The organism is Burkholderia sp. AU30198 (genome assembly GCF_020419825.1).
Taxonomy (GTDB): domain Bacteria; phylum Pseudomonadota; class Gammaproteobacteria; order Burkholderiales; family Burkholderiaceae; genus Burkholderia.
This window is the reverse complement of record NZ_JAIZSA010000018.1, coordinates 113780-170307: the sequence shown is the minus strand read 5'-3', so window position 1 is coordinate 170307 and position 56528 is coordinate 113780. Positions and strand designations below refer to the sequence as shown.

The window sequence follows — 56528 nt, the reverse complement described above, 5'->3', positions numbered from 1 at the left end:
GTACGCGAGCTTCACGCCGTTGCGCTGCGCGAGCGCAAAAATCAGTTCGGGCTCGAGCGAGCCTTCGATATGGATGTGCAGCTCCGCTTTCGGCGCGCGGGCAATCTTGTCCTTGAATGTCGGGGTCATGGCGTCGTTCTTGGTCGGTCAGTAGGTAGGGGAAGCCTGCGCGGACGCATTCGCGTTTGCCTCGACGGCCTGCAGCAATTGCGCAGCCACCGAGATCGCGATCACTTCGGGTGCCTTGTCGATGATGCCTTCGACACCGATCGGGCAGCGCATCCGCGCGACCTGGGCCGGGTCGATGCCGATCGCGGCGAGGCGGTGATCGAACTGCACGCGTTTCGCGTGCGAACCGGTCATCCCGAAGTACGCATAGTCGCCGCGCCGCAGGATGCGCTCGGCCAGCACGAAATCGAGTGCGTGGTCGTGCGTCATCACGACGAAGTAGGACTGCGGCGGTGCTGCGTCGACTGCATCGGCCGGGGCAGCGGCCGCTTCGATCGCGAGGTTGCCGATGCCGGCGAGCGCATCGGCCGGAGGGAACGCCGCATCGGGCCCGTCGATCCAGCGCACGTGGCACGGCAGCGTCGCCAGCACCTTCACGAGCGCGGTGCCGATGTGCCCGGCGCCGAACAGCACGACGGGGAACGCATACGGTGCGATCGTTTCGGTCATCAGCGACACGCCGCCGGTTTCCCACAGCAGGCAGTCGGCACGCGCGGCTTCCGATTCGGGCTCGCTCAACAGCGGCGCGCCCGGCGAGGGGCCGAATGATACGCTACGGACGGTCGCGGCGCCGGCCGCGACTCGCTTCGCGAGCGACATGATCCAGCCGAGATCGCCCACATCGAGCCGCTCGAACGCGAGCACCACGGCGCCGCCGCAGCACTGGCCGAGGCTCGGGCCGAGCGCCAGCCGCTCGAGCCGGCGGGCATGCGGCACGTGCGCGCCATCCTTCAGCAGATGCCGCGCGATCTCGATCGCCTTCCATTCCAGATGACCGCCGCCGATCGTGTGGCGCGCCGTGTCGCGCGTGACGAGCATCTTGGTGCCCGCTTCGCGCGGCGCGGAGCCGTCGGTGTGCGCGACCGTCACGAGCACGGCCGCTTCGCCGTGCGCGAGCAGTTGCTGCAGATCGCCGAGCCAGGCTTCCATCAGCACGCTCCGTTCTGGACGACGCGGCACGACACGCGGCGCGGGCTGGCGAGCGTGGCGGCAACGATGACGGACGGGAGCGGGGCGGGCCGGCCGCATGGCCGATGCGGTGCGGCGGCAGCGCGCGGACGGCGCGTGCGGACGGCACCGCCGGATGCGCGGACGCCATGAGGGTGATGGATGCGGATGGTGTGCGTTGTCATGATGAATCCAGTCGACATTGCGGATCGGGCGCGCGTTACGCAGGGGTGGTGAGACCGCCTGGCCTCGCGCACGTAGATCGCCATCCAGTCCCGAAGATAGCACCGCAACGCGACGGGAACATCGCGGGGCGGTGATCCGGGCTATCAGGCGGCGATCATGTCGATCATAGGCCCGCCGCGCGGGATCGGGGCGCCGATGCGTGCACGTCGGGCCGAAACGCAGGCGTGGCGGGGCTTGGGCGCGGAAGTCGCGCGATGTGCGCTCACCCGGATCGCAGGGCGGCGGCGGAGTAGGTGTTTACGCGGGACCGGCCAGGCGGGGCCACCTAGGTGGAGCCGCCCCGGTGCGGCTGCTCAGGTGCGGCCCGCCGGGTTGGGCCGGCGAGCGCTCCGGGGCCGGCGGTCACCGGTCACCGGTCGGCGGTGTGCGGCCCGGGCGAGCGGGCCGCGCGCAGGCCGGTTGAAACCGGCCGGTCAGGCCACGAGCTTGCGGCGATGGCGCCAGAGGCTCGCGACGACCGCGATCAGGATCACTGCGAAGCCGATCAGTGCCCAGCCCGGCAGCAGGATGCCGAAGATCGGCGGATAGACGGTCTCGCACAGCCCGGCGACCTTGAACATGCCGGGGAACCACTGCGCGGGCGGCAGGCTGTCGACGATCGGCTGCAGCGTGTCGAAGCCGCAGCTGAAGCCCGGATTCATCTGGATCGACAGATGTCGGGCGGCCGTGCCGACACCGCCGGCCGCGGCGATCGCGATCAGCAGTTCGAGCACCCAGACGCCGCGCCAGTTGCGGATCCCGGCGGCCAGGAACGCGAAGATCCCGATCGCGCAGAAGAAGTAGCGCTGGATGATGCACAGCGGGCACGGATCTTCGTTCTTCACGTACTGCAGATAGAGCGCACCGGCCAGCAGGGCGATGCACACCCATCCGAGCAGCATCAGCAGGCGGCGTTCGCGGCGGATGGCGAGCGTGTAGTCGTTCATGTCGGCGGGGTTCCTCTTGGGTCGGTCCGGAAAACAATCGCGCGATTTTAGCGCGAACGGTCTGGCACGAAACTGACAGCGCGCGTGCGGCAACCTGCCGCACCACGCGCCGAGTCCGCCGGCGGTCGGTTGGCCGCGGTCAGCGGATCGTGTTCAGCACGGCCTCGACCGCCTGGCCGATCGCGAGCAGCGCGTCGTCGCGATGCGGTGCGGCCGCGAGCATCAGCCCGACCGGTGCCGCGTCGCGCGGATGGCAGGGCAGCGACAGCGCGCACGCGTCGAGGAAGTTGAACGCGCTCGGGTTGCGCAGGATCAGCGCGTTGGTGCGCGTGAACGCGGCGTCGTCCGCTTCGAGTTCGGCGATGCGCGGCGGCACGACCGGGACCGTCGGCGAGACGAGCGCATCGAAGCGCGACCAGACCGTGTGCGCGGCTTCGTCGAGCATCGCCGTGCGCGCGGCGAGCAGGTCGAGATAGTCGGCCGCGCTCGCGGGTTCGCCCTTCAGGATCCGCGTGAGCACGCGCGGGTCGTACTGGTCGCGGTGCTTGTCGAGCAGCGGGCGATGCCACGCGTAGGCCTCGATCGGCGAGAAGCCGAAGCGGTTGATGTCCGGCAGCCGGTCGAGCGCCGGGAAGCGCACTTCCGTGACGATCGCGCCGGCGGCTTCGAGATGCTTGAGCGCAGTGTCGAGCGCGGCTGCGACGTCGGCATCGACGCCATCGGTCACGTAGTTCGTCAGCACGCCGAGCCGCACGCCTTCGAGCGGCCGGGCGGCCGGCACGTGCGGTTCGAGGCCCGCGAGCATCCGGTCGACGAGCGCGCAGCAGGCGACCGTCAGGCCGATCGGGCCGAACGAGTCGAGCGTCGTCGACAGCGGCACGCCGCCTTGCGTCGGGATCCGGCTCGCGGTCGGCTTGAAGCCCGTCAGCCCGCACAGCGCGGCGGGAATGCGGATCGAGCCGCCCGTATCGGTGCCGAGCGCGACGGCGGCCATCCCGTCGGCGACGGACGCGGCCGCGCCGGACGACGAGCCACCGGAAATCCGCGCGTCGCCCGGCACGTCGCGGTGGTACGGCGAGCGCGGATGGCCGAAGTGCGGATTCAGCCCGAGGCCCGAGAACGCGAACTCGCTCATGTTGGTGCGGCCGACCAGCACCGCGCCCGCCCGCTTGAGCCGCGCGACGGCGACCGCGTCGGTGTGTGCGGCCGGCGCGCCGTCGAGCACGCGCGAACCCGCGCGCGTCACCTGGCCCGCGACGTCGAACAGGTCCTTGACCGACACGGGAACGCCCGCGAGCGGTGACAGCACGGTGCCGGCGGCGCGCAGCCGGTCATGCGCGTCGGCGGCCGCGCGGGCGTTGTCGGCATCGACTTCGGTGAAGACGACCGCGCCCTGGCCCGACGGATCGGCGATCCGGTCGAGCGCGGTGTCGACGAGCGCGCGGCTCGTGGTCCGGCCGGCGGCGAGGTCGGCGGCGAGCTGGGCGAGCGGGGGGAAGGGCGTGAAAGTGGTCATGGCGGCTCAGGGACGAAGATGTTGAAGAAGCGTGGAGCGGAACGAATCGATATGGCTTTCGACGGCCGCACGCGCGCCGGCGGCGTCGCGCGCGGACAGCCGATCGAACAGTGCGCGATGCTCGTGCTGGACGTCGGCGAGATGGTGAGGTTCGGACAGCGTAACGAACCAGAAGCGCAGCGAGCGCTCGTGCAGCGCGCGCAGGATCTCGGCGAGGACCGCATTGCGCGCAGCGGCGGCGATCGCCTGGTGGAACGCGCGGTCGAGTTCCATCATGCCCTCGACGTCGTGCGTGTCGACGCAGGCCTGTCCTTCGTCGAGCAGCGCGGCCAGGCGTGCGAGATCGTCGGGCGTCGCATGGCGCGCGGCGAGTTCCGCGCAGTACGCTTCGTTGATGCGCCGCACGTCGATCACCGCGACGATGTCGTCGAGCGACAGCGGTTGCACCATCAATCCCTTGCGCGGCATCACGGACAGCAGCCCTTCGAGCACGAGCCGATGCACGGCCTGGTGCACCGGCGTGCGGCCGATACCGGTGCGCGCGACGAGATCGGCTTCGTTGAGCGCGGCGCCGGGCTTCAGGCGCATCGTGGTGATGTCGCGCTGGATCAGCGCGTACGCGCGGTCGGCGAGGCTGGCCGCCGGCGCGGCGGGGCGGTTGGGGGTGACGTCGGTCAGGGCATTCATGCGGAGGGCGGTGCGGCGGCCGGGCGGGGCGCGATCATGGCGCGGGCGATCGGGAAGCGTGGACGATGCCTGGATATTATTGTGATATATCACTGGTGTCCAGTACCGGTCGCGAAGCATTGGCGTTGCCGGCGCGCGGGCGGGAACGCTCCCCGACGCAGTTTGCCGCCGACTTGCAACAATATCGACAGGATGTTGCAGGTTTGCCGCTCGATCGTGCGCTGAAGCATAATGAATCCTCGTTTATCCATACGCGTGAGCGACGTACCAGACCATCGTCATGAACGAACACACGCCTTCCCCGGCCGGTCTGCCCGGCACCTCCTCCGTTTCTTCCGATTCTCCCCGTACCGATCCGGCGAACGCGCCCGATGCGCCGGCAGCCCAGGCCGCCGCGCAGAACGTCGCCGCGGGCGGCGCGTCGCCGGTTGCGGCGGCGTCCGAGCCGGGCGCGCCCGGTGCCAAGGGCGCCGCCGTCGATGGCGCTGCCGCTGCCGCGCCGCCGAAGCATGGCGCGCCGCCGCCGGGGTTCGGCGCACAGCCCGACTTCGACACGCCGCGCCCGCCGCCCGCGAGCGCGCAGAATGCGCCGCCGGCCTACCTGAAGCAGAGCGACACGCCGTGGTCGGTGTTCGGCCGGATCGTGGTCGCGCGTGCGCGCCGGCTGTTCGACCGTGCCGGCCAGCGCATCACGCAGCGCACGCTGCGCATCGGCGTGTCGGCGCGGATCTTCCATCCGGAACCGGGCGCGAAGGGGCTGCGCGGCAAGACGCTGCAGTATCTCGAGGAGTCGATCGCCCACTGGGTGATGTCGCGCGATGTGCTCGTGTTCATGATCCCGACCGTCGGCCATCAGGGCATGATTCACCCGAGCAACATCCGCCTGCGCGATTACGCGAAGCATCTCGACGGCCTGCTGCTGCAGGGTGGTGCAGACGTATCCCCGCAAACCTATGCCGCCTCCGACGCCCGCCCTGAATGGCCGGGCGATCGCGTGCGCGACATGTACGAACTCGAGCTGCTGCACGAGTTCGTCGAATCCGGCAAACCCGTCCTCGGCGTGTGCCGCGGCTGCCAGCTGATCAACGTCGCGTTCGGCGGCTCGCTGTACCAGGACATCGCCACCGATGTGCCGACTGCGAATGCGCACGTGAGCGAGCATTACGACCAGCATCGTCACGCGATCCGCTTTCCGGATTCGTCGACGCTTGCGAGCATGTTCCCCGGGCGCAGTGAAGCGATCGTCAACTCGATTCACCATCAGGCGATTCGCGATCTCGGCCGCGATCTGAACATCGAGGCCGTGTCGGCCGGCGACGGGATCATCGAAGGCATTCGCCATCGGCGTTCGCCGTTCGTCGTCGGCGTGCAGTGGCACCCCGAGTTCCATCGTGCCGGCGGCTCGGAGTTGCTCGACTGCACGCCGCTGCTCGATGCGTTCCTGCGCGCGGCGCGCGAAACACGCCTGTAACAGCCGCACGCTTCGCGTCGTACGAAGGCCGGCCGCATCCCGATGAATTCGAGATGCGGCCGTTTCGTTTTGAACGATAATCGCGAGTCCCGATTCGTTCGCCGGAGTCTGACGTTGGCTTTCCGAAATTTTTCCCCTGCACGATGCGCAACGTGGATCGTTGCGCTGGCTGCCTGTGCGCAAGCGGGCACGGCCTGGTCTGCCGATGCGACCGCGCCTGCCGCCGGCACGCGTCCGGCGGTCACGAGCCTGCGTGGCGACCCCGCGGCAACCAGCGTGGCTGTGACGGATGCGTCCGCGCAAGGCAACGTTGCCGAGCTGACGCAGATGCTGCACGACGGCCGGATCGTCGAGATGCGCACGACCTACAACGGCAGCTACGGCGCGAGCCTGATGTTCGACCCGCACGAGATGACGTACTACGTCGCGCTGTTCCAGGACAAGCACCTGTGGCGCGTGATCCGGTCGCAGGAGAAGAGCCGTGCGGAGATGGTGTACGCGAACTTCGTTCAGCAGACCGTACAACTTGCCGATATCGAGATCCGCCGTACCGAGCTGGAGGCGCAGAAGGCGTTTCTCGAGCGTGTGATCGCGCTGCAGGCGAATCGTGCGCAGCAGTTGCAGGCCGACCTGAGCGTTGCGCGCAGCCAGCAGGCCGAAGTCGCGCAGCGGCAGCGGTCGGCGCAGGAGCAGGCACAGGCGCTGCAGGTCGAGAAGCGGGCCGCGCAGCTGCAGCTGCGCGATCTGCAGGAGCAGGTGCGACAGCTCGAGAAGCAGACCGAGACGGGGCTGCCCGCGCACAAGTAACGATTCGTCAGACGGACGCGGAGAGACGAGCAAAACCCGGCGAAGCGAGGCTTCGCCGGGTTTTTTTATGGCGCGGCTGTCAGCGTGCAAATGCGTCCGGCGTATCGGTCACGCGGCGGTGGGACAGTTGCGTCGTCCAGTCGAAATTGACCGGAGGGGCGTGCGTTGCGCGGGCTGGCTGCGTAGCGCGCAGCGCGCTTGCCATCGCGATCAGCGTGAGCGGATCGTCGAGTGTGTCGCGTGAATGGGCGATTGCGCGCGGCGCGGTCGCGAGCCGATCGCGTGCCCGGGTGTCGACCGTGTTGCGCCGGACCGGCGGGCGCGCAGCCAGCCGCTGCATGGTCGGGCGCCGGGCCGGTGCCGCTGTCCCGTGCTTGCCGTTCGAACGGGGCGACGAAGCAGTGGCCTGGCGCGGCATGTCGGACGTTGCCTGCGGACGAAGCGATGCCGGATGACGTGTGACGTGGTGCGTGGCCTGCGGTGATCCGGCCGTTGTCGCGACAGGCGCGGCCATCTTGCGCTGCGGCGCAGCGTTCGACGACGTATGCGGCTGAACCGTCGCGACCCGCACGGTGCCGGACGACGACGTCGCGTGATCGGGTGCGCCGTCGGCCGTTTGAATTGCGTAGGCGAGCCCGAGTCCTGCAATGGGTTCATGCGTGGCGATCAGCCAGCCGATGATGCCGAGCGCGCCGATGCTCCAGCAGAGCGCGTACCTCGCACGCCGGTCGCGAGCGCCGCCGGCGATACGGCGGGAGCGCCGGCCGGCGGCGGCAGGCAGCGCAACCGGCGACCCGGCGGAAATCGGGGCGGGCACTGCGATGGGCAGCGGCTCCCAGTGGCACGCGCGGTGCGGCCGGTCCACGTCGATGCAGGACGTCGCCAGTGTCGCGACGCAGTGCTTGCCGGGCTGCGTACCGGGTGCGTCGCGAAAGATCCAGTCGCGGCCGAACGACGGCACGTGATCGAGCGGAGCGACGCGTGGGCGGGCGAGCACGCCTGCAACGGGGACGAGGTGCGATGGGGTCATAGGGCGGTGCGCCACGCGACACGGGCAACCGTACCGGTGCGGCGCGGAACTGTCGTTGCAAATCGAGACATTGTGGTCAGCCGGCGAAGGCCGGTCGATCAGATCAATCTGATTTTTGCTTCCGTTTCGGGACGACTTGTACGAGGAGAACGCTGCGAGAGCAACGGCAGGGGCGACACAAGGCAAATGTCGGGTTGGCGTGGCATGATGCGCGAACCATGCCGGTGCGCGCGTCGCTGCGCGGCGCGCCGCCGGCAGGCAGCGATGCCCGTGCGCGCCGGCCCGGCGCCGCGTGTGTCGTCGGATCCATGCGGCGCGGATTCGCGCCATCCGAGCTGAGCGAGAAAAACATGTCTACCGCGTCACACGCCATCGCGCAGGAATCGAAATTCCGCACCGTGTTCCGGGTCGTCAGCGGCAACTTCCTGGAAATGTACGACTTCATGGTCTACGGCTATTACGCGTCGGCCATCGCGAAAACCTACTTTCCGAGCGGCAACGCATTCGCGTCGCTGATGCTGTCGCTGTCGGTGTTCGGCGCGGGCTTCCTGATGCGGCCGGTCGGCGCGATCGTGCTCGGTGCGTACATCGACCACCATGGCCGCCGCAAGGGGCTGATCCTGACGCTCGGGCTGATGGCGCTCGGCACGCTCACGGTGGCTGCGATACCCGGCTATGCGTCGATCGGCGTGCTCGCGCCGGCGCTCGTGCTGCTCGGCCGGCTGCTGCAGGGCTTTTCGGCGGGCGTCGAACTCGGCGGCGTGTCGGTGTATCTGTCGGAGATCGCGACGAAGGGCCACAAGGGGTTCTATACGTCGTGGCAATCGGGCAGCCAGCAGGTGGCCGTCGTGTTCGCCGCGTTCGTCGGCGTGCTGCTCAACCGTGCGCTGCCGGCCGAGGAGATGACCGCGTGGGGCTGGCGCATTCCGTTCCTGATCGGCTGCCTGATCGTGCCGTTCCTGTTCCTGATCCGTCGTTCGCTGAAGGAGACCGACGAATTCCTCGCGAAGCGCCATCGTCCGACGATGGGCGAGATCATGCGTTCGATGCTCGACAACTGGGGCATCGTGGTGGCAGGCATGGGGATGGTGATCATGACGACGGTGTCGTTCTACATGATCACCGCCTATACGCCGACGTTCGGCAAGGAAGTGCTGCACCTGTCGTCGCTCGACGCGCTCGTTGTGACCGTCTGCGTGGGGATTTCCAATCTCGTGTGGTTGCCGTTGTCCGGTGCGTTGTCCGATCGCATCGGGCGCCGCCCGGTGCTGATCGCGTTCACCGTGCTGACGCTGCTGTCGGCTTATCCGGCCGTGCTGTGGCTCGTCGGCGATCCGTCGTTCCTGCGGCTGCTCGCGGTCGAGCTGTGGCTGTCGTTCCTGTACGCGTCGTATAACGGGGCGATGGTCGTCGCGCTGACCGAAGTGATGCCGGCCGACGTGCGCACGGCCGGTTTCTCGCTGGCGTACAGCCTGGCGACGACGATCGGCGGCTTCACGCCGGCGATCTCGACGCTGCTGATTCATCAGACCGGGAACAAGGCGGCGCCGGGGCTGTGGCTGAGCGTTGCCGCGATTTGCGGGCTGGTCGCGACACTCGTGCTGTACCGCACGCCCGAGGCGCGCAACCAGTACAAGGCGGCCTGACGGGCCCCCACATGTCGCGCGGCGCGGGCCGCACGCATCGCATTGAAAAAGGGAGCGCGGCGCGCTCCCTTTTTTCGTCTGCGTTCAGGCTTCGCGCAGCATGCCGGCGACCGCGGCCGCCGCGTCATTCCATTGCCCGGGCGCGGGTTGGCGGGCGAGCCGGGCCTGCGGATACCACGGGCAGTCGTCGCCGGTGAACCAGCGCCAGTCGGGCGCGAACGGCAGCATGACCCACAGCGGCTTGCCGAGCGCGCCAGCGAGGTGCGCGACTGCCGTATCGATCGTGACGACACCGTCGAGCCGCTCGATCAGTGCAGCCGTGTCGGCGAAGTCGTTCAGCCGGCCGTCGAGCCGATGCACGCGCGGATGCGCGTCGACGCGCGCGCGTTCGTCGTCGTCGAGCGCGGGCTGCAGCACGATCCAGTCGATGTCCGGCAGCGCGAGCAGCGGTGCAAGCGCGTCGAACGGCATCGAGCGGTTTTCCTGCGCCTGCCGGCGCCCCGACCACGCGAGACCGAACTTGCGCTTCGACTGCCCGCCGAGAGAACCACGAAAGCGCCGGCCGGCGCCGTCGGGGGCATCGAGGTAGCGCGAGCCTGCGACGATGTCCGCCGTCTGAAGCCCGAGCAGGAACGGCAGGCTCATCAGCGTGCATGCGACATCCGCGGCAGGCGGTTTCGCGCTGCCCTGTGCGACGAGCGTCACGCGCCAGCGCGACGCGGCCGGCGCCAGCAGCGTAACGAGTTCCGGCTGGACTTCGAGCACGACGCGCGCGCAGCGTGCGCGCGCGAGCGGCACGAAGCGGACGAACTGCAGCGTGTCGCCGAAGCCCTGTTCGGCACGGATCAGTAGCGTGCGCGACGCAATCGGCTCGCCTTGCCAGCGCGGCAGCGTGCCGAGCGGCGTCGCGCCCGGCGTGTCGTGGCGCGCTTCATAGGCGGGCAGGCCGCGTGTGAAGTCGCCGAGCGTGAGCAGTGTGACCGCGCGGTGCAGCCGTGCCAGCGTGAGATCGGGCGCGACGCGCAACGCCTGGTCGAACGCGCGCAGCGCCATTTCGTGCGCACCGAGCGCGTGATGTGCGTTGCCGAGGTTCAGCCAGGCCAGGCTGAACGACGGATCGAGACCGACCGCACGCTCGTAGTAGGGCAGCGCGTCGCGGTGGCGGGCCTGCGCGCTCAGTGCGTTCGCGAGCCCGAACAGCGCGAGCGGAAACGGCGGATGCAGCGCGAGCGCGGTTTCGAACGCGGCGGCCGCCTCGGCATGCCGGCCGACCGCATCGAACGTGTTGCCGAGATTGAAATGCGCGGCGACGAAGCGCGGCTGCGCGGCGATCGCGGCCTGGAAGTGCGCGATCGCGTCGTCGGCGCGGCCCGTCGCGTTCAGCGCCATCGCGAGGTTGTTGTGCGCTCCCGCATGCCCGGGCCGCAGCTCGAGCGCGCGATGAAACGCGGCGAGCGCGTCGTCGTGGCGGCCGAGCGCGTTGAGCGCGTTGCCGAGATTGTTGTGGATCGACGCATCGTCGGGCGTGAGCCGGAGTGCGCGGCCGAATGCATCGATCGCGTCGTCGTGACGCTGCAGCGCCGCATACGCGTTGCCGAGGTTGTAGTGCGCGAGCGGAAATTCGGGCGCGAGCGTCAGCGCGTTGCGAAAGCGGTCGACCGCTTCGTCGAGCCGGCCGAGCGCCTTGAGCGCGTTGCCGAGATTGAGCTGCAGCGCCGCATCGTCCGGCCGCAGCGCGACGGCGCGGCCGACGAGATCGGCCGCCTCGGCGTGCTGGCCCTGCTGGTGCCGCAGCACGCCGAACAGATGCAGCGCGTCGGCGTCGGCGGGGTTGGAGGCGAGCGCGTTGCGATAGCCGTGCTCGGCCTCGGCGAGGCGGCCCGCGCGGTGTGCGGCATACGCCCGGTCGAATGCGGAATCCATAACGCGAAAACTGACGGAAAGCGCGTATTTTCCCACACTGCGCGGCGGTGCCGCGAGTCGGTCGGTTGGCATATGGCCCCGTCACGCGGAGCGGCGTAGACTTGCAAGGTCGCGTGTCATCGAGGTTCTCATGGCTGACACACTGCCCGATATCCGGCCCGTGCTGATCGTCGGCGCGGGGCCGACCGGCCTTGCCGCGGCGATGAGCCTCGCGCGGGCCCGCGTGCCGGTGCGCATCATCGATCGGCTCGCCGCGCCTGCGCCGCATTCGCGCGCGATCGGCATCCAGGCGCGCACGCTCGAACTGCTGGAGCAGCATCGCGCGGTCGAGCCGTTTCTCGCGCTCGGCCATCGTGCGCATGCGGCGGCGCTGCATGCCGACGGCCGCGTGATCGCGCGGCTCGATTTCGATCCACTGCAAACGCGCTATCCGTACCTGCTGTTTCTCGACCAGACCGTCACCGAGCGCCTGCTTGCCGAGCACCTGGCCCGGCTCGGCGTGACGGTCGAGCGCGGCGCGACGCTGACCGCGTGCGACGCGGGCGGCGCGTCGCTCGACGTGTCGATCCGCTGCGCCGATGGCCGCGACGAATCGTTCGCCCCGTCGTACCTGATCGCGGCCGACGGTGCGCACAGCACGGTCAGGCATCTGCTCGGCCTGGGCTTCACCGGGCATGCGTTCGAACAGACTTTCCTGCTGGCCGATTTCGCGGCGATACCCGACTGGCCGGACGAGGAAATCCACCTGTTCACGACACCCGAAGGCATCGCGGGCTTGTTTCCGATGGGCGGCGGCCGTTACCGGCTCGTGGCCGACCGGCCGCCCGGCAGCGACGCGTCGCCCGATGCGCCGACCCCGTCGCTCGCGGAATGCGACGCGATCGTGCGTGCCCGCGCCGGTGCGTCGATTTCGCCGAGCGATCTCGCATGGTCGTCCTATTTTCACCTGCACAGCCGGATGATCGACCGGCTGCGTCACGGCCGCGTGTTCTTCGCGGGCGACGCCGCGCACGTCCACAGCCCGGCCGGCGCGCAGGGCATGAACACCGGCATCCAGGAAGCGTTCAATCTCGGCTGGAAGCTCGCGCGCGTGCTCGGCGCGGGCACGCCCGAGCGGTTGCTCGATACGTATCACGCGGAACGTCATCCGATCGAGCGCGACGTGTTGCGGCAGACCGGTTTCGTCACGCAGATCGTCGAGGCCGAGCGTGGCGCGATGAAGCTGCTGCGCGATCACGTCGTGCCAGTGCTGGCGTCGTTCGGGCCGATGCGCGACGCGGTGCGGCGCACGGTCAGCGAGCTCGGCGTGCAGTACCGGAAGAGTCCGCTCACGCTCGAGCGCGTGCTCGACGGCGGGCCGCGCGCAGGCGAACGGGCACCCGACGCGCACGTGCGGGTGCTCGACGGGCCGCTCGGTCAGGCGCCGGGAACGGCGCGGCTATACGACCTGCACGATCCGGCGAGCTTCACGCTGCTGCTGCTGGAAGAGCCGGCGAACGCGGATTCGGGTGCGGTGCCGCCGGTGTCGGCCGATGCGCAGGCGCTCGTGCAGGGGCTCGAACGGATCATGCCCGATGCCGTGCGTGTCTGGCGCGTCACCGATGCCGAAGGCGGTGATGCCGCGCTTGCGCAGGAATACGGCCGCTCGCGGCCGTCGTTTTACCTGCTGCGGCCGGATGGATACGTTGCCGCGCGCGGGCGCACGGCAACCGACGCGAACGCGCTGCTGCGTCACTGCGAAAGCTGGTTCGCGGGCATGTCGCGGCCCGCTTGACGGGGCGGTCAGGCGGTCGCCGCGGCGGGCACGAGCGACGCGCGGTGCGCGGCGATCGCGTCGCGCACGATCGGCGCTGCACGTTGCGCGGCCTCGCTCGACGGGTCGTCGAGCGCCGCGAGCAACGCGCGGCGCATCCGCGGCTCCCAGAAGCGCCGGATATGGTCGGCGATGCCGGCCAGCGCTTCGTCGCGATCGGGCATCGATTCGAAGAATGCGCCGATCTGGTTGGTCATGTCGATCAGGTGTCCGTTGTCCATCGCTTCCTCACTTGCCTGACGTCACGCCGGCGGTCGCGGCTGCGCGGCGCTCGAGCAGGTCGAGCTGCTCCGCGTTGAAGCGCGCATACGCCTGCTGCCAGTCGGACGGCTGCGCGACGGGCAACACCTGCACGGCCGTCACCTTGTACTCGGGGCAGTTCGTCGCCCAGTCCGAGCTGTCCGTCGTGATCACGTTCGCACCCGATTCGGGGAAGTGGAACGTCGTGTACACGACACCCGGCTGCATGCGTTCGGTCACGAGCGCGCGCAGCACCGTCTGCCCCGCACGCGATTCGATGCCGACCCAGTCGCCGCTGCGGATACCGCGATCCTGCGCGTCGTGCGGATGGATCTCGAGGCGATCCTCTTCGTGCCAGCGGACGTTCTCGGTGCGGCGTGTCTGCGCGCCGACGTTGTACTGCGACAGGATGCGACCCGTCGTCAGGATCAGCGGATAGCGTTGCGTGACCTTCTCGGGCGACGCAATGAACTGCGTGATCACGAACTTGCCCTTGCCGCGTACGAATGCGTCGATGTGCATCGTCGGCGTGCCTTCCGGTGCCTGCTCGTTGCACGGCCACTGGATGCTGCCGAGCGCGTCGAGCTTCGCGTACGACACGCCCGAGAAGGTCGGCGTGAGCCGCGCGATCTCGTCCATGATGTCCGACGGATGCGCATAGTCCATCTCGTAGCCGAGCGCGCGCGACAGCATCAACGTGACTTCCCAGTCCGCATAGCCCGCGAGCGGCGGCATCACCTTGCGCACGCGCGAGATACGGCGTTCCGCGTTCGTGAACGTGCCGTCCTTTTCGAGGAACGACGAGCCGGGCAGCAGCACGTGCGCATATTTCGCGGTCTCGTTCAGGAAGATGTCCTGCACGACGATGCACTCCATCGCCGACAGCGCGGCCGCGACGTGCTGCGTATTCGGGTCCGACTGGACGATGTCCTCGCCCTGGCAGTAAAGCCCCTTGAAGCTGCCGTCGAGCGCCGCGTCGAACATGTTCGGGATGCGCAGCCCCGGCTCCGGTTGGAGTTTCGCCGACCACGCTGCTTCGAACTGCGTGCGCACGATCTCGTCGCCGATGTGCCGGTAGCCGGGCAGTTCGTGCGGGAACGAGCCCATGTCGCACGAGCCCTGCACGTTGTTCTGGCCGCGCAGCGGATTGACGCCGACGCCTTCGCGGCCGATGTTGCCGGTCGCCATCGCGAGGTTCGCGATGCCCATCACCGTGGTCGAGCCTTGCGCGTGTTCGGTCACGCCCAGCCCGTAATAGATCGCGGCGTTGCCGCCCGTCGCATAGAGGCGCGCGGCTTCGCGTACCAGTTCGGCCGGCACGCCGGTCACGTCGGCGGTTGCTTCGGGCGAGTTGTCGGCACGCGAGACGAATTCGCACCATTGCTCGAACGCACGCGTCTCGCAGCGCTCGGCGACGAACGCGTCGGCGACGAGCCCTTCGGTGACGATCACGTGCGCGAGCGCGTTGACGATCGCGACGTTGGTGCCGGGGCGCAGCTGCAGGTGGTGGGTGGCCTTCACGTGCGGGCCGTCGACGACGTCGATGCGGCGCGGGTCGATCACGATCAGCTTCGCACCCTCGCGCACGCGCCGCTTCAGCCGCGAGCCGAACACCGGGTGGCCGTCGGTCGGGTTTGCGCCCATCACGACGATCACGTCGGCCTGGCCGACCGACGCGAACGTCTGCGTGCCGGCCGATTCACCGAGCGTCGTCTTGAGGCCGTAGCCCGTCGGCGAGTGGCACACGCGTGCGCAGGTGTCGACGTTGTTGTTGCCGAACGCGGCGCGCACCAGTTTCTGCACGAGGTAGGTTTCCTCGTTCGTGCAACGCGACGACGTGATGCCGCCGATGGAATCGCGGCCGTACTTCTGCTGCAGCTTGCGGAATTGCGTTGCCGCGTAGGTGAGCGCTTCGTCCCAGCTGACTTCGCGCCACGGGTCGGTGATCTTTTCGCGGATCATCGGCTTCGTGATGCGGTCCTTGTGCGTGGCATAGCCCCACGCAAAGCGTCCCTTCACGCACGCGTGGCCCTCGTTTGCGAGGCCGTTCTTGTGCGGTGTCATGCGCACGACCTGCGTACCCTTCATCTCGGCCTTGAACGAGCAGCCGACGCCGCAGTACGCGCAGGTCGTGACGACCGAGTGTTCGGCCTGACCGAGTTGCACGACGGATTTTTCCTGCAGCGTGGCGGTCGGGCACGCGGCGACGCACGCGCCGCACGATACGCATTCCGACGCCATGAACGATTCGCTTTCGCCGGCGGCCACACGCGATTCGAAACCGCGTGCGGCGATCGTCAGCGCGAACGTGCCCTGTGTTTCCTCGCAGGCGCGCACGCAGCGGTTGCAGACGATGCACTTCGACGGGTCGTATGTGAAGTACGGATTCGACTCGTCCTTCTTGTCGCGCAGATGATTCGCGCCGTCAAAGCCGTAACGCACCTCGCGCAGCCCGACGACGCCTGCCATGTCCTGCAGCTCGCAGTCGCCGTTGGCGGGGCAGGTGAGGCAGTCGAGCGGATGGTCGGAGATGTACAGCTCCATCACGTTGCGACGCAGCGACTGCAGTCGGTCCGATTGCGTGCGCACCTTCATGCCCGCTTCGGCAGGCGTCGTGCACGATGCCGGATACCCGCGCCGGCCTTCGATCTCGACGAGGCACAGCCGGCACGAGCCGAACGGTTCGAGCGAATCGGTCGCACAGAGCTTCGGGACGTTGACGCCGGCTTCGATTGCCGCGCGCATCACCGACGTGCCGGCCGGCACCGTGACCGGCTGGCCGTCGATTTCGAGCGTGACGTCGGTATCGGCATGGCGTTGCGGCGTGCCGTAGTCGGTATCGTCGAACGGATCGCGGGCACGCGCCTGAGCGGCGCTCTTGCACGCGCATTGGCCCGAGCCGCAGCCGCCTTGGCGGACGTTGTTCGTGTCGAGGGACATGCAGGGCTCCTTCTGGGTCAGGCCGCAGCCTTGACCGGGCCCGACGCGGCATCCTTGCCGGCAGCGAGCCCGAAATCTTCGGGGAAATGGTCGAGCGCGGACAGCACCGGGTAAGGCGTCATGCCACCCATCGCGCACAGCGAGCCGGCGAGCATCGTGTCGCACAGGTCGCGCAGTAGCGTGACCTGGCGTTCCGACGTGTCGCCGTGGCGGATGCGCGCGATCGTCTCGACGCCGCGCGTCGAGCCGATCCGGCACGGCGTGCACTTGCCGCACGATTCGATCGCGCAGAACTTCATCGCGTATTCGGCCAGCTCGGCGAGGTTCGACGTGTCGTCGTGCAGCACGATGCCGCCGTGGCCTACGACTGCACCGATCGCCGTATACGCTTCGTAGTCGAGCGGCACGTCCCACTGGTGATCGGGCAGGTAGGTGCCGAGCGGGCCGCCGACCTGGGCAGCGCGTGCGGGCCGGCCGCTTGCCGTGCCGCCGCCGAAGTCGAACAGCAGTTCGCGCAGCGTCACGCCGAACGCGAGCTCGACGAGGCCGCCGTGGCGGATGTTGCCCGCGAGCTGGAACGGCAGCGTGCCGCGCGAGCGGCCCATCCCGTAGTCACGATAGAACGCGGCGCCGCGCGCGAAGATCACGGGCGCCGTCGCGAGCGTGATCACGTTGTTGATGACGGTCGGTTGGCCGTACAGGCCGGCGAGCGCGGGCAGCGGCGGTTTCGCACGCACGACACCGCGCTTGCCTTCGAGCGATTCGAGCAGCGCCGTTTCCTCGCCGCATACGTACGAGCCGGCGCCTTTCGCGACGTGCAGCTCGAACGCATGCGCGGAGCCGAGCACGTGCTCGCCGAGCCAGCCGGCTTCGCGTGCGCGGACGATCGCAGCTTCGAGCGTGGCGATCGCATGCGGGTATTCGCTGCGCACATAGATGTAGCCGACCGTTGCGCCGGTCGCGATCCCCGCGATGATCATCCCTTCGATCAGGCAGTACGGATCGCACTCCATGATCAGACGGTCGGAGAACGTGCCCGAGTCGCCTTCGTCCGCGTTGCAGACGATGTATTTCTGCCGGGCGCTCGCCTGCCGGACCGTGCGCCATTTGATGCCGGCGGGGAAGGCCGCGCCGCCGCGGCCGCGCAGCCCCGATTCGATCAGTGTTTCGCACGCGGCATCGCCGTCGAGCGCGAGTGCGTTCTTCAGGCCGGCGAGGCCTTCGTATTGCAGGTAGTCGTCGATCGACAACGGATCGGTCAGGCCGATGCGTGCGAACGTGAGGCGTTGCTGGCGCGCGAGATAGGGCAGTGCGTCGACGAGGCCGACGCCGCTCGGATGCGCGCCGCCGTCGAGCCAGCCGGCATCGAACAGTGCCGGCACGTCGGCGGCCGACAGGTTCGCGTAGCCGACGCGGCCGGCGGTCGTCCCGACCTCGACGAGCGGTTCGAGCCACAGCAGCCCGCGCGAGCCGTTGCGGATCAGTTCGATCGCAACGCCGCGCCGCTCGGCTTCCGCGACGATCGCGGCGGCGAGCGAGTCGGCGCCAAGTGCCAGCGCGGACGAATCGCGCGGGACGTAGATACGGGTCGTCGTCATGCGGCCTCCGGAGCGTGGGCGACCGCGTCGGCCAGCAGCGCGTCGAATTTCTCCGGCGTGACCTTCGCATGCAGCACGCCGTTGACCGTCAGCGACGGCGATTGCGCGCACAGCCCGAGGCAGTACACCGATTCGAGGGCGACGTCACCGGGCGCATGCGCATCCGCAGCGGCGGCGTGCGCCGCGTCGAACCGGCAGCCCGTGCGCGCTTCCGCATGCGCGGCGAGCGATTCGCAGCCCATGCTGCGGCACGCTTCGGCGCGGCACATCTGGATCGTCACGCGCGCGGGCGGCGCGGTGCGGAAGTGGTGGTAGTAAGTCAGGACGCCGTGCACTTCCGCGCGCGACAGGTTCAGCGCCTTCGCGAGCGGTGCGACGCAGCCCGGCGGCACGTAGCCGGCGTCGTCCTGGATCGCGTGCAGGATCGCGACCAGCGACTGGCCGGCGCGCGCGTGGCGCTCGACGAGCGCGTCGGGCGCGTGGGAATTCGGGGACATCTTGTGCTCCTCCAAAGTCTCATATGCGCTCGAAATTCATATAGTGCGCATCGCGACTTCGATCTGATTGATTTTGACCAACGATAAGCGGAAGATTTGGCCGTCGCAATAGGAAATCGGAGTGCATAATTGATTCGAATCGAATGCGACGCGTATCTGACCGTACGCGACACGGAAGGCCGCACGGCCAGCTTGTCGGATGTCGCGCCCTTGCTGGAACTCGTGGCCGACACGGGCAGCATTGCGCAGGCCGCGCACGCGAAAGGGCTGTCCTACCGGCACGCCTGGGGCATGCTGCGCGCGCTGGAGGCGTGCATCGGCGGGGAACTGATCGAAACCGCGCGCGGCAAGGGCTCGACGCTGTCGGCGCTCGGGCAGGCGGTCGTCGATGCGCAACGCCTCGCGCGCAGCCGGCTCGACGGGAACCTGCGCACGCTGGCGGCCGAAGTGGCGAGCGACCTGAATCGTCGGCTCGCGCAGCGTGATGGCGCCGTGCGCATCCACGCGTCGCACGGCTACGCGGTTGCGACGCTCGTCTCCGCGCTCGTCGATGCGCAGGCGGCTGTCGACATCAAGTACCGCGAGAGCGTCGAGGCCGTGCAGGCGCTTGCCCGCGGCGAGTGCGACCTGGCCGGCTTTCATCTGCCGCGCGGCGCGTTTCGCGCGCAGTGCGCACAGATCTACCGGCCGTGGCTCGACGATACGCGCCATGTGCTGATCCACCTGACACGGCGCCAGCAGGGGCTGTTCGTTCCGCGCGGCAACCCGAAGCAGGTTCGTGGGCTCGCGGATCTCGCGCGCAATGACATCCGCTTCGTCAACCGCCAGCCGGGGTCGGGTACGCGCATGCTGCTGGATCTCGCGCTGCGCGCGATCGGCATCGATCCCGAGCGCATCGACGGCTACGCGTCGGCCGAGCTCACGCATTCGGCGATCGCGGCATTCGTCGCGAGCGGGATGGCCGATCTCGGCTTCGGCGTCGAGCCTGCCGCCCATCATTTCGGGCTCGATTTCATCCCGGTCGTCGACGAGGACTATTACTTCGCGTGCGAACGCGCGCAGCTCGACGCGCGGCCGCTTGCCGGCGTACTGGCGCTGCTGCGCGACGCGCGTTTCGTCGAGCGCGTCGCGCATCTCGACGGCTACGATCCGGCCGCGTGCGGATCGGTGACGAGCATCGTGACGGGGCTGGCCGGAGGCGAGGGCGCGAGCGTGCCGGACGGCAATTCCCGGTAACGCGGGCGCGATCGAACCGCGATGCAGCGGCGGGGGATTTGCGCTACGCTTGCCGCTTGATCAACGTTCCAACAAGCACGCCGTTCAAGCGTCATCCCGCCATGAAATTTTCCGTTCCCCTCGCCGCGGCAGCGTTGACCGCGGGGCTGCTGGCCGCTGTTTCGCCGTTTGCGCTCGCGCAGAATTCCCCCGGTGTGCCCGGCGGTATCCTGAGCGAACAGTTTCGCCTGAACGAGCATCCGCAGATGCCGTTTGCGGCGTCCTCGCCGTCGCAGAAATACCAGAGCGGCAAGAAGTCGGCCTTGCGCCGCAAGGGCGACTTGGGCGATCCGAATGGCTGCAACCTGAAGTGTCCGATGGATAGCCGGTAACGCGGCGAACGGGCGCGCCCGCACGACGGTCATGCTGCACCGGTTCGATGGTGCGCGTTGCATCCGCGCGCATCGGCCTGACCGGCTGACCGGCAACTGCAGGATCCCTTGCGCTTTCGATTCTGTCCGAGCCCCGCGAAGCGTTGCCGCTTCGCGGGGCTCTTTGCTTTCCAGCGAATCTTCATGCGATTCGATGCGAGGCGATGCCCGCGTGTGCGCATCACCGCCCTGATGGGGGAATCTAGGGTTAACCCGTAATCCAGGAAGGATGTCTTCCTGAAACCTGCCTTATTCTTAAGCATCCGCCTACATAAACTTCAGGTTGTCAGCGATGAACAAGGTGTTCACCGCGAACACAGACAAATCTGGAGGTAGGTCATCATGAAGTCGCTCGTTCAAGCTGTTGTCGTTGCTGCTGCTCTCGTTGCCCCGGTCGTGTCGTTCGCCCAGTCGGGTTCGACGATCACCCGCGCACAGGTTCGCGCCGAACTGGTCCAGCTGCAGCAGGCAGGTTACAACTCCGCTCGCGGCGAAGATCCGCATTATCCGGAAGCGATCCAGGCTGCAACGGCGCGTGTTGCAGAGCAGCAGCGCGCTGCGCTGGCGCAAGCGCAAGGCGCCGACGCCAGCGGCTACGGTGCACAGGCGCAGGGCGCGTCGGCATCGGGTTCGCGTGCCATGGGCGTGCGCCCGGCCACCGCTGAAGAAATGAAGTCGCTGTATCGCGGCAGCTAAGCCGCGCATCGCCCGGTGTGCGTGAATGCCGGGTGCGACGACTCGTCGCGCCCGGCGCCGCTGCACCCGGGCTGGCCGTTGCCTGGCGCGATCGATGATTGCGCAGGCGCGGCAGGACATCCGTCACCTCCTGTCGCCGGAAGTCCGGCGGCATTCCGCCCGGCCCACCCGTGGCTGGGCGCTTTTTCGGAAGGAGAGGGACGCATGCGTTTCGCCGGCAACAAAAAACCCCGCAGACTTGCGTCATGCGGGGTTCGTGCGGCGAGCGCGGAATTTGGTGGAGGCGGCGGGAATCGAACCCGCGTCCAGAAGCGCTCTACGACTAGTTCTACATGTTTAGTTCAGTCATTTGATTTAACCGCAGCGACGCGGACGAACACGCTGCACTACGGCGATTCGCTAGATTTTCGACCCTGGCGTCGCGACGCCGACAGGGCTTAACTGACGTAAATGACCTCTGGCGGTATTGCTACCGGTCTTGCGACACTAGCCCGTCAGTGAACTAGGCAGAGGACGGCGGCCGTTAGGCTGCCAGTGCGAACGTATCGTCGTTTGCAGTTACGATTTTCCCATTGATTAACGAGGTGACGGGTCCTCGACATGCCCTAGCCGCTTCACAACCCCTGTCGAAACCAGGTCGCCCCCGCGGATAAGATCAAACATTATAGCCCAACATCGCGCAGCAGTTCGCGTAGTTGCTGCGTCGTGTCGACGAGATGCTGTGCTTGCCAGTCAGCCGGCGCGGTGCCGTCGCCGCAATAGCCGTACGCGGCCGCGACCGTCGCCATGCCGGCGGCGCTGCCGGCCTGAATGTCGCGCAGGTCGTCGCCGACGTAGACGATGCGCGCGGGCGCGAGCGTCAACTGGTCGGCCGCATGCAGCAGCGGGGCCGGGTGCGGCTTCGGGTGCGGCGTTGTGTCGCCCCCGACGACGCAGGCGGCGCGCGGCGCGAGACCGAGCAGGTCGACGAGCGGCGCCGTGAGCCGCATCGCCTTGTTCGTGACGATGCCCCAGCGCACGCCGCGCGCGTCGAGCTCGTCGAGCACGTCGCCGATGCCCGGGAACAGCGTCGTATGCACGCACAGATCCGTCGCGTAGTTGGCCAGGAACTCGTCGCGCATCGCTTCGTAGCCGGGCGTGTGCGGATCGATGCCGAACGCGCCGCCGAGCAGGCCGCGTGCGCCGGCCGAGGCCAGCGGCCGCAGCACGTCGAGCGGTGTTTCGGGCAGGTCGCGCACGCGTTGCATCTTGTTGACGGCAGCCGCGAGATCGGGCGCCGTGTCGGCGAGCGTGCCGTCCAGGTCGAACAGCACGGCATCGCAGTGCAGCAGGCGCGGTTCGTCGAGTGCGGCCCGCGCGGTCGAGAGAGGAGTCGTCATGCCGGTTGGAAGGTCACGCGCCGCGGCGGCACGCGACGAGGTAGTTGATGTCGGCGTCGTTCGACAGCGCGAAGCGCTTGCCGATCGGGTGATACGTGATGCCCTTGATCTCCACGATGTGCAGATCCGTCGCGCGTATGAAGCCGGCCAGTTCCGACGGGCGGATGAAGCGCGCGTAATCGTGCGTGCCCTTCGGCAGCATTTGCGCGATGTACTCCGCGCCGATCACGGCGAACAGGTAGGCCTTCAGGTTGCGGTTCAGCGTCGAGAAGAACACCCAGCCACCCGGTTTCACGAGCGTCGCGCACGCGGCGACGATATCGCCGGGCGACGGCACGTGCTCGAGCATCTCCATGCACGTGACGACATCGTAGGAACCCGGTTCGCGCGCGGCGATCGCTTCGGCGGCGATCGCCTCGTAGTCGACCGAGATGCCGCTTTCGAGGCTGTGCAGGTCGGCGACGCCAAGCGCTTCGGTCGACAGGTCGATACCTTTCACCTGTGCACCGAGTCCGGCCATCGATTCGGACAGGATGCCGCCGCCACAACCGATGTCGAGTGCGCGCTTGCCGGCGAGGTGCGCATGCGCATCGATCCAGCCGAGCCGGACCGGGTTCAGGTCGTGCAGCGGCTTGAATTCGGCGTTCGGATCCCACCACCGATGGGCGAGGTCGCTGAATTTCTGGAGTTCGTGCGGATCGGCGTTGGTCATGTCGGCAAACGGGCTACGGGAGGAGGGCGGTGCTGCGGTTCGTCAGCCCCGAGTATATAAGAAGCGGACGAGCGGCGAAGCGGCGAGCGCCTGGGCAGGCGTCAAAGAAAAAGCCCCGCCGGGGCGGGGCTTTGAAGCAGTCGAAAACCGCGGCTTAGTTTGCCGGAACGGTCGTCTTCTGGACTTCTTGCGTACCAACCACTTCGACTTCCACGCGGCGGTCCGGTGCGAGGCAGGCGATGAGTTGCTTGCGGTTCTTCTGGTTGCAGCCAGTCGTAACCGGGTTGCGCTTGCCCTTGCCTTCCGTGTAGATCTTGTTGGCCGGCACACCCTTGCTGACCAGGTACGACTTCACGGCTTGCGCACGGCGCAGCGACAGACGGTCGTTGTACTTGTCCGAACCGATGCGGTCCGTGTAGCCCGTTGCGACGACCACTTCCGTGTTCATGCCTTCGATCTTCGAAGCCAGTTCGTCCAGCTTTTGCTTGCCCAGCGGCTTGAGCGTTGCCTTGTCGAAGTCGAACAGTGCGTCAGCTTGATACGTGATCTTCTGGCTCGTGATGGCCGGACCGGCGGCCGGAGCGACCGGCGGCTGCGGTGCCTGGGCGACCAGTGCGCCATCGCACTTCGCGTTGGCGGTGGCCGGCGTCCAGAACGCATCGCGCCAGCAGAGCTCGTTCGTGCCGTTCATCCACACCCATTCGCCCGTGCCGTTGACCCAGTTGTCATTGACGGCTTGGCGCGACGCCGGCACCGACTGTGCCGAAGCGGATGCAGCCATAACTGCGGTAGCTGCAATGAACGCGAGCTTTGAAAGTTTATTCATATTTCTCCTCTCGAAATTGAGATTACCGCAGGTTTACTGCGAGCCTGTTGACGGTGACAAGTCATACATTGCTCGAAGTATAACATTGGTGCGGCACAAAAAACGCGGCGCCGCCTCTGTGTAGACTTCGAGCAGCGTCTAACTTTCAGTGCGTTGGCATTTTGCCATATCGTTCCCTTCCTACGAAAAAAAATCCTCCCCACCCCAAGATCGCTTCAACTTTGTGGTGCATGCGCAACACTGACCTGCCGTAACTTTTAGAGATTGTCAAGAGTGTGGCGGCGAAATTGCGCCGATGACTGCAGTTGTTTACTCGTGCGCGAGAAACGGGTGACGTTGCAATCGACTGTGATGTCGAGTCGGGTGCGATTGCGGTGTGCGATTGCGGTGTGCAATTCCGGCCAATTCGCTGCCGCCGCGATTTTCGCTATTTATATATAGAGGGGGAGGCGAATTGGCGGCTGATGGGCGCATGTTAGAATCTCGCGTTGCGTTGCGCATGCAGCGCCCACGCGAAAGGCGTTCGCCGTCTTCGCTCCGAAACGATACGGATACATGGATCAATTCGCCAAAGAGACCCTGCCCACCTCCCTAGAGGAGGAAATGCGCCGTTCGTATCTCGATTACGCGATGAGCGTGATCGTCGGACGTGCCCTCCCGGATGTCCGCGATGGCCTGAAGCCCGTGCACCGGCGCGTGTTGTTCGCGATGCACGAACTGAACAACGACTGGAACCGCGCGTACAAGAAGTCGGCGCGTATCGTCGGTGACGTGATCGGTAAGTACCACCCTCACGGTGACACCGCGGTCTACGACACGATCGTGCGGATGGCGCAGGACTTCTCGCTGCGCTACATGCTGATCGACGGGCAGGGCAACTTCGGCTCGATCGACGGCGACAACGCCGCGGCGATGCGTTACACCGAAATTCGCATGGCGAAGATCGGTCACGAGCTGCTCGCCGACATCGACAAGGAAACGGTCGATTTCGAGCCGAACTACGACGGCAACGAAATGCAGCCGTCGGTCCTGCCGTCGCGCATCCCGAACCTGCTGATCAACGGCTCGTCGGGTATTGCGGTCGGCATGGCGACCAACATCCCGCCGCACAACCTGAACGAAGTCGTCGACGCGTGCCAGCACTTGCTGGGCAACCCGGGGGCGACGATCGATGAGCTGATCGAGATCATCCCGGCACCGGATTTCCCGACGGCCGGCATCATCTACGGCGTCGCCGGTGTGCGCGACGGTTACCGCACCGGGCGCGGGCGCGTCGTGATGCGCGCGGCCACGCACTTCGAGGAGATCGACCGCGGCCAGCGGATGGCGATCATCGTCGACGAGCTGCCGTACCAGGTGAACAAGCGTTCGCTGCTCGAACGGATCGCCGAGCTCGTCAACGAGAAGAAGCTCGAAGGCATCTCCGACATCCGCGACGAGTCCGACAAGAGCGGCATGCGTGTCGTGATCGAACTCAAGCGCGGTGAAGTGCCGGAAGTGGTGCTGAACAACCTGTACAAGGCGACGCAGCTCCAGGACACGTTCGGCATGAACATGGTCGCGCTCGTCGACGGCCAGCCGAAGCTGCTGAACCTGAAGGAAATCCTGCAGTGCTTCCTGTCGCACCGACGCGAAGTGCTGACGCGCCGCACGATCTACGAACTGCGCAAGGCCCGCGAACGCGGCCACGTGCTCGAAGGTCTCGCGGTCGCGCTCGCGAACATCGACGAGTTCATCGCGATCATCAAGGCCGCGCCGACGCCGCCGATCGCGAAGGCGGAGTTGATGGCGAAGCCGTGGGATTCGTCGCTCGTGCGCGAGATGCTCACGCGCGCCGAGAGCGAGAATGCGGCGGCCGGCGGCCGTTCCGCGTACCGTCCGGAAGGCCTGAACCCGGCGTTCGGCATGCAGGTCGACGGGTTGTACCGCCTGTCCGACACGCAGGCCCAGGAAATCCTGCAGATGCGTCTGCAGCGCCTGACCGGCCTCGAGCAGGACAAGATCATCGGCGAGTACCGCGAAGTGATGGCGCAGATCGCCGACCTGCTGGACATCCTCGCACGCCCCGAGCGGATCACGACGATGATCGGCGAGGAACTGACCTCGGTGAAGGCCGAGTTCGGCGACGCGCGCCGCTCGAAGATCGAGCTGAACGCGACCGAGCTGAACACCGAAGATCTGATCACGCCGCAGGACATGGTCGTCACGATGTCGCATGCGGGCTACGTGAAGTCGCAGCCGCTGTCCGAGTACCGTGCGCAGAAGCGCGGCGGTCGTGGCAAGCAGGCGACGCAGATGAAGGAAGACGACTGGATCGAGACGCTGTTCATCGCGAACACGCACGACTACATCCTGTGCTTCTCGAACCGCGGCCGCGTGTACTGGGTCAAGGTTTATGAAGTGCCGCAGGGCTCGCGCAACTCGCGCGGCCGCCCGATCGTCAACATGTTCCCGCTGCAGGATGGCGAGAAGATCAACGTCGTGCTGCCGGTCAAGGAATTCTCGGCCGACAAGTTCATCTTCATGGCAACGTCGCTCGGCACCGTGAAGAAGACGCCGCTCGAGGCATTCAGCCGTCCGATGAAGAAGGGCATCATCGCGGTCGGCCTCGACGAGGGCGACTACCTGATCGGTGCGTCGATCACCGACGGCGCGCACGACGTGATGCTGTTCTCCGACTCCGGCAAGGCCGTGCGCTTCGACGAGAACGACGTGCGTCCGATGGGGCGCGAGGCGCGCGGTGTGCGCGGCATGCAACTCGAGGACGGGCAGCAGGTCATCGCGCTGCTGGTTGCCGGCAGCGAAGAGCAGACGGTGCTCACCGCGACCGAGAACGGTTACGGCAAGCGCACGCCGATCACCGAGTACACGCGTCACGGCCGCGGCACGAAGGGTATGATCGCGATCCAGACGTCCGAGCGCAACGGCAAGGTTGTGGCTGCAACGCTCGTCGATGCGGAAGATCAGATCATGCTGATCACGACGGCCGGCGTGTTGATTCGCACCCGTGTGTCGGAGATTCGCGAGATGGGGCGTGCGACGCAAGGTGTTACACTCATCAGTCTCGATGAGGGTACCAAGCTCTCTGGCCTGCAGCAGATCGCGGAGGCCGATGAGGGTGACGGCGAGGCCGACGAGGCGTCGGACGGCGAAGCCTGAAGAACGGATGAGACTCTAGCCGCCGCGGGCGCGAAGCGCCGCGGCCGGCGAGCAACCATTCATATTTCCAAAAGGGAGTGATGATGCAAAAGCAATTCAAGCAACTGGTTCTGCTGGCTGCACTGGTGCCGACGTTCGCGATGGCGCAAGCGCTGTCGAATTCCGCACCGGCAGCTCCGGCAGCAGCTGCGCCGATCGACGCCGACAAGAAGGCAGCGATCAAGGATCTGCTCGACGCGATCGACGCGCCGAAGCTCGTGTCGGCAATCGGCAACAGCGCCGAAATGCAGGCCAAGCAACTCGTCCCGGCGATCCTGTCGGACGCGCTGTCGGAAAACAAGACGCTGAACGACAAGCAGAAGCAGGCTGCCGTTCCGACGCTGCAGAAGAACGCGGTGCCGAAGCTGGTTGACGGCGCAGGCAAGGTGTTCGGCACGCAACAGTTCCAGAGCGACGCGATGTCGGCTCAGTACGACGCCTACGCGAAGTACTACAGCACGTCGGAAATCAAGGATCTGACGACGTTCTACAAGAGCCCGACGGGCCGCAAGTTCATCCAGGTTCAGGATCAAGTCGGTCGCGACGTGGTCAACGGCCTGATGCAGAAGTACATGCCGCAAGCTATCCAGGCAACGCGCACGCAGGCTGACAAGGAAGTCGCAGCAGTCAAGCCGGGCAAGTAAAGCCGTCCGGGCACGCCCTCGGCCGTTCGGCCGGGTTTGGCGGGAGCCTGACGACAGTGCGATAATGGCCGTTTGCGCGCGAGCGCAAGCGGCCATTTCTTTTCTGGCGCGTTCTGCCGGCAGCGAGCCGGTCGCGTCCCTCCGAGGTTTTCACGATGCGCGTCTTTAATTTCTCCGCCGGCCCTGCGGCGATGCCCGAGGAAGTGCTGCGGCAAGCTGCCGACGAAATGCTCGACTGGCACGGCAGCGGCATGAGCGTGATGGAGATGAGCCACCGCGGCAAGGAATTCATGTCGATCCACGAGGCCGCGCTGACCGACCTGCGCGACCTGCTCGGTGTGCCGGCCAGCCACCGGATCCTGTTCCTGCAGGGCGGCGGTATCGCGGAAAACGCGATCGTGCCGATGAACCTGCTCGGGTCGCGCAAGACGGCCGACTTCGTCGTGACGGGCTCGTGGTCGCAGAAGTCGTTCAGCGAAGCGAAGAAATACGGCACGCCGCACCTCGCCGCGACCGGCAAGACGGAAGACGGCTTCACGCGTGCGCCCACGCGCGCCGAATGGCAACTGTCGGACGATCCGGCCTACGTGCATCTGTGCACCAACGAGACGATCGACGGCGTCGAGACGTTCGAGATTCCCGATCTCGGCGACGTACCGCTGGTCGCGGACGTCTCGTCGCACATCCTGTCGCGTCCGATGGACGTCGCGAAGTACGGCGTGCTGTTCGGCGGCGCGCAGAAGAACATCGGGATGGCCGGCGTGACGCTCGTGATCGTGCGCGAGGATCTGCTCGACCGCGCGCTGTCGATCTGCCCGTCCGCGTTCGAATGGAAGACCATCGCCGCGAACAACTCGCTGTACAACACGCCGCCTACCTACGCGATCTACATCGCGGGTCTGGTATTCCAGTGGCTGAAGCGGCAGGGCGGTCTCGAAGCGATCGAGGCCCGCAATATCGAAAAGGCGAAGCTGCTCTACGACACGATCGATGCGAGCAGTTTCTATTTGAACAAGGTCGAGCCGGCAGCACGTTCGCGGATGAACGTGCCGTTTTTCCTGGCCGACGAAACGCGCAACGAAGACTTCCTTGCCGGCGCAAAGGCGCGCGGGCTGCTGCAGCTGAAGGGCCACAAGTCCGTCGGCGGCATGCGGGCGTCGATCTACAACGCGGTGCCGCTCGAGGGCGTGAAAGCGCTCGTCGAGTACATGAAGGACTTCGAGCAGCGCGGCGCCTGACGGCGGCGCTGTTCAAACAGCACGGCAAAACGCATGGACGACGAACTGAATTCCCGCCTGAAACCGCTGCGCGATCGCATCGACGCGATCGATGCGCAGCTGATCGCGCTCCTGAACCAGCGCGCCGCGGTGGCGCTGGAGGTGGGCGAGGTCAAGAAGCATTTCAATGCGCCGGTGTTCCGGCCGGAGCGCGAGCTGCAGGTGATCGCACGGCTGCAGGACATGAGCGCGGGGCCGCTCGCGAGCGAGCACATCAGCGCCATCTGGCGCGAGATCATGGCGGCGAGCCGCGCGCTCGAGCAGACGATCCACGTCGCGTTCCTCGGGCCGGTCGGCACGTACAGCGAGCAGGCGATGCTCGAGTATTTCGGCCAGTCGATCGAGGGGCTGCCGTGCCCGTCGATCGACGAGGTGTTCCGCTCGGTCGAGGCCGGCGGGTCCGCGTTCGGCATCGCGCCGGTCGAGAATTCGACCGAAGGCGCCGTGTCGCGCACGCTCGACCTGCTGCTGCAGACGCAACTGCTGATCAGCGGCGAGCTCGCGCTGCCGATCCACCACAACCTGTTGACGCAGAGCGGCACGCTCGACGGTGTGAAGCGTGTCTGCGCGCATGCGCAGGCGCTTGCGCAATGCCAGCAGTGGCTCGCGGCGAATGCGCCGCAGCTCGAGCGGCAGGCGGTGGCGAGCAACGCGGAGGCCGCGCGTCTCGCGGCGGCCGATCCGACCGTCGCGGCGATCGCGGGCGACCGTGCAGCCGCGCACTACGGTCTGCAGATCGCGTTCTCGCTGATCCAGGACGATCCGCACAACCGCACGCGCTTTGTGATCATCGGCAAGCAGCCGGCCGGACAAAGCGGTCATGACCAGACGTCGCTGATCGTGTCGGTGAAGAACGAGCCGGGCGCCGTGTTCAAGCTGCTCGAGCCGCTCGCGCGGCACGGCGTGTCGATGACGCGCTTCGAGTCGCGTCCGGCGCGCGTCGGCACGTGGGAGTACTACTTCTACATCGACATCGAAGGGCACCGCGACGACGCGTCGGTAGCAGCCGCGCTCGCGGAACTCGGCCAGAAGGCCGCGTTCCTGAAGATACTCGGATCGTATCCGCGCGCACGCTGATGCGCGGCGGCCCGTCGCCTGTTCGAGCAGGCGTGGCGGCCAGGCGGGCAGGGCAGGCCGGTCGGCACTGCCGAAGGCGGGTTCGGGCGGTATCCGGCGCAGGTTGTGCCGGATACGGGCCCGTTGCCCGGAATCTGGAATTCCGCGTGCGGGGTGTCGTCCCGCGCGCGTAACTTGGCTCTTGTCGTGTCAGGCTTTGCATTCAACAAACTGGTCATTTTCGGCGTCGGCCTGATCGGCGGATCGCTGGCCCGCGCACTGCGCGAGCGCGCGCCAGGCGGCGCGGGCGAGGTCGTCGGCGTGGGCCGTTCGCGTACGTCGGTCGAGCGTGCGCTCGCGCTCGGCGTGATCGACCGCGCGGCGGCGCTCGACGACGATGCACAATTGCGCGACGCGCTGGCAGGTGCCGATCTCGTGCTGCTGGCGGCGCCCGTCGCGCAGACGGGCCCGTTGCTCGCGCGCATCGCGCCGTGGCTTGAAGCGGCGACGATCGTCACCGATGCGGGCAGCACCAAGTCCGATGTCGTCGCGGCTGCGCGCGAAGCGCTCGGCGCGCGCATCGCGCAGTTCGTGCCCGGGCATCCGATTGCCGGTCGCGAGTCGAGCGGCGTCGAGGCCGCGTTGCCGGATCTGTACGTCGGCCGCAACGTCGTGCTGTGCCCGCTGCCGGAGAACCTGGCCGAATCCGTCGCCCGGATCGACGCGATGTGGCGCGCGACCGGCGCCGACGTGCGCACGATGAGCACGGAGCAGCACGATCGCGTGTTTGCATCGATCAGCCATCTGCCGCACGTGTTGTCGTTCGCGCTCGTCGAGCAGATTCTCGGCGAGGCTGACGCGGAACTGAAATTCTCGTACGCGGCGGGCGGCTTCCGCGATTTCACGCGCATCGCGGCGTCGAGCCCGGAGATGTGGCGCGATGTGTGCGTCGCGAACCGCGCGGCGCTGCTCGACGAACTCGACGGCTACACGCGCGTGCTCACACGGCTGCGCGCGGCAATCGACGCCGGCGACGGCGCGGCGCTCGAAGCCGTGTTCACGCGCTCGCGCGCCGCGCGCAAGGCATGGCAGGAGCGCGGCGGTACGCCCGCTGCCGAACCGGTCAAGAAATAACAGGACGATTCCCATGGACTATCTCGATCTCGGCCCGTACTCCAGCGCATCGGGCACCGTGCGCCTGCCCGGCTCGAAGAGCATTTCGAACCGCGTGCTGTTGCTCGCGGCGCTTGCCGAAGGCGAAACGACGATCACCAACCTGCTCGACTCCGACGACACGCGCGTGATGCTCGATGCACTCGGCAAGCTCGGCGTGAAGCTCGCGCGCGATGGCGACACCTGTGTCGTCACGGGTACGCGCGGCGCATTCACCGCGAAGTCGGCCGACCTGTTCCTCGGCAACGCGGGCACGGCCGTGCGGCCGCTGACCGCCGCGCTCGCGGTGAACGGCGGTGACTATCGCGTGCACGGCGTGCCGCGCATGCATGAGCGGCCGATCGGCGATCTCGTCGACGGCCTGCGGCAGATCGGCGCGCAGATCGACTACGAGCTGAACGAAGGCTACCCGCCGCTGCGGATCAAGCCCGCGACGGTTTCCGTCGACGCCCCGATCCGCGTGCGCGGCGACGTGTCGAGCCAGTTCCTCACGGCGTTGTTGATGACGCTGCCGCTCGTGAAGGCGAAGGACGGCAAGACCGTCGTCGAGGTCGACGGCGAGCTGATCTCGAAGCCGTACATCGACATCACGATCCGGCTGATGGAGCGCTTCGGCGTGACCGTCGAGCGCGACGGCTGGCAGCGCTTCGTCGTGCCGGCCGGTGTCCGCTATCGCTCGCCGGGGCGGATCATGGTCGAGGGCGACGCGTCGTCCGCGTCGTACTTCCTCGCGGCCGGCGCGCTTGGCGGCGGCCCGCTGCGCGTCGAAGGCGTGGGGCGCGCGAGCATCCAGGGCGATGTCGGCTTCGCGAATGCGCTGATGCAGATGGGCGCGAACGTGACGATGGGCGACGACTGGATCGACGTGCGCGGCATCGGCCACGACCACGGCAAGCTTGAGCCGATCGACATGGACTTCAACCTGATCCCCGATGCGGCGATGACCATCGCGGTCGCGGCGCTGTTCGCGAACGGCACGAGCACGCTGCGCAACATCGCCAGCTGGCGCGTGAAGGAAACCGACCGCATCGCCGCGATGGCGACCGAGCTGCGCAAGGTCGGTGCGATCGTCGAGGAAGGCCCCGACTATCTCGTCGTCACGCCGCCGGAAAAGCTCACGCCGAACGCGGCGATCGACACGTACGACGATCACCGGATGGCGATGTGCTTCTCGCTCGTCAGCCTGGGCGGCGTGCCCGTGCGGATCAATGACCCGAAGTGCGTCGGCAAGACGTTCCCCGACTATTTCGACCGCTTCGCCGCGCTCGCCAAAGCCTGACCTGATTGTTCCGATGAAATCGACCCGCCCCTTTCACCCGACCCCTGTCATCACGATCGACGGCCCGACTGCTTCCGGCAAGGGCACCGTCGCCGCGCTCGTCGCCGCGCATCTCGGCTTCCACCTGCTCGACAGCGGCGCGCTGTACCGTCTCGCGGCGCTGGCGAGCGTGCGCTACGACATCGCGGCCGACGACATCGATGCACTCGTGAAGCTGATCGACGATCTCCACATCACGTTCCGCGAAGGCTGTGCGCAGCTCGACGGCGTCGATGTGTCGAACGACATCCGCGCCGAAGCGGTCGGCAACCGCGCATCGGCGATCGCCGTGCACGGGCCGGTTCGCACCGCGCTCGTCGCGCGCCAGCGCGCGTTCCGCAAGACGCCGGGCCTCGTTGCAGACGGGCGCGACATGGGCACAGTGATCTTCCCGGATGCCATGCTGAAGGTGTTCCTGACGGCCAGCGCCGAGGCGCGCGCGACCAGACGGCATAAGCAATTGATGCAAAAAGGTTTTTCTGCTAATATAGATGACTTGCTCCGGGATCTTCGTGAACGTGACGCGCGCGACAGCAATCGCGCGGCCGCGCCGCTGAAGCCCGCGGCAGATGCCAAGCTGCTCGATACGTCCGCACTTTCGGTCGATGAAGCCGTCGACCAGGTGCTGCAGTGGTACCGGGCGCTCGGCCAGCCCGCCTGAGAAGGCGGGTAGCGGTAGGTGCTCCGCGCGTAAATGCGGAGCGTGTTTCGAACCCTTAACCCCGTGTGGACCTCGATCTGGCCCTTTCAGCCTGCCATTCCGGCCGGCGTGGCACAGCGATCCATGCACAATCAGATTTTTATGTCCGACCTGCAAACCTCTACCCCGAATACTGAATCTTTCGCGGCTCTGTTCGAAGAGTCGCTGACCCGCCAAGACATGCGCGCCGGCGAAGTGATTTCCGCCGAAGTCGTGCGCGTCGACCACAACTTCGTGGTCGTCAATGCAGGCCTGAAGTCCGAGGCTTACATTCCGATCGAGGAATTCCTGAACGATCAGGGCGAGGTTGAGGTGCAGTCGGGCGATTTCGTGTCCGTCGCGATCGACGCACTCGAAAACGGCTACGGCGACACGATCCTGTCGCGCGACAAGGCGAAGCGCCTTGCATCGTGGCTGTCGCTGGAAAAGGCTCTCGACAACAACGAACTCGTCACCGGCACGATCACCGGCAAGGTGAAGGGCGGCATGACCGTGATGGTCAACGGCATCCGCGCGTTCCTGCCGGGTTCGCTGGTCGACACGCGTCCGGTCAAGGACACGACCCCGTACGAAGGCAAGACGCTCGAGTTCCGCGTGATCAAGCTCGATCGCAAGCGTAACAACGTCGTGCTGTCGCGTCGTGCAGTGATCGAAGCAACCCAAGGCGAAGAGCGCGCGAAGCTGCTCGAGACGCTGAAGGAAGGCGCGATCGTCAACGGCGTGGTCAAGAACATCACCGACTACGGCGCGTTCGTCGACCTCGGCGGCATCGACGGCCTGCTGCACATCACCGACATCGCATGGCGTCGTGTGCGTCACCCGAGCGAAGTCCTGTCGGTTGGCCAGGAAGTCACCGCGAAGATCCTCAAGTTCGACCAAGAGAAGAACCGCGTCTCGCTGGGCATCAAGCAACTGGGCGACGATCCGTGGGAAGGCATCTCGCGCCGTTACCCGTCGGGCACGCGCCTGTTCGGCAAGGTCACGAACATCACCGACTACGGCGCATTCGTCGAAGTGGAATCGGGCATCGAAGGCCTCGTCCACGTGTCGGAAATGGACTGGACCAACAAGAACGTTGCTCCGTCGAAGGTTGTCCAGCTGGGCGACGAAGTCGAAGTCATGGTCCTCGAGATCGACGAAGACCGTCGTCGTATCAGCCTCGGCATGAAGCAGTGCAAGCCGAATCCGTGGGATGACTTCAGCCGCAACTTCAAGAAGGGCGACAAGATCACGGGCGCAATCAAGTCGATCACCGACTTCGGCGTGTTCATCGGTCTGCCGGGCGGCATCGACGGCCTGGTCCACCTGTCGGACCTGTCGTGGAGCGAAACCGGCGAAGAAGCCGTTCGCAAGTACAAGAAGGGCGACGAAGTCGAAGCAATCGTGCTCGGTATCGACGTCGAGAAGGAACGTATTTCGCTCGGCATCAAGCAGCTCGAAGGCGACCCGTTCAGCAACTACGTTGCAATGAACGACAAGGGCTCGATCGTCGACGGCGTCGTGAAGACGGTCGATGCGAAGGGTGCGGTCGTTACGCTGACGGGCGACATCGAAGGCTACCTGCGTGCGTCGGAAATCTCGCAGGATCGCGTCGAAGATGCACGCAACGTGCTGAAGGAAGGCGACAAGGTCAACGCGATGGTGATCAACATCGATCGTAAGTCGCGCGGCATCAACCTGTCGATCAAGGCGAAGGATTCGGCTGAGCAACAGGAAGCGATCCGCGGCCTGCAGTCGGACTCCAGCTCTGCTGCGACCGGTACGACCAACCTCGGCGCGCTGCTGAAGGCGAAGCTCGACGGCCAGAACCAGTAAGCCTCACGAGGTCTGCTGAAGTATGACCAAATCCGAGTTGGTCGCGCAGCTGGCATCGCGATTTCCGCAACTTGTCCTCAAGGATGCGGATTTCGCGGTGAAAACGATGCTCGATGCGATGTCTGACGCCCTGGCGAAAGGGCATCGTATCGAAATTCGGGGTTTCGGCAGCTTTGGCCTCAACCGTCGCCCGGCGCGCGTCGGACGCAACCCGAAGTCGGGGGAGAAAGTGCAGGTGCCCGAGAAGTTCGTGCCGCACTTCAAGCCTGGCAAGGAATTGCGTGAACGCGTCGACGGCCGCGCCGGTGAACCGCTGAAGGCTGACGATCCGGACGACGAGCGTTGAGCGTCAACCGGTGTGCCCGGAACCCATCCGGCGAAGGCTGAAAAGAAAAGCGCCCCTTGCGGGCGCTTTTTTCATTTCCGGCGCGGGCGGCGTAACGGGCGCGCGCAGGATGTGCGCAGCCGCGGAAACGCTTCCTTTACAATACGGGTCGATTCGGCGCGACGAAGGGGAGTCGCGCGCCGCGGCAAACCTCAACAAAGAGAGGGCTTCATGAAGTTTATCGTCTGGCTGATCCGGGTATTGGTGTTCGTGCTGCTGCTGGTGCTTGCGCTGGCCAATACGCAAACCGCGACGCTGAATTTCGTTGCCGGCTTTTCATGGCAAGCGCCGCTGATCCTGCTCGGTCTGGCGTTCTTCGCCGTGGGGCTGCTGGCCGGCTTGCTGTCCGCGCTGCCGTCGGTCTTCCGCCTGCGTCTCGAGAACGGGCGCCTGAAGCGCGATCTGCGCGCGGCGCGCGAAACGCCGGCCGTCATCGACCAGCCGCCGATGCCGCCCGTCATTTAACCCGGACGCCGCGCGATCATCGCGCGGTTTTCGTCTCTGCTTCGATATTTCGCATGGATCTGGATTTCTGGTGGTTGCTCGCGATTCCGGTCGCGTTCGCGCTCGGTTGGGCGGCGTCACGCTATGACCTGAAGAATCTCCTGTCGGAGAGTGCCAACCTGCCGCGATCGTATTTTCGCGGCCTGAATTTTCTGTTGAACGAACAACCCGACAAGGCGATCGACGCGTTCATCGAGGTCGCCAAGCTCGATCCCGAGACGGTCGAACTGCACTTCGCGCTCGGCAACCTGTTTCGCCGCCGCGGCGAAACCGATCGAGCGATCCGTGTGCATCAGAACCTGCTGAGCCGCACGGACTTGCCGGTCAACGAGCGCGACCACGCGTTGTACGAGCTTGGCCAGGATTTCCTGAAAGCCGGCCTGCTCGATCGTGCCGAGGAGGCATTCCACAAGCTCGCCGACGGCGATTACGCTCTCGGCGCGCAGCGGGCGCTGCTGACGATCTACGAGATCGAGAAGGACTGGAACAAGTCGATCGATACGGCGAAGCGCATCGAGTCGATGAGCGACAAACCGCTTGGCGTCGAAATCGCACAGTTCCACTGCGAACTCGCGCAGGACGCGCTGCAGCGCAAGAACGCGGCAGCGGCCGCCGAGCAGCTGCGCCTGGCGCTGGCGGTGAACCCGCAGAACGTTCGCGCGACGGTTCTGTCCGGCGACGCGGCGGAAGCGGAGGGCAACCACGCGGCCGCGATCGAGCACTGGAAGCGCGTCGAAGCGCAGAATCCGGCGTATCTGCCGCTCGTCGCCGACAAGCTGATGAAGGCGTATGTCGCGCTCGGCAAGAACGCCGAAGGCGCCGAGCTGCTGATGGGGTATATCGATCGCTATCCGTCGAACGACCTGCTCGACATCGCGTACCAGCACATCGCGGGGTTGCGTGGCCAGGACGCGGCGCACACGCTCGCGCGCGCGCAGATGGAGAAGTCGCCGAACCTGTCGGGGATGCTGCATCTGCTCGATGCGCAAATCGCGGCGGCCGACGAACCGCGCCGTAAGGAACTTGAAATGATGCGTGCGCTGATCAAGCAGCGCACGAAGAATCTGCCACGGTATACGTGCCAGAATTGTGGTTTCCGGGCACGGCTTTTCTATTGGCAGTGTCCCGGATGCAGCGGCTGGGAAACCTATGCGCCGCGCCGCGTCGAACCAGCGATGCCGGGCTGATCCCGGTACGCCGAGCCAACGCGCTGCGGTTGTCGCCGGGCTCGTCCCGGCGGCCAAGTTAGTCAATTACCGGGAAGTACCGGAACATCTATGAAAATCACCATCATCGGCACCGGCTACGTCGGTCTCGTCACGGGCGCCTGCCTGGCGGAGATTGGTCACGACGTCTTCTGTCTCGACGTCGATCCGCGCAAGATCGATATCCTGAACAACGGCGGGATGCCGATTCACGAGCCGGGGCTGCTGGACATCATCGCGCGCAACCGCGCGGCGGGGCGCCTGCGCTTCTCGACCGACATCGAGGCGAGCGTCGCGCACGGCGAGATCCAGTTCATCGCGGTCGGCACGCCGCCCGACGAGGACGGGTCGGCCGACCTGCAGTACGTGCTCGAAGCCGCGCGCAACATCGGCCGCCACATGACGAGCTTCAAGGTGATCGTCGACAAGTCGACGGTGCCGGTCGGCACCGCGCAGCGCGTGCGCGGCGTGGTTGACGAGGCGCTTGCCGCCCGCGGGCTGGCGGGCAGTGTCGCGCATCGCTTCTCGGTCGTGTCGAACCCGGAGTTCCTGAAGGAAGGCGCCGCGGTCGAAGACTTCATGCGTCCTGACCGCATCATCATCGGCGTCGACGACGACGAGACGGGCACGATCGCGCGCGAGAAGATGAAGAAGCTTTACGCGCCGTTCAACCGCAACCACGAGCGCACGATCTACATGGACGTGCGTTCGGCCGAGTTCGCAAAATATGCGGCGAACGCGATGCTTGCAACGCGTATCTCGTTCATGAACGAGATGTCGAATCTCGCCGACAAGGTCGGTGCCGACATCGAGGCCGTGCGCCGCGGGATCGGCTCCGATCCGCGCATCGGCTATCACTTCCTGTACGCCGGCGTCGGCTACGGCGGCTCGTGCTTCCCGAAGGATGTCCAGGCGCTGATTCGCACGGCCGGCGAGAACGGCCAGCCGCTGCGCATCCTGGAGGCCGTCGAGGCGGCCAACCATGCGCAGAAGGACGTGCTGATCGGCAAGATCGAGCAGCGCTTCGGTGCCGACCTGACCGGCCGCGAGTTCGCGGTCTGGGGCCTGGCGTTCAAGCCGAACACCGATGACATGCGCGAGGCGCCGAGCCGCCGCCTGATCGCCGCGCTGCTCGCACGCGGTGCGACCGTGCGTGCATACGATCCGGTCGCGATCGAAGAAGCACGGCGCGTGTTCGCGCTGGATTTCGGCAATGACGCGGACGCGCTGGCGCGGCTGCATCTCGTTGACACGCAGGACGTCGCCGTGAAGGGCGCGGATGCGCTCGTGATCGTGACCGAGTGGAAGGAATTCCGGAGCCCCGATTTCACACGCCTGAAGGCTGAACTGAAGGTGCCGGTGATCTTCGACGGGCGCAACCTGTACGAGCCGGACGCGATGGCCGAGCTGGGCATCGACTACTACGCGATCGGCCGGCCGTATGTCGATCCCCAGTCGTCTTCCCGTGGCTGACCGCACGATGAATACTCTCCGCGAAGTCGTTCCGGTGCCGCGTGCGCAGATCGCGCGCTCGCGCGTGCTTGTCGTCGGCGACGTGATGCTCGACCGTTACTGGTTCGGCAACGTCGATCGCATTTCGCCTGAAGCGCCGGTGCCGGTCGTGCACGTGCAGCGTCAGGAAGAGCGGCTCGGCGGTGCGGCCAACGTCGCGCGCAACGCCGTGACGCTCGGTGGCCAGGCCGGGTTGCTTTGCGTCGTCGGTTGCGACGAGCCCGGCGAGCGGATCGTCGAGCTGCTCGGCAGCAGCGGCGTGACACCGCATCTCGAGCGCGACCCGGCGCTGCCGACCACGATCAAGCTGCGCGTGCTCGCGCGCCAGCAGCAGCTGTTGCGCGTCGACTTCGAGGCCATGCCGACGCACGAGGTGCTGCTCGCAGGGCTCGCGCGCTTCGATTCGCTGCTGCCGCAGCACGACGTCGTGCTGATGTCGGATTACGCGAAAGGCGGCCTGACGCACGTCACGACGATGATCGAGAAGGCACGTGCGGCCGGCAAGTCCGTCCTCGTCGATCCGAAGGGCGACGACTGGGCACGCTATCGCGGCGCGTCGCTGATCACGCCGAATCGCGCGGAATTGCGCGAAGTGGTCGGGCAGTGGAAATCGGAAGACGATCTGCGAGCGCGTGTCGCGAAGCTGCGCGCGGAACTCGACATCGACGCGCTGCTGCTTACGCGTTCGGAAGAGGGCATGACGCTTTTTTCCGCCACCGGCGAATTGCATGCCCCGGCGCTCGCGCGCGAGGTGTTCGACGTGTCGGGCGCGGGCGATACCGTGATCGCGACGGTCGCGACGATGCTCGGCGCAGGCGTGCCGCTCGTCGATGCCGTCGTGCTCGCGAATCGCGCGGCAGGCATCGTGGTCGGCAAGCTCGGCACGGCCACGGTGGACTACGACGAACTGTTTCACTGAGCACATGCGGTGGCGCGACAAGCGCGCCCCACGCATCGCTCGCACTTTTCAGGCAGGACGATCATGACCCTCATCGTCACCGGCGCAGCCGGTTTTATCGGCGCGAACATCGTCAAGGCGCTCAACGCGCGCGGCGAGACGCGCATCATCGCCGTCGACAACCTGACGCGCGCGGACAAATTCCGCAATCTCGTCGATTGCGAGATCGACGACTATCTGGACAAGACGGAATTCGTCGAACGTTTTGCTCGCGGCGATTTCGGCAAGGTACGCGCGATATTCCACGAAGGCGCCTGTTCGGACACGATGGAAACCGACGGCCGCTACATGATGGACAACAACTTCCGCTACAGCCGTGCGGTGCTCGACGCCTGCCTCGCGCAGGGCACGCAGTTCCTGTACGCATCGTCGGCCGCGACCTACGGCGGCTCGACGCGGTTCGTCGAGGAGCGTGACGTCGAGGCGCCGCTGAACGTCTACGGCTATTCGAAGTTCCTGTTCGACCAGGTGATCCGTCGCGTGCTGCCGAGCGCGAAGAGCCAGATCGCCGGTTTCCGCTATTTCAACGTGTACGGCCCGCGCGAGACGCACAAGGGGCGCATGGCGTCGGTCGCGTTCCACAACTTCAACCAGTTCCGCGCGGAAGGCAAGGTGAAGCTGTTCGGCGAGTACAACGGCTATGCGCCGGGCGAGCAGACGCGCGACTTCGTGTCGGTCGAGGACGTGACGAAGGTGAACCTGTACTTCTTCGATCATCCGGAGAAGTCGGGCATCTTCAACCTCGGCACCGGCCGTGCGCAGCCGTTCAACGATATCGCGTCGACGGTCGTGAATACGTTGCGCGTGCTCGACAACCTGCCGCCGCTGACGCTCGCGCAGCAGGTCGAGCAGGGGCTGATCGAATACGTGCCGTTCCCCGATGCGTTGCGCGGCAAGTACCAGTGCTTCACGCAGGCCGACCAGACGAAGCTGCGTGCGGCCGGTTACGACGCGCCGTTCCTGACCGTGCAGGAAGGCGTCGACCGCTACGTGCGTTGGCTATCCGGCCAGGTTTAAGCGGAAGCGTTGCATCGATAGACTGGGTCTCACGGTCGGCAGCCGCTGGCCGTATTCATCGGAGATCCAGCACATGATCAGGAAATGGTTGGTCGCAGCGGCAATGCTCGGCACGATCGCGTCGGCCTGGGCGGCCGTCGATGTCAACACCGCGAATGAGGATGCGCTCGTCGGCATCAAGGGCATCGGCCCGGCACGGGCGAAAGCGATTCTCGACGAACGCGGCGCACGCGGTCCGTTCAGGAATGCGGACGATCTCGCATCACGCGTGAAAGGCATGGGCGGCCATACCGTCGAGCGGCTTCAGCAGGAAGGCCTGACGATAGGCGTGGCCGGCACGGGTGCCGCGCTGCCGGCCGCGGGCAAGCCGGCGGCCGGCAAGCCCGCGGCTGCGCCTGCCCGCACCGCGCAAAAGTAACGCGTCGCGCGCGGCCGATAACGAGCTCCTTCAGTCGCCGTCGTTGCGACGGCTTCTCGCGGCATGCCGCGGGTTTTTTGCGTGGGCACGGCGTATGCGGCGGCCACGCGTTGTGCGGCAGGCGTATTCCATCGTCGCAATGGGGTTGCCGGCGCGGGCAGCGGCACGAGTGGTTTACAATCGATCGATTGATCGGCCTCGTACTCACGGTATATCCATGGCTTACAAAACTATCGAAGACACGATCGGCAATACGCCGCTCGTCCAACTGGTCCGCCTGCCGGACGACGAGATTCGCGCGCGCAACAACGTGGTGCTCGCGAAGCTCGAAGGCAACAATCCAGCCGGTTCCGTGAAGGATCGTCCGGCACTGTCGATGATCAGCAAGGCCGAGGCGCGCGGGCGCATCAAGCCGGGCGATACGCTGATCGAGGCGACGAGCGGCAACACGGGTATCGCACTCGCGATGGCAGCGGCGATCCGCGGCTACAAGATGGTGCTGATCATGCCGGAGGATCTGTCGGTCGAGCGCCGCCAGAGCATGGCCGCCTACGGTGCCGAAATCATCCTGACGCCGGTGAAGGGCGGGATGGAGCTGGCACGTGATCTCGCGGACGAGATGCAGCGCGAAGGCAAGGGCGTGATCCTCGACCAGTTCGCGAACCCCGACAATCCGATTGCGCACTACGAAACGACGGGCCCGGAAATCTGGCGCGATACCGAAGGGCGCATCACGCACTTCGTGTCGGCCATGGGCACGACGGGCACGATCATGGGTACGTCGCACTATCTGAAAGAACAGAATCCGGCCATCGAGATCGTCGGTGCGCAGCCGGAGGACGGTTCGCGCATTCCGGGCATCCGCAAGTGGCCGGAAGCGTACATGCCGACGATCTTCGATCGCAGCCGCGTCGACCGCGTCGAGAACGTGAGCCAGGCCGCGGCGGAAACGATGGCGCGCCGGCTCGCGTCGGTCGAAGGCATCTTCGCGGGCATTTCGTCCGGTGGCGCATGCGAAGTCGCGATGCGCATTGCGCGTCAGGTCGAGAATGCGACGATCGTGTTCATCGTCTGCGATCGCGGCGACCGCTACCTGTCCACGGGCGTGTTTCCTGCCTGAACGCGGGCAAGCGCGCGCAGTGCACGTGCAATAAAAAAGCGCCGCTTGTGCGGCGCTTTTTCTTTGGGCAGGCGGTGCTTACTGCGACTGCGTTTCGGTGGCGCTCGGCTGAAGTGCGCCGCTCGCTTCCATCTGTGCCTTCACGGCCTCGCCGAGCTGGTACACGGTGAGCGCGTAGAAGAAGCTGCGGTTGTAGCGCGTCAGCACGTAGAAATTCTTGAGCCCGAGCATGTACTCGGTCGCGCGGCCCGGCGACGGCAGGTCGACCACCGTCACGGGCGTACCGGCTTCGGTGGTGATGTTGACCGTCGGCTCGTTCAGCGTCATGCCGGCGCGCATCAGTTGCGACAGCGCCCAGTGCGGTTCGGGCTGGCCGTCGGCGGCGGCCTGTGCGATCCCCAGGCTGCCCGTATCGGGCGTGATCTGCCAGACCACCGGGCGATCGGTTTCCCAGCCGTGCTGCTTCAGGTAGTTCGCGACGCTGCCGATCGCATCGACAGGACTGCTGCGCAGGTCGACATGGCCGGTGCCGTCGAAGTCGACCGCGTATTCGCGGATGCTGCTCGGCAGGAACTGCGGGATCCCGATCGCGCCTGTATACGAGCCGAGCACGGTGGTCGGGTCGAGCTGGTTGTCGCGCGTCCAGACCAGGAAATCCTCGAGGTTCTTGCGGAACGTTGCCTGGCGGCTGTCGCGATTCGGCGTGTCCGGATAGTCGAACGTGAGCGTCGTCAGCGCGTCGAGCACGCGGAAATTGCCCATGTAGCGGCCGTAGATCGTCTCGACGCCGATGATGCCGACGATCACCTCGGGCGGCACGCCGAATTGCTCGGATGCGCGCTGCAGCGTTGCCTGGTTCGCCTTCCAGAATTTCACGCCCGCATTGATGCGGATCGGCTCGATGAAGCGCGAGCGATAGACGCGCCAGTTCTTGACCGTCGGCGACGCGGCCGGCTTCACGAGCTTGACGGCCGTCGCCGAATAGCTGATGCGCGAGAACAGCGCGTGCAGGCTGGTGGAGTCGAAGCCGTTGCGGCTCACCATATCGTCGATGAACGCGTCGACCTTCGCGTTGTTCGCGTAACGCTGCGGAACGATTTCCTCTTCGAAGGTCTGGCCTTGCTGCGTCGGCTGCTGCGGCTGGGCCTGTGCGACGAGCTTGCCCGCGGACTTCGCGGGTTGCGTCTGCGCGCCGGCAGACGCGGTGCCGAGGGCCGCGACCACGGCGGCCGCAACGAGCGGCACGCGAACACGGAACAGCGCGGAGAGAAGGGCGGCAGGCTTGCTGGAATTCATGTCGAAGCGGGCGGACAGGGCGATTGGGTTCGGCGCAGTATACCCGACGGATCCGGCCCGCCGGGGCGTGGCGGGCCCCCATTGTGGTAAGTTAGCGGCGAATTCGCGGCAGACGATGGACATCATTGATGGAGACCTGCGGCGCATCGTGCGCCGCGGATGACAGCTTATGGCAACCGCTTTCTATACGCACCCCGACTGCATGCTGCACGAGATGGGGGAATGGCATCCGGAATGTCCGGCCCGCCTGTCGGCGATCCAGGATCAACTGATCGCGAGCCGCATCGACGACCTGATCGTGCACGAAACCGCTCCGTTCGCGAGCGAGGTAGCGCTGGGCCGGGTGCATACGCAGGCGCACATCGACTACATCCGGAGCATGACGCCGGTCGATGGCTACGTCGAGATCGATCCCGATACGCTGATGAACCGCGATACGTGGCGCGCTGCGCTGCGCGCGGCTGGCGCCGCGATCGCGGCGACCGACGCGGTGATCGAAGGCCGCTATGCGAATGCGTTCTGCGGCGTGCGTCCGCCCGGCCACCATGCGGAGCCGGCGCGCGCGATGGGTTTCTGCTTCTTCAACAACGTCGCGATTGCCGCACGGCATGCGCTCGACGTACACGGTCTCGAGCGTGTCGCGATCATCGATTTCGACGTGCATCACGGCAACGGTACCGAGGCCGCATTCGCGAACGACGAGCGCGTGCTGATGTGCAGCTTCTTCCAGCATCCGCTGTATCCGTTCTCGGGCGTCGATCACCAGGCGCCGAACATGGTCAACCTGCCGATGCCCGCGCGCAGCAACGGGATGGCGATCCGCGAGGCCGTCGACATGTTCTGGCTGCCGCGCCTCGATGCGTTCAAGCCGCAGATGCTGTTCGTGTCGGCGGGGTTCGATGCGCATCGCGAGGACGACATCGGCAACCTCGGCCTCGTCGAAGCCGACTTCGAATGGCTGACCGCGCAGATCGTCGACGTGGCGCGCCGGCATGCGCAGGGCCGCATCGTCAGCTGCCTCGAAGGCGGCTACAACCTGTCCGCGCTCGGGCGCAGCGTCGTCGCACACCTGCGCGTGCTGGCCGGCATCTGATGATCGACCGACCGGCCGGGCGCGCTCAGCGCGCCGGCACGCGCGCGTGAATCCACGCGATCAGCGCGTCGATCACGCGGTCGCGTTCGAGATCGTTCATCGTTTCGTGAAAGCCGCCTTCGTATAGCGTCAGTGTACGATCGGGCGAGCCGACGCGCGCGCCGAACGCGCGGCTGCCGTCGGGCTCGGTCAGCTTGTCCTCGGTGCCGTGATAGACGAGCACCGGAACGCGCAGTCCACCGCGGCCGCTTTCGATGCGTGCCATCGCGTCGAGAATCTCCGCGCCGGTGCGCGCGGGCACCGCGCCGTGATGCACGAGCGGATCGGCGCGGTTGGCCGCGACGATGGCCGGATCGCGCGACAGCAGCGCTGCATCGATCTTGATCGCGGGGAAGGTTGGCCAGACGCGGCTGATGACGCGGCTCACCGCGAGCATCCAGCGTGGCACGTCGCGCCCCGGCGCGAGCGCCGGGCTCGACAGCACGAGGCCCGTCAGCGCGTGGCCGCGTGCCGGCGCGCGTTCGATCGCGTATAGCGCCGCGACCGCGCCGCCCATGCTGTGCCCCATCAGGAACAGCGGCGCATTGCCGTGCGCGGCTTCCGCGACCAGCGCATCCGCATCGTTCAGGTAGCCGTCGAAGCGCTCGACCCAGGCGCGCTTGCCGGGTGACTGGCCGTGCCCGCGCAGATCGATCGCGAGCACGTCGATGCCGGCCGCATTCAGCCGGCCGGCGAGTGCGGCATAGCGGCCCGCGTGTTCGGCGAGGCCGTGCACGAGCGCGATCGTCGCGCGCGGCGGCGCGGTGCCGTCGCCGGCCGCCCAGCGGTACGACGCCAGTTCGAGCCCGTCCGCGGTACGCAGCCGGCCCATGGTCGGCGCGGGCGACGCCAAAGGCGCCGGTCCGGCGGTGGCGGGTGCGGCGGCCGGCGTGGTCGTGGCGGTCATCTGGCGTGTCCCCTGTTCGTTGGCATGTGTTCCGGGATCATAGTCGCGGCATTCCTGCGGCGGGCCAGCGGCGCTCCTCTAATTTCGTGTAGTTATGAAAAGATCGAAATCGATTATTAAGGGGAATGAGGGGTTTGCGGTAAAATCGACGGTTATTCCAGATGCATCGGCGGCCGACTGGCGGGCCAACTCGCCAGCCGGCCGCCGTCTTGTTTACATGATCGAATTACGCAATCTTTCGCAGCGATTTCCCGGGCCGGGCGGCTGGGTCGAGGCGCTGCGCAACATCAACCTGACGATCCCGCAGGGCGAGGTGTTCGGCATCATCGGCCGAAGCGGCGCCGGCAAGAGCACGCTCGTGCGCACCATCAACCTGCTCACGCGGCCGACCGAAGGCAATGTCGTCGTCAGCGGGCGCGATCTCACGCTGCTGCCGGCTGGCGCGCTGCGCGAGGCGCGCCGCGAGATCGGCATGATCTTCCAGCACTTCAACCTGCTGTCGTCGCGCACGGTATTCGACAACGTGGCGCTGCCGCTCGAACTGGCCGGCGCAAGCCGTGCCGAGATCGAGGCGTCCGTGCTGCCGCTGCTCGACCTCGTCGGGCTGTCCGCGCAGAAGGATCGCTATCCGTCGCAGATCAGCGGCGGGCAGAAGCAGCGCGTCGGTATCGCACGCGCGCTCGCGAGCCAGCCGAAGGTGCTGCTGTCGGACGAAGCGACGTCCGCGCTCGATCCCGAGACCACGCGCTCGATCCTTGACCTGCTGAAGCGCATCAACCGTGAGCTCGGCCTGACGATCGTGCTGATCACGCACCAGATGGAAGTGATCAAGCAGGTGTGCGATCGCGTCGCGGTGCTCGATGCAGGGCGTGTGGTCGAGGAAGGCCGCGTGATCGACGTGTTCCTGCAGCCGCATCATGAAGTGACGCGCGCGCTGATCGGCGATGTGATCGCGCAGGAATTGCCGCCCGCGCTGAAGGCGCGCGTGGCCGAACGGCTGAAGACGGGCAGCGGGCATCTGCTGCGGCTGGCGTTCACGGGCTCGGGTGTCGACCAGCCGATCCTGTCGGAGACGATCCGCCGGTACGAGCTCGATTTCAACATCCTGCACGGCCAGATCGACGAGATCCAGGGGCAGGCATTCGGTTCGCTCGCGGTGCTCGCGGGCGGCGAGCCGGGCAAGGTCGGGCAGGCACTCGCGTTCCTGCGCGAGCAAGGTGTGGTGGTAGAGGAGCTTTCGTATGTTGAGTGAGATGTTCGATATGTTCGTGCAGTCGTTCTGGGAGACGCTGATCATGGTCGGCATCTCCGGAGTGGTTGGCGCGCTCGTCGGCCTGCCGCTCGGTGTGCTGCTCTACCTGACCGATCGCCAGGGCGTGCTGCAGAACCTCGCCGTGAACCGTGTGCTTGGCGGCATCGTGAATGCGGTCCGCTCGACGCCGTTCATCATCCTGCTGGTCGCGGTGATTCCGTTTACGCGGCTCATCACGGGTTCGTCGATCGGCACGGCCGCGGCGGTCGTGCCGCTGACGCTCGCGGCCGCGCCGTTCATCGCGCGTCTCGTCGAGACGGCGTTGCGCGAAGTCGACCGCGGGCTGATCGAGGCTGCGCAATCGATGGGCGCGACCACGTCGCAAATCGTCTTCAAGGTGCTGCTGCCCGAATCGCTGCCGGGCGTCGTCGCGGGCCTGACGATCACGTTCGTGTCGCTGGTCGGCTATTCGGCGATGGCGGGCGCGATCGGTGGCGGCGGCCTCGGCGATCTCGGGATCCGCTACGGCTACCAGCGCTATCTGCCCGAAGTGATGTGGACGGTGGTCGCGATCCTGATCGTGTTCGTGCAGATCGTGCAGTCGTTCGGCGACTGGCTCGTCCGCCGGCTGAGCCACAAGTAAAACAAAACTGATCTATCCGTCAGGAGACACACGATGCAACGACGCTTCATGCTGAAATTCGCGGCGGCCCTCGGCGCGGCCGCGCTGTTCGCGGGCGCGCACGCTCAGGCCGAAACCATCAAGGTGGGGGTGACGGGCGGGCCGCACGCGCAGATCATGGAAGCGGTGAAGAAGGTCGCGGCGAAGAGCGGCCTCGACATCCGCATCGTCGAATTCTCCGATTACGTGCAGCCCAACGCCGCGCTCGCGTCGGGCGACCTCGATGCGAACAGCTACCAGCACGATCCGTATCTGCAGGCGCAGGTGAAGGATCGCGGCTACAAGCTGATCAAGATCGCGGATACCGTCACGTTCCCGATGGGCGTCTATTCGAAGCGCGTGAAATCGCTGGCCGAACTGAAGCCGGGCGCGCGCATCGCGGTCCCGAACGATCCGACCAACGGCGGCCGTGCGCTGCTGTTGCTGCAAAAGCAGGGCCTGCTGAAGCTGCGCGCGGACGCGGGGCTGAAGGCGACGCCGCTCGATATCGTCGACAATCCGCGCAAGCTGAAGATCGTCGAACTCGATGCGGCGCAGATTCCGCGCTCGCTCGGCGACGTCGACGCGGCCGCGATCAACACCAACTACGCGATGGAAGCAGGGTTGAAACCGAAACAGGACGCGATCGCGATCGAAGGGCCGAATGGCCCGTACGCGAATATCCTGGCGATCCGCGAGGCGGACCGGAACAAGCCGTGGGTCGCGAAACTGGTCGCAGCCTATCATTCGGCCGATGTGAAGCAGTTCATCGAAGGCAAGTTCGGCGGAGCGGTCATTGCCGCCTGGTGACGGGCGGAGCAAGGGCGCCCGGCGAGATTAGAGTCGATGATCGAAAACCCGGGCTTTGCGTCCGGGTTTTTTCTCTTTTAAAATAGAACGACCGTTCGCTATCATTGGCGCGTCGCCAAGAAGCGGTATCCTCGACAACCACGAAGGTTGGGTCCGCTTGGCCGCGCAGTCATGAGGCCTCGCTATAGAATGGCCTCTGGTCGTATTCGTAACTTTGGAGCGTGTGCATGAAAATCCTGGTGCCAGTGAAAAGAGTGGTCGATTACAACGTGAAGGTCCGCGTGAAGTCGGACAACACGGGTGTCGACATCGCGAACGTGAAGATGTCGATGAACCCGTTCGACGAAATCGCGGTTGAAGAAGCCGTGCGCCTGAAGGAAGCGGGCGTGGCGACCGAAGTGATCGCCGTATCGGTGGGCGTCGCGCAAGCGCAGGAAACGCTGCGTACGGCGCTGGCGATCGGCGCGGATCGCGCGATCCTCGTCGAGTCGACCGATGGCGTCGAGCCGCTGGGCGTCGCAAAGATCCTGAAGGCGCTGGTCGACAAGGAGCAGCCGCAACTGGTGATCCTCGGCAAGCAGGCGATCGACGACGATTCGAACCAGACGGGCCAGATGCTGGCTGCGCTGGCAGGCCTGCCGCAAGCGACGTTCGCGTCGAAGGTGACGGTGGCCGACGGCCGTGCAACGGTCGCACGCGAAGTCGACGGCGGCGCGGAAACGCTGTCGCTGACGCTGCCGGCGGTGATCACCACCGACCTGCGCCTGAACGAGCCGCGCTACGTGACGCTGCCGAACATCATGAAGGCGAAGAAGAAGCCGCTGGAAACCGTGAAGCCGGAAGACCTGGGCGTGGACGTTGCGCCGCGTCTGAAGACGCTGAAGGTGGTCGAGCCGCCGAAGCGCGCAGCCGGCGTGAAGGTGCCGGACGTGAAGACGCTGGTCGAGAAGCTGAAGACCGAAGCCAAGGTGCTGTAAGAGGGAGCGGAAAGAAATGACGATTCTGGTGATTGCAGAACACGACAACGCGTCGATCAAGGCCGCGACGCTGAACACGGTGGCGGCGGCAGCGAAGATCGGTGGTGACATTCACGTGCTGGTCGCGGGCCACAACGCACAAGCGGCAGCCGACGCAGCAGCGAAGATCGCAGGCGTATCGAAGGTCCTCCTGGCCGACGCGCCGCAACTCGAAGTGGGGCTCGCGGAAAACGTCGAAGCGACCGCGCTGAACATCGCGAAGGATTACTCGCACATCCTCGCGCCGGCGACGGCCTACGGCAAGAACATCGCGCCGCGTATCGCCGCGAAGCTGGACGTCGCGCAGATCTCGGACATCACGGCGGTGGTGTCTGCCGACACGTTCGAGCGCCCGATCTACGCGGGCAACGCGATCGCGACGGTGCAGTCGAGCGATCCGATCAAGGTGATCACGGTGCGCGCGACCGGTTTCGATCCGGTGGCAGCGGAAGGCGGCAGCGCATCGGTCGAGAAGATCGAAGCGGCAGCCGACGCCGGCAAGTCGCAATTCGTGAGCCGTGAAGTAACGAAGCTGGACCGGCCGGAACTGACGAGCGCGAAGATCATCGTGTCGGGCGGCCGCGGTCTGGGCAGCGGCGAAAACTACACGAAGGTGCTGGAGCCGCTGGCGGACAAGCTGTCGGCAGCACTGGGCGCATCGCGCGCGGCAGTCGACGCAGGCTACGTGCCGAACGACTACCAGGTCGGCCAGACCGGCAAGATCGTCGCACCGCAGCTGTACATCGCGGTCGGCATCTCGGGTGCGATCCAGCACTTGGCCGGCATGAAGGATTCGAAGGTGATCGTCGCGATCAACAAGGATCCGGAAGCGCCGATCTTTGGCGTGGCCGACTACGGTCTCGTCGGCGATCTGTTCGCGCTCGTGCCGGAGCTAGGCGAAGCATTGCAGTGATCGGCGAGTCCTGCTCCCTGTTCGTCCCTTTTACAGAAGATTGCCATGTCATCCGAAGTTGCGTTCTCCGCCCAGTCATATCTTTTTGTTCCGGGCAATCGGCCGGAACGTTTCGCGAGCGCGCTTGCGAGTGGCGCCGACGCGGTCATCATCGATCTGGAGGATGCGGTGGAGCCCGCAGCCAAGGTGAGCGCTCGGGAAACCGTGAGGGCATGGGTGTCCCGCCACCAGCCGGTTCTGGTGAGAATCAACGGACGTGGTACACCCTGGTTCGAGCAGGATGCAAAACTCGTTGCGCTTGAAGGTATCGCGGGTGTCGTCATTCCCAAAACGGAGAGCCTCGACGATATCGTCGAAGTCGTATCGAACGCGAAACGCAAGATCCCGGTTTTTCCTCTCATTGAAACGGCACGCGGGATGTGGTCGGCGATGGACATCGCCAAGGCGCCTTATGTGAAGCGCTTGATGTTCGGCACGCTCGACTTCATCGCGGAGATGGGAACCGACGACGATTGCGAGGCATTGAATCCGTACCGGACCCAGCTAGCCCTTGTTTCGCGTGTCGCCGGGATCGAGCAGCCGGTGGACGGTGTCACGCCGGATATCCACGATACGGAGCGGCTCGTGGCGGATACGCGGAACGGCAAGCGTCATGGTTTCGGGGCGAAGCTCTGTATCCATCCCAAGCAGATCGCGGCGGTACACGAGTGTTATAGCCCGAGCGCTCGCGACGTGGAATGGGCGATTCGCGTGGTCGATGCGGTGTCTCGCGCGGACGGTGCCGCCACGACGGTCGATGGAAAGATGGTCGACCGCCCGGTTTTGTTGCGTGCGCAGAAGGTTCTCGCATTTGCGTCGCACCGCGGGATGACGGTGGCTGCCTGAACCGGCTCCCGGCGAGCCGCGTTCAGTTCGAACGATTGAACCGGGATAGACCATCCAGCGCGTTGCATCCCAACCTGCTTGAAACCTGAAACACGGACGGAACACCGCATTACCCGCATACGTGCCGGTGAACGCGAACCTGCGCACGTCCGCGGGGCCGGAGGGTCGTTTCAGCCCGGCGGCCGTGTACGCGTTCGAGAAGAACGACGTCGGCGGCGATCGCCTGGTGATCAACGCGCAGAACTGCGTGCACTGCAAGACCCGCGACATCAAGGACCCGACGCAGAACATCGTGTGGGTCACGCCTGGAGGTGGCGGCGGGCCGAACTACCCGAATATGCGATGTGGAAGAGAAAACCCCTCATTACGACAGACGAGGGGTTTGCGAACGATCGGAATCCCGAGACTGCGCGAAGCACATTGATGATCGTGCCGTCGCGATCGTGCCGCAACGCGACGCCCCGACCTTCCCGATACTCGGCGACGCGCGCGTGGCGCCGGCTTCCGGCCGCTACTGCCGCTCGTCGAGGTGCGTCGCTTCGCCCGCGCGTCGGAGACACATCGAGCAAATCAGGAGCACGACACTCATGGCGCTCACGTACCAGAAGAACGTGGACTCGATGCCACGGGATTTCAACCACAGCGCGACATACTCCGCTGTTCCGCCGAACGCGGCGTTGGCGATGGCATAGGGCAGGCCCACGCCCATCGCGCGAACACCTGCCGGGAACAATTCTGCCTTGAGCAGCCCGCTGATGGAGGTGTACAGGCTCATGCCGAGCAGGCTCACCAGGACCAGCCCGAACGCCTTCCACGGATCCGCATTCGTGCCGATGACGGTCATCAGCGGAACAGTCGCACCGATGAAGAACAGGCTGAATGCAATCATCTGCGGACGGCGGCCAATGCGGTCGGACAACATGCCGAACAGCGGCTGCACGCACATGAAGATGAAGAGTGCGCCGGTCATGACGCTGCTGGCCGTCTTCGGGTTCATGTGGGCCGTGTTGACCATGTATTTCTGCATGTACGAGGTGGTCGTGTAAAACAGGAGCGAGCCGCCCCCTGTAAAACCCAGCACCATCAGCAGCTCCCTGGGATGCTGCAGCATGCCTCGAATCGTGCCGGCCAGCGGATGGGCGCGATGCGCACTGGAGCTGGATTCGTGCATCGCGCGCCGCACGACCATCGCGATGACCGCGCCAACGGCGCCGATTGCGAACGGAACCCGCCAGCCCCAGTGGCGGAGTTCCTCCGTTGTCAGCAGCGACTGAAGAATCGCGACGACGAGCACCGCGAGCAACTGACCTGCAATGATCGTCGCGTAGTGGAACGAGCCATAGAACCCCCGGCGCCCGGGCGTGGCGACTTCGCTCAGATAGGTCGCGCTGGTGCCGTATTCTCCGCCGACGGACAGGCCTTGAAGCAGACGTGCGAGCAACAGCAGCAGGGATGACCACGAACCGATCTGCGCATAGGTCGGCAACACGGCGATCATGAGCGAACCGAAGCACATCATGAGCACCGAGATGACCATCGATTTCCTCCGCCCCCGCCGGTCTGCGATCCGGCCAAAGAGCCAGCCGCCCACGGGACGCATCAGGAACCCGGCTGCGAAGATGCCGGCGGTATTGAGCAACTGCGATGTCGGATCGCCGGCGGGAAAGAATGCCGGCGCGAAATATAGCGCCGTGAACGCATAGGCGAAGAAGTCGAACCACTCGACCACATTGCCTGAGCAAGCCACGAGGATGGCTTTCAAGGCAGGCTTGCGAGCGGAAATCGCGTCAGAGGGGCGTGGATTGGCCGAATCGGCCACGGTCGTGACAGGCATGCGTTGTCTCCAATGTCGATCAGAGTCAGCGCTTGAGCGCATACTCTGATCCCATGTTTTGCGGTCGATCGGAGTCAGCGCGTTAGCGCCGGCCCCGATCCCATGTGCAGCTCTTGAATGGAATGCCGTGCTCCCGATGAAGGGCGCGGCTTTTTTGTTGTAGTGGCAAGAGACGCGCCGATCGGCGCGGGGGTGTTGGTTCAGACCGCGCCGGTTTCGTGCAGCGCGCCAATCTGGTTGTCGTCGTAGCCAAGCTCACGCAGGACGGCATGGGTATGCTGGCCAAGCGCGGGCACGGGACCCATGCGCGGCTCGTCCGCGAGGTCGATGCCCGGCGGACAGAGGGCGGGAATGTCTCCCGCCGGCGTACCGACCGTGGTCCATCGGTTTCGTGCGATGAGCTGGGTATGCTCCCAGACCGCCTGCATGTCGTTCATGCGCGCGTTCGCGATACCGGCTTGCTCAAGCCGGTCGATCACGTCGGCGGCCGTCAGGGACGAGAACGCACGAACGATAACGGAAAGGAGTGCTTCGCGATTTTCTACACGACGGCTGTTCGAGATGAATCGCTCGTCTGTCGTCACTTCCGGCTGCTGAAGCACGGTCTCGCAGAAGCTTTTCCATTCACGCTCGTTCTGCAGGCCGAGCATCACGGTCTTGCCGTCGCCGGCCTTGAACGGGCCGTAAGGGAAGATCGTCGCGTGCGACGCGCCGGTCTGGCGGGGGGCGGTCTGGCCGTCGATCGCGTAGTAGAGCGGATAGCTCATCCACTCGACCATGCTTTCGAGCATCGACACGTCGATGTGGCGGCCTTTGCCGGTCCGCCCGCGTTCGATGAGTGCCGCGAGGATGTTCGTATAGCCGTACATGCCGGCGGCGATGTCGGCGATCGAGCAGCCGGCTTTCGCCGGTTCGCCGTCGGAGCCGGTGATGCTCAGGAAACCCGACTCGCTCTGAATCAGCAGGTCATACGCCTTCTTGTCGCGGAACGGACCGTCGAGCCCGTAACCCGAGATGTCGCAGACGATCAGCTTCGGATATCGATCGCGAAGCGTGTCGTAGTCGAGCCCCAGCCGCTGCGTTGCGCCGGGCGCGAGATTCTGCACGAACACGTCGGCATCAGCGAGCAGCCGGTGCACGACCTCGATCGCCGCGGGCTGCTTCACGTCGAGCGTGATGCTTTCCTTCGAGCGATTGGTCCACACGAAGTGCGATGCGAGCCCCGACACGCGCTCGTCGTAATTGCGCGCGAAATCGCCTACGCCGGGCCGCTCGACCTTGATGATGCGCGCGCCGAGATCCGCAAGCTGGCGCGTGCAGAACGGTGCCGCGATCGCGTGTTCGAACGTGACGACCTTGATGCCTTCCAGTGGGCGCATGACCGACGCTCCTCGTCAGAACGAACGCGGCAGGCCGAGGATATGCTCGGCGACGTACGACAGGATCAGGTTCGTCGAGATCGGGGCGACCTGATACAGGCGCGTCTCGCGGAACTTGCGCTCGACGTCGTATTCGCTCGCGAAGCCGAAACCGCCGTGGAATTGCAGGCATGCGTTCGCTGCTTCCCATGACGCATCCGCCGCGAGCAGCTTCGCCATGTTCGCCTGCGCGCCGCACGGCTGGTGCGCATCGAATCGCCGCGCAGCGTCGAAACGCATCAGGCTGGCCGCTTCGACGTTGATGTAGGAGCGGGCGATCGGGAACTGCACGCCCTGGTTCTGGCCGATCGGCCGGCCGAACACGACGCGATCCTTCACATACTGCGAGACCTTGTCGACAAACCAGTAACCGTCGCCGATACACTCGGCCGCGATCAGCGTGCGCTCTGCGTTCAGGCCGTCGAGGATGTACTTGAAGCCCTGGCCTTCCTCGCCGATCAGGTTCTCCGCGGGAATCTCGAGGTTGTCGAAGAACAGCTCGTTCGTCTCGTGGTTGACCATGTTCGGAATCGGGCGGACCGTCATCCCGTTGTCGATCGCGTGATGGAGATCGACGAGGAAGATCGACATGCCTTCGGATTTCTTCTTCACGTCGGACAGCGGTGTCGTGCGCGCGAGCAGGATCATCAGGTCGGAATGCTGGATACGCGAGATCCATACCTTCTGGCCGTTGATCACGTAACGGTCGCCCTTGCGCACCGCGGTCGTCTTGATCTTCGTCGTGTCGGTGCCGGTCGTCGGCTCGGTGACGCCCATCGACTGCAGGCGCAGCGCGCCGCTCGCGATCTTCGGCAGATAGTGCTGCTTCTGCTCGGCGGAGCCGTGGCGCAGCAGCGTGCCCATGTTGTACATCTGGCCGTGGCAGGCCCCCGAGTTGCCGCCTGCGCGATTGATCTCCTCCATGATGATCGACGCCTCGGTGAGCCCGAGGCCCGAGCCGCCATATTCCTGCGGAATCAGTGCGGCAAGCCAGCCGGCTTTCGTCAGCGCGTCGACGAACGCTTCCGGATAGCCGCGTTCTTCATCGACCTTGCGGAAATATTCGGCGGAGAACTGGCTGCAGAGATCGCGAACGGCTTCGTGAATGTCCTGATACGCGTCGGCATGGGTCATGGCGTGTCTCTTGGTCAATACGGGGGAGTCAGGCAAGGGTCGCGCGGGCGGACATCGTCAGCCAGCCGTCGTGGTCCTTTGCCCACAGGTCGATCGTTTTTCCGTCATCGGCGACGCGTCCGCACACGCTGAACGTGTTGCCGAGGAACGTCGGCCGCACCGCGCGGTACGCATATTCGCGAACGGTGGCGCCCGGGAGCGAGCGCGGGACGAGGTCCAGCAACAGGGTCGAGATCAGCGGTCCGTGCACGACGAGGTCCGGGTAACCTTCGATTTCTCGTGCGTAAGTGCGGTCGTAATGGATCCGGTGGCCGTTGAACGTCAATGCCGAATAGCGGAAGAGCTGGACTTCGTCCGGTGTGACGTCGCGCTGCCACTGCGCGCCGTCCGGCGCGGCCTTCGGTGCGGGAGCAGCCGCACCGGGTTCTACCGCGCCGCGATAGACGATGTCGTGTTCTTCGCGGATCGCGACGGTGCCGCCGCTTTCGATCAGGTGCTCGACCGTCACGAACCCGAGCGGACCGCTGCGTCCCGCCTTGTGTTCGACCGACAGCACACGCGACGTGCGCACGGCAGCTTCGCCGATCGGCAGCGGGTGCTCGAATACGACACGTCCGCCCGCCCACATGCGGCGCGGCAAGCCGAGATCGGGGAGAAAGCCGCCCTTGAGCGGATGTCCGTCCTGGCCGAGTTCGGACTGCCGAGCAACCGACCAGAAGTAGAGCCAGTGCCAGAGCGGCGGCAGCGCGTCGCCGGCTACGGGGTGACGATCAAGATCGAGTGTGGCGGCGAAGGCCGTGGCGCGATCGTGAGAGATCACATCCGTGGCAACCTGGGTACCGTCATGGCCGACGCCGGACTGCATTGCGTTCAATGTCGTCTCCATCGCCGAGTGAACCGGCTGTTCGAAGTAGGATGACGACGACTGTATTGGAAGCGCCTGCTCGGCGGAAATACCGTTTGAATGTACCGGTCATAGGGGTATCCTATGACCAGTCGAACCGATTCGAACCCTCATGGACATCCGCCAGCTTCGTTACTTTGTCAGCATCGTCGAATACGGCAGCCTCGGGAAAGCGGCGGAAAAGCTCTACGTCGCGCAGCCGTCGCTCAGCCAGCAGATTGCAAAACTCGAAGACGATCTTGGCGTCGCGCTGCTGGTTCGCAGCCCTCAGGGCGTCAAGCCGACGGCCGC

Annotated in this window: 51 protein-coding genes, 1 other RNA gene and 1 pseudogene (2 of these 53 running past the window's edge); 32 read left to right on the top strand and 21 right to left on the bottom strand. The window is 66.0% G+C overall.

Going from position 1 to position 56528, the window contains the following annotated elements; all coding sequences use genetic code 11:
• The 5 genes from LGN19_RS31570 to LGN19_RS31550 all read right to left on the bottom strand — a co-directional run.
• Positions 1–129, bottom strand: the beginning of a protein-coding gene (locus LGN19_RS31570; protein WP_226219154.1) for an adenosine deaminase. Its footprint begins 897 nt before the window's first position; 129 of the gene's 1026 nt are visible here — the first part of the coding sequence; the start codon lies at positions 127–129; its stop codon lies beyond the left edge, outside the window.
• 18 nt (positions 130–147) lie between these two features.
• Positions 148–1158, bottom strand: a complete 1011-nt coding sequence (gene xdhC, locus LGN19_RS31565; RefSeq protein ID WP_226219152.1) for a xanthine dehydrogenase accessory protein XdhC — start codon at positions 1156–1158, stop codon at positions 148–150.
• Between the two features lie 677 nt (positions 1159–1835).
• Positions 1836–2348, bottom strand: coding sequence for a disulfide bond formation protein B (locus tag LGN19_RS31560; RefSeq protein WP_085039729.1), 513 nt, complete (start codon positions 2346–2348; stop codon positions 1836–1838).
• 139 nt (positions 2349–2487) lie between these two features.
• Complete coding sequence (locus LGN19_RS31555) at positions 2488–3864, bottom strand: amidase (RefSeq protein ID WP_226219150.1); 1377 nt, start codon at positions 3862–3864, stop codon at positions 2488–2490.
• A 6-nt stretch (positions 3865–3870) separates the two neighbouring features.
• Positions 3871–4551, bottom strand: a complete 681-nt coding sequence (locus LGN19_RS31550; RefSeq protein WP_226219148.1) for a GntR family transcriptional regulator — start codon at positions 4549–4551, stop codon at positions 3871–3873.
• 280 nt (positions 4552–4831) lie between these two features.
• Between LGN19_RS31550 and LGN19_RS31545 the strand changes: the two genes are divergently transcribed.
• Both LGN19_RS31545 and LGN19_RS31540 read left to right on the top strand, forming a co-directional pair.
• Positions 4832–6022 carry a gamma-glutamyl-gamma-aminobutyrate hydrolase family protein gene (locus LGN19_RS31545; RefSeq protein WP_122944771.1) on the top strand — a complete coding sequence of 397 codons (1191 nt, stop codon included), beginning with the start codon at positions 4832–4834 and terminating at the stop codon, positions 6020–6022.
• Positions 6023–6136: 114 nt separating this feature from the next.
• On the top strand, positions 6137–6829 hold the full coding sequence (locus LGN19_RS31540; RefSeq protein ID WP_226219146.1) for a DUF2968 domain-containing protein: 693 nt from the start codon (positions 6137–6139) through the stop codon (positions 6827–6829).
• Between the two features lie 79 nt (positions 6830–6908).
• Here the strand turns inward: LGN19_RS31540 and LGN19_RS31535 are convergent, their stop codons facing one another.
• Complete coding sequence (locus LGN19_RS31535) at positions 6909–8189, bottom strand: hypothetical protein (protein ID WP_226219144.1); 1281 nt, start codon at positions 8187–8189, stop codon at positions 6909–6911.
• Between the two features lie 20 nt (positions 8190–8209).
• Between LGN19_RS31535 and LGN19_RS31530 the strand changes: the two genes are divergently transcribed.
• A complete protein-coding gene (locus tag LGN19_RS31530) occupies positions 8210–9505 on the top strand; it encodes an MFS transporter (RefSeq protein WP_122946622.1) in 1296 nt (431 codons plus the stop codon).
• Between the two features lie 84 nt (positions 9506–9589).
• Here the strand turns inward: LGN19_RS31530 and LGN19_RS31525 are convergent, their stop codons facing one another.
• Entirely contained in the window at positions 9590–11428 is a 1839-nt protein-coding gene (locus LGN19_RS31525) for a tetratricopeptide repeat protein (protein ID WP_413227254.1), read from the bottom strand.
• Between the two features lie 130 nt (positions 11429–11558).
• Between LGN19_RS31525 and LGN19_RS31520 the strand changes: the two genes are divergently transcribed.
• Positions 11559–13202, top strand: coding sequence for an FAD-dependent monooxygenase (locus tag LGN19_RS31520; protein ID WP_174962227.1), 1644 nt, complete (start codon positions 11559–11561; stop codon positions 13200–13202).
• A gap of 8 nt (positions 13203–13210) precedes the next feature.
• Here LGN19_RS31520 and LGN19_RS31515 read toward each other — a convergent pair whose 3' ends face one another.
• Genes LGN19_RS31515 through LGN19_RS31500 form a run of 4 tightly spaced genes read right to left on the bottom strand, consistent with a single transcriptional unit; the run spans position 13211 to position 18516 of the window.
• A complete protein-coding gene (locus tag LGN19_RS31515; protein ID WP_226219140.1) occupies positions 13211–13462 on the bottom strand; it encodes a formate dehydrogenase subunit delta in 252 nt (83 codons plus the stop codon).
• A 7-nt stretch (positions 13463–13469) separates the two neighbouring features.
• Positions 13470–16421, bottom strand: coding sequence for a formate dehydrogenase subunit alpha (fdhF, locus tag LGN19_RS31510; RefSeq protein ID WP_226219138.1), 2952 nt, complete (start codon positions 16419–16421; stop codon positions 13470–13472).
• Positions 16422–16438: 17 nt separating this feature from the next.
• Positions 16439–18019: a formate dehydrogenase beta subunit gene (locus LGN19_RS31505; protein WP_226219136.1), complete on the bottom strand. Its 1581-nt coding sequence runs from the start codon at positions 18017–18019 to the stop codon at positions 16439–16441.
• On the bottom strand, positions 18016–18516 hold the full coding sequence (locus tag LGN19_RS31500) for an NAD(P)H-dependent oxidoreductase subunit E (protein WP_175223446.1): 501 nt from the start codon (positions 18514–18516) through the stop codon (positions 18016–18018). The genes LGN19_RS31505 and LGN19_RS31500 overlap by 4 nt, the downstream gene beginning before the upstream one ends.
• Before the next feature lie 129 nt (positions 18517–18645).
• On the opposite strand from LGN19_RS31500, the gene LGN19_RS31495 reads away from it, so the two are divergent.
• The 3 genes from LGN19_RS31495 (at position 18646) to LGN19_RS31485 (ending at position 20858) form a co-directional block, all read left to right on the top strand.
• A complete protein-coding gene (locus LGN19_RS31495; protein WP_175223445.1) occupies positions 18646–19752 on the top strand; it encodes a substrate-binding domain-containing protein in 1107 nt (368 codons plus the stop codon).
• A gap of 101 nt (positions 19753–19853) precedes the next feature.
• The gene (locus LGN19_RS31490) at positions 19854–20123 is read left to right on the top strand and encodes a hypothetical protein (RefSeq protein WP_174918110.1); all 270 of its coding nucleotides are present in this window, start codon (positions 19854–19856) and stop codon (positions 20121–20123) included.
• Positions 20124–20504: 381 nt separating this feature from the next.
• On the top strand, positions 20505–20858 hold the full coding sequence (locus LGN19_RS31485; RefSeq protein WP_069247423.1) for a DUF4148 domain-containing protein: 354 nt from the start codon (positions 20505–20507) through the stop codon (positions 20856–20858).
• Between the two features lie 275 nt (positions 20859–21133).
• Here LGN19_RS31485 and ssrA read toward each other — a convergent pair.
• From ssrA to ompA, 4 genes are all read right to left on the bottom strand, one after another.
• Positions 21134–21503, bottom strand: a transfer-messenger RNA (tmRNA) gene (gene ssrA / locus LGN19_RS31480).
• Between the two features lie 17 nt (positions 21504–21520).
• Entirely contained in the window at positions 21521–22237 is a 717-nt protein-coding gene (gph, locus tag LGN19_RS31475) for a phosphoglycolate phosphatase (protein WP_226219134.1), read from the bottom strand.
• Positions 22238–22250: 13 nt separating this feature from the next.
• Positions 22251–22949, bottom strand: a complete 699-nt coding sequence (gene ubiG / locus LGN19_RS31470) for a bifunctional 2-polyprenyl-6-hydroxyphenol methylase/3-demethylubiquinol 3-O-methyltransferase UbiG (protein WP_122944781.1) — start codon at positions 22947–22949, stop codon at positions 22251–22253.
• A gap of 154 nt (positions 22950–23103) precedes the next feature.
• Positions 23104–23775: an outer membrane protein OmpA gene (gene ompA / locus LGN19_RS31465; protein WP_226219132.1), complete on the bottom strand. Its 672-nt coding sequence runs from the start codon at positions 23773–23775 to the stop codon at positions 23104–23106.
• Between the two features lie 555 nt (positions 23776–24330).
• Here ompA and gyrA point away from each other — a divergent pair.
• The 16 genes from gyrA (at position 24331) to cysM (ending at position 42075) form a co-directional block, all read left to right on the top strand.
• Entirely contained in the window at positions 24331–26934 is a 2604-nt protein-coding gene (gene gyrA / locus LGN19_RS31460; RefSeq protein WP_226219130.1) for a DNA gyrase subunit A, read from the top strand.
• An 83-nt stretch (positions 26935–27017) separates the two neighbouring features.
• Positions 27018–27617, top strand: a complete 600-nt coding sequence (locus LGN19_RS31455) for a DUF2059 domain-containing protein (RefSeq protein ID WP_006486966.1) — start codon at positions 27018–27020, stop codon at positions 27615–27617.
• Positions 27618–27772: 155 nt separating this feature from the next.
• Positions 27773–28855, top strand: coding sequence for a 3-phosphoserine/phosphohydroxythreonine transaminase (gene serC, locus LGN19_RS31450; protein ID WP_122944784.1), 1083 nt, complete (start codon positions 27773–27775; stop codon positions 28853–28855).
• Positions 28856–28888: 33 nt separating this feature from the next.
• The gene (pheA, locus tag LGN19_RS31445; protein WP_226219128.1) at positions 28889–29971 is read left to right on the top strand and encodes a prephenate dehydratase; all 1083 of its coding nucleotides are present in this window, start codon (positions 28889–28891) and stop codon (positions 29969–29971) included.
• A gap of 186 nt (positions 29972–30157) precedes the next feature.
• Positions 30158–31084, top strand: a complete 927-nt coding sequence (locus LGN19_RS31440; RefSeq protein WP_226219126.1) for a prephenate dehydrogenase/arogenate dehydrogenase family protein — start codon at positions 30158–30160, stop codon at positions 31082–31084.
• A 13-nt stretch (positions 31085–31097) separates the two neighbouring features.
• A complete protein-coding gene (gene aroA / locus LGN19_RS31435) occupies positions 31098–32402 on the top strand; it encodes a 3-phosphoshikimate 1-carboxyvinyltransferase (protein WP_174962244.1) in 1305 nt (434 codons plus the stop codon).
• Between the two features lie 13 nt (positions 32403–32415).
• Positions 32416–33102, top strand: a complete 687-nt coding sequence (gene cmk, locus LGN19_RS31430; RefSeq protein WP_175223441.1) for a (d)CMP kinase — start codon at positions 32416–32418, stop codon at positions 33100–33102.
• A 141-nt stretch (positions 33103–33243) separates the two neighbouring features.
• The gene (gene rpsA, locus LGN19_RS31425; RefSeq protein ID WP_122946624.1) at positions 33244–34956 is read left to right on the top strand and encodes a 30S ribosomal protein S1; all 1713 of its coding nucleotides are present in this window, start codon (positions 33244–33246) and stop codon (positions 34954–34956) included.
• 22 nt (positions 34957–34978) lie between these two features.
• A complete protein-coding gene (locus LGN19_RS31420) occupies positions 34979–35302 on the top strand; it encodes an integration host factor subunit beta (protein ID WP_006486894.1) in 324 nt (107 codons plus the stop codon).
• A gap of 210 nt (positions 35303–35512) precedes the next feature.
• Complete coding sequence (locus LGN19_RS31415) at positions 35513–35806, top strand: lipopolysaccharide assembly protein LapA domain-containing protein (RefSeq protein ID WP_122944788.1); 294 nt, start codon at positions 35513–35515, stop codon at positions 35804–35806.
• 53 nt (positions 35807–35859) lie between these two features.
• Entirely contained in the window at positions 35860–37032 is a 1173-nt protein-coding gene (gene lapB / locus LGN19_RS31410; protein ID WP_174962248.1) for a lipopolysaccharide assembly protein LapB, read from the top strand.
• A 90-nt stretch (positions 37033–37122) separates the two neighbouring features.
• The gene (locus tag LGN19_RS31405; protein ID WP_122944790.1) at positions 37123–38523 is read left to right on the top strand and encodes a UDP-glucose dehydrogenase family protein; all 1401 of its coding nucleotides are present in this window, start codon (positions 37123–37125) and stop codon (positions 38521–38523) included.
• A 7-nt stretch (positions 38524–38530) separates the two neighbouring features.
• Positions 38531–39481 carry a D-glycero-beta-D-manno-heptose-7-phosphate kinase gene (gene rfaE1 / locus LGN19_RS31400; RefSeq protein ID WP_122944791.1) on the top strand — a complete coding sequence of 317 codons (951 nt, stop codon included), beginning with the start codon at positions 38531–38533 and terminating at the stop codon, positions 39479–39481.
• Positions 39482–39544: 63 nt separating this feature from the next.
• Entirely contained in the window at positions 39545–40537 is a 993-nt protein-coding gene (gene rfaD / locus LGN19_RS31395; RefSeq protein WP_122944792.1) for an ADP-glyceromanno-heptose 6-epimerase, read from the top strand.
• A gap of 73 nt (positions 40538–40610) precedes the next feature.
• Positions 40611–40955, top strand: a complete 345-nt coding sequence (locus LGN19_RS31390; RefSeq protein ID WP_226219124.1) for a ComEA family DNA-binding protein — start codon at positions 40611–40613, stop codon at positions 40953–40955.
• A 217-nt stretch (positions 40956–41172) separates the two neighbouring features.
• A complete protein-coding gene (gene cysM, locus LGN19_RS31385) occupies positions 41173–42075 on the top strand; it encodes a cysteine synthase CysM (protein ID WP_122944793.1) in 903 nt (300 codons plus the stop codon).
• A gap of 78 nt (positions 42076–42153) precedes the next feature.
• Here cysM and mltB read toward each other — a convergent pair whose 3' ends face one another.
• Positions 42154–43497, bottom strand: coding sequence for a lytic murein transglycosylase B (gene mltB / locus LGN19_RS31380; protein WP_226219122.1), 1344 nt, complete (start codon positions 43495–43497; stop codon positions 42154–42156).
• A gap of 43 nt (positions 43498–43540) precedes the next feature.
• Here mltB and LGN19_RS31375 point away from each other — a divergent pair, with 43 nt between their 5' ends.
• Positions 43541–44464: a histone deacetylase family protein gene (locus tag LGN19_RS31375; RefSeq protein ID WP_011351344.1), complete on the top strand. Its 924-nt coding sequence runs from the start codon at positions 43541–43543 to the stop codon at positions 44462–44464.
• Positions 44465–44489: 25 nt separating this feature from the next.
• On the opposite strand, the gene LGN19_RS31370 is transcribed toward LGN19_RS31375, so the two are convergent.
• Positions 44490–45410 (bottom strand): alpha/beta hydrolase, encoded by a 921-nt coding sequence (locus LGN19_RS31370; protein WP_226219120.1) that lies wholly within the window; start codon positions 45408–45410, stop codon positions 44490–44492.
• Between the two features lie 217 nt (positions 45411–45627).
• On the opposite strand from LGN19_RS31370, the gene LGN19_RS31365 reads away from it, so the two are divergent.
• The 7 genes and pseudogenes from LGN19_RS31365 to LGN19_RS31335 form a co-directional block, all read left to right on the top strand.
• A complete protein-coding gene (locus tag LGN19_RS31365; RefSeq protein WP_226219118.1) occupies positions 45628–46662 on the top strand; it encodes a methionine ABC transporter ATP-binding protein in 1035 nt (344 codons plus the stop codon).
• Positions 46652–47305 (top strand): methionine ABC transporter permease, encoded by a 654-nt coding sequence (locus LGN19_RS31360; RefSeq protein WP_043181878.1) that lies wholly within the window; start codon positions 46652–46654, stop codon positions 47303–47305. The genes LGN19_RS31365 and LGN19_RS31360 overlap by 11 nt, the downstream gene beginning before the upstream one ends.
• Before the next feature lie 33 nt (positions 47306–47338).
• Positions 47339–48133 (top strand): MetQ/NlpA family ABC transporter substrate-binding protein, encoded by a 795-nt coding sequence (locus LGN19_RS31355; protein ID WP_226219116.1) that lies wholly within the window; start codon positions 47339–47341, stop codon positions 48131–48133.
• Positions 48134–48360: 227 nt separating this feature from the next.
• Complete coding sequence (locus LGN19_RS31350; RefSeq protein ID WP_226219114.1) at positions 48361–49110, top strand: electron transfer flavoprotein subunit beta/FixA family protein; 750 nt, start codon at positions 48361–48363, stop codon at positions 49108–49110.
• A 16-nt stretch (positions 49111–49126) separates the two neighbouring features.
• Positions 49127–50062 (top strand): electron transfer flavoprotein subunit alpha/FixB family protein, encoded by a 936-nt coding sequence (locus tag LGN19_RS31345; protein ID WP_226219112.1) that lies wholly within the window; start codon positions 49127–49129, stop codon positions 50060–50062.
• Positions 50063–50107: 45 nt separating this feature from the next.
• Positions 50108–50947, top strand: coding sequence for an HpcH/HpaI aldolase/citrate lyase family protein (locus LGN19_RS31340; RefSeq protein WP_174959927.1), 840 nt, complete (start codon positions 50108–50110; stop codon positions 50945–50947).
• A gap of 121 nt (positions 50948–51068) precedes the next feature.
• A pseudogene (locus LGN19_RS31335) lies at positions 51069–51287 on the top strand (4Fe-4S dicluster domain-containing protein); the annotation flags it as partial.
• Between the two features lie 171 nt (positions 51288–51458).
• Here LGN19_RS31335 and LGN19_RS31330 read toward each other — a convergent pair.
• The 4 genes from LGN19_RS31330 to LGN19_RS31315 all read right to left on the bottom strand — a co-directional run bounded on the left by LGN19_RS31330 (position 51459) and on the right by LGN19_RS31315 (position 56198).
• On the bottom strand, positions 51459–52781 hold the full coding sequence (locus LGN19_RS31330) for an MFS family transporter (protein ID WP_122950144.1): 1323 nt from the start codon (positions 52779–52781) through the stop codon (positions 51459–51461).
• 200 nt (positions 52782–52981) lie between these two features.
• The gene (locus LGN19_RS31325) at positions 52982–54160 is read right to left on the bottom strand and encodes a CaiB/BaiF CoA transferase family protein (protein WP_226219110.1); all 1179 of its coding nucleotides are present in this window, start codon (positions 54158–54160) and stop codon (positions 52982–52984) included.
• Positions 54161–54175: 15 nt separating this feature from the next.
• Entirely contained in the window at positions 54176–55333 is a 1158-nt protein-coding gene (locus LGN19_RS31320; protein ID WP_226219108.1) for an acyl-CoA dehydrogenase family protein, read from the bottom strand.
• Positions 55334–55361: 28 nt separating this feature from the next.
• Complete coding sequence (locus LGN19_RS31315) at positions 55362–56198, bottom strand: MaoC family dehydratase N-terminal domain-containing protein (RefSeq protein ID WP_226219161.1); 837 nt, start codon at positions 56196–56198, stop codon at positions 55362–55364.
• Positions 56199–56349: 151 nt separating this feature from the next.
• On the opposite strand from LGN19_RS31315, the gene LGN19_RS31310 reads away from it, so the two are divergent.
• A protein-coding gene (locus LGN19_RS31310; protein ID WP_226219106.1) for a LysR substrate-binding domain-containing protein crosses the window boundary here: on the top strand, positions 56350–56528 show its 5' end (the start). 772 nt of this gene lie beyond the right edge of the window; the window shows 179 of its 951 coding nt (coding positions 1–179); the start codon lies at positions 56350–56352; the stop codon falls past the right edge of the window.

What these genes read in the sequence shown, in the direction of transcription:
- xdhC (WP_226219152.1), bottom strand. Translation starts at nt 1,158, where the DNA reads ATGGAAGCCTGGCTCGGCGATCTGCAGCAACTGCTCGCGCACGGCGAA.
- LGN19_RS31560 (WP_085039729.1), bottom strand. Translation starts at nt 2,348, where the DNA reads ATGAACGACTACACGCTCGCCATCCGCCGCGAACGCCGCCTGCTGATG.
- LGN19_RS31555 (WP_226219150.1), bottom strand. Translation starts at nt 3,864, where the DNA reads ATGACCACTTTCACGCCCTTCCCCCCGCTCGCCCAGCTCGCCGCCGAC.
- LGN19_RS31550 (WP_226219148.1), bottom strand. Translation starts at nt 4,551, where the DNA reads ATGAATGCCCTGACCGACGTCACCCCCAACCGCCCCGCCGCGCCGGCG.
- LGN19_RS31545 (WP_122944771.1), top strand. Translation starts at nt 4,832, where the DNA reads ATGAACGAACACACGCCTTCCCCGGCCGGTCTGCCCGGCACCTCCTCC.
- LGN19_RS31535 (WP_226219144.1), bottom strand. Translation starts at nt 8,189, where the DNA reads ATGGCGCGAATCCGCGCCGCATGGATCCGACGACACACGCGGCGCCGG.
- LGN19_RS31530 (WP_122946622.1), top strand. Translation starts at nt 8,210, where the DNA reads ATGTCTACCGCGTCACACGCCATCGCGCAGGAATCGAAATTCCGCACC.
- LGN19_RS31525 (WP_413227254.1), bottom strand. Translation starts at nt 11,428, where the DNA reads ATGGATTCCGCATTCGACCGGGCGTATGCCGCACACCGCGCGGGCCGC.
- LGN19_RS31520 (WP_174962227.1), top strand. Translation starts at nt 11,559, where the DNA reads ATGGCTGACACACTGCCCGATATCCGGCCCGTGCTGATCGTCGGCGCG.
- LGN19_RS31515 (WP_226219140.1), bottom strand. Translation starts at nt 13,462, where the DNA reads ATGGACAACGGACACCTGATCGACATGACCAACCAGATCGGCGCATTC.
- fdhF (WP_226219138.1), bottom strand. Translation starts at nt 16,421, where the DNA reads ATGTCCCTCGACACGAACAACGTCCGCCAAGGCGGCTGCGGCTCGGGC.
- LGN19_RS31505 (WP_226219136.1), bottom strand. Translation starts at nt 18,019, where the DNA reads ATGACGACGACCCGTATCTACGTCCCGCGCGATTCGTCCGCGCTGGCA.
- LGN19_RS31500 (WP_175223446.1), bottom strand. Translation starts at nt 18,516, where the DNA reads ATGTCCCCGAATTCCCACGCGCCCGACGCGCTCGTCGAGCGCCACGCG.
- LGN19_RS31490 (WP_174918110.1), top strand. Translation starts at nt 19,854, where the DNA reads ATGAAATTTTCCGTTCCCCTCGCCGCGGCAGCGTTGACCGCGGGGCTG.
- LGN19_RS31485 (WP_069247423.1), top strand. Translation starts at nt 20,505, where the DNA reads ATGAAGTCGCTCGTTCAAGCTGTTGTCGTTGCTGCTGCTCTCGTTGCC.
- gph (WP_226219134.1), bottom strand. Translation starts at nt 22,237, where the DNA reads ATGACGACTCCTCTCTCGACCGCGCGGGCCGCACTCGACGAACCGCGC.
- ubiG (WP_122944781.1), bottom strand. Translation starts at nt 22,949, where the DNA reads ATGACCAACGCCGATCCGCACGAACTCCAGAAATTCAGCGACCTCGCC.
- ompA (WP_226219132.1), bottom strand. Translation starts at nt 23,775, where the DNA reads ATGAATAAACTTTCAAAGCTCGCGTTCATTGCAGCTACCGCAGTTATG.
- gyrA (WP_226219130.1), top strand. Translation starts at nt 24,331, where the DNA reads ATGGATCAATTCGCCAAAGAGACCCTGCCCACCTCCCTAGAGGAGGAA.
- LGN19_RS31455 (WP_006486966.1), top strand. Translation starts at nt 27,018, where the DNA reads ATGCAAAAGCAATTCAAGCAACTGGTTCTGCTGGCTGCACTGGTGCCG.
- serC (WP_122944784.1), top strand. Translation starts at nt 27,773, where the DNA reads ATGCGCGTCTTTAATTTCTCCGCCGGCCCTGCGGCGATGCCCGAGGAA.
- pheA (WP_226219128.1), top strand. Translation starts at nt 28,889, where the DNA reads ATGGACGACGAACTGAATTCCCGCCTGAAACCGCTGCGCGATCGCATC.
- aroA (WP_174962244.1), top strand. Translation starts at nt 31,098, where the DNA reads ATGGACTATCTCGATCTCGGCCCGTACTCCAGCGCATCGGGCACCGTG.
- cmk (WP_175223441.1), top strand. Translation starts at nt 32,416, where the DNA reads ATGAAATCGACCCGCCCCTTTCACCCGACCCCTGTCATCACGATCGAC.
- rpsA (WP_122946624.1), top strand. Translation starts at nt 33,244, where the DNA reads ATGTCCGACCTGCAAACCTCTACCCCGAATACTGAATCTTTCGCGGCT.
- LGN19_RS31420 (WP_006486894.1), top strand. Translation starts at nt 34,979, where the DNA reads ATGACCAAATCCGAGTTGGTCGCGCAGCTGGCATCGCGATTTCCGCAA.
- LGN19_RS31415 (WP_122944788.1), top strand. Translation starts at nt 35,513, where the DNA reads ATGAAGTTTATCGTCTGGCTGATCCGGGTATTGGTGTTCGTGCTGCTG.
- lapB (WP_174962248.1), top strand. Translation starts at nt 35,860, where the DNA reads ATGGATCTGGATTTCTGGTGGTTGCTCGCGATTCCGGTCGCGTTCGCG.
- LGN19_RS31405 (WP_122944790.1), top strand. Translation starts at nt 37,123, where the DNA reads ATGAAAATCACCATCATCGGCACCGGCTACGTCGGTCTCGTCACGGGC.
- rfaE1 (WP_122944791.1), top strand. Translation starts at nt 38,531, where the DNA reads ATGAATACTCTCCGCGAAGTCGTTCCGGTGCCGCGTGCGCAGATCGCG.
- rfaD (WP_122944792.1), top strand. Translation starts at nt 39,545, where the DNA reads ATGACCCTCATCGTCACCGGCGCAGCCGGTTTTATCGGCGCGAACATC.
- LGN19_RS31390 (WP_226219124.1), top strand. Translation starts at nt 40,611, where the DNA reads ATGATCAGGAAATGGTTGGTCGCAGCGGCAATGCTCGGCACGATCGCG.
- cysM (WP_122944793.1), top strand. Translation starts at nt 41,173, where the DNA reads ATGGCTTACAAAACTATCGAAGACACGATCGGCAATACGCCGCTCGTC.
- mltB (WP_226219122.1), bottom strand. Translation starts at nt 43,497, where the DNA reads ATGATGTCCATCGTCTGCCGCGAATTCGCCGCTAACTTACCACAATGG.
- LGN19_RS31375 (WP_011351344.1), top strand. Translation starts at nt 43,541, where the DNA reads ATGGCAACCGCTTTCTATACGCACCCCGACTGCATGCTGCACGAGATG.
- LGN19_RS31370 (WP_226219120.1), bottom strand. Translation starts at nt 45,410, where the DNA reads ATGACCGCCACGACCACGCCGGCCGCCGCACCCGCCACCGCCGGACCG.
- LGN19_RS31365 (WP_226219118.1), top strand. Translation starts at nt 45,628, where the DNA reads ATGATCGAATTACGCAATCTTTCGCAGCGATTTCCCGGGCCGGGCGGC.
- LGN19_RS31360 (WP_043181878.1), top strand. Translation starts at nt 46,652, where the DNA reads ATGTTGAGTGAGATGTTCGATATGTTCGTGCAGTCGTTCTGGGAGACG.
- LGN19_RS31355 (WP_226219116.1), top strand. Translation starts at nt 47,339, where the DNA reads ATGCAACGACGCTTCATGCTGAAATTCGCGGCGGCCCTCGGCGCGGCC.
- LGN19_RS31350 (WP_226219114.1), top strand. Translation starts at nt 48,361, where the DNA reads ATGAAAATCCTGGTGCCAGTGAAAAGAGTGGTCGATTACAACGTGAAG.
- LGN19_RS31345 (WP_226219112.1), top strand. Translation starts at nt 49,127, where the DNA reads ATGACGATTCTGGTGATTGCAGAACACGACAACGCGTCGATCAAGGCC.
- LGN19_RS31340 (WP_174959927.1), top strand. Translation starts at nt 50,108, where the DNA reads ATGTCATCCGAAGTTGCGTTCTCCGCCCAGTCATATCTTTTTGTTCCG.
- LGN19_RS31330 (WP_122950144.1), bottom strand. Translation starts at nt 52,781, where the DNA reads ATGCCTGTCACGACCGTGGCCGATTCGGCCAATCCACGCCCCTCTGAC.
- LGN19_RS31325 (WP_226219110.1), bottom strand. Translation starts at nt 54,160, where the DNA reads ATGCGCCCACTGGAAGGCATCAAGGTCGTCACGTTCGAACACGCGATC.
- LGN19_RS31320 (WP_226219108.1), bottom strand. Translation starts at nt 55,333, where the DNA reads ATGACCCATGCCGACGCGTATCAGGACATTCACGAAGCCGTTCGCGAT.
- LGN19_RS31315 (WP_226219161.1), bottom strand. Translation starts at nt 56,198, where the DNA reads ATGCAGTCCGGCGTCGGCCATGACGGTACCCAGGTTGCCACGGATGTG.